The sequence below is a fragment of the Thalassolituus maritimus genome, from assembly GCF_900156675.1.
Taxonomy (GTDB): Bacteria; Pseudomonadota; Gammaproteobacteria; order Pseudomonadales; family Oceanobacteraceae; genus Thalassolituus; species Thalassolituus maritimus.
The window spans coordinates 57,672-115,342 of record NZ_FTOH01000002.1; the positions used below are offsets into that span (position 1 = coordinate 57,672).

Genomic DNA, 57,671 nt, shown 5'->3' on the forward strand with positions numbered 1-57,671 from the left:
GAATGGCACACCGGCATTATCAGAGTTACGTGCACCGGCCAGACCAGTCACAGCCCATTCAATGGCTTTACCGTTATCCAGCGCTTCTGACATTTTAGGATCGAGGCCGAGAATACGACGAACCCAGGAATCAGACTTCGCCAGATCTTCGGCCAGCTTGTCGAATTCTGCACCGTACTTATCACGTGCCTCAGCATTACCAACCAGACCCCACCAGTTTGCGTACATCGCGCGCTCGGTTACTGGGTTAGCAATGATGGCTGGCGTCCACTCAACGGTGTGAATCTTAGCCATCAGGGCAGAGGTTACCAGACGCGCTTTATCGAACAGCCACTGGTCGTCTTTTTCCGGGTAAGTCGCCGCCAGCATTTCTGCAACCGCATTGTGCTCTTTTACGAACAACTGGTGCAGCATACTCAGACCCAGCCACCAGTTATCAGTGAAACCGGTTTTCGGCACACCTGAGAAAAAGTCGCGAGGCAGTGACCCATCAGAGTTCACCAGCATACGGCCGCCCTGGAATTCGCGCAGTGTATTCAGCGTTTCCAGATTGCTGCCATAGATCTGAGAACCATCCCACCAGTGAGTATTCTCGTTCAGGTAAGCATCCGGTAAGCCAGCTTCATCTTCAGCTGCGATGCGTGTCGGATCAGGGAGGGTGCGACGGATCGACATTGTGCCAGTACCGCGACTGTCGCCAGCAGGCAGTTCAACATCGATATAGTCGGTAGTAGAACCATCACCGTGACTGAACCAGTCGTGCGTCATGAACTGAATCCATGCTGCGGCGATAAAGTTCAACGTAGGTGCAGGTTTAAATTCATCGCGAGCCATCAGTGAGTTACTGATATCGCGAGGGTTAGGGCTAAGCAACGTGTCTGTTTCGCCGTGCGCTGCGTCAAGCTCCACGTTACGGCCGAAACGACGGTTGGCTGAACCCTCAGCAGGATTTTCAAGAATGTTACAGGTACCGTCTTCCATACGGGCAGTCAGGCTGCGCTCATTACAGTCGATGTCGGCGTTGTATTCATCCCAGCGTTCGAAATCAAACAGGTTGTTTTCAAACAGTTCATTTCGTTCCACGGCGAGCGTAAGAAGGCCGGCAGTAATACCCAGCGTCCCGAATTTCACCAAGCCAGGCCAGGTTACCCAGATGCTCATATTGTCTCCTTCATTTTTGTTTTTTTAATGTGGTCTATCCAGACCGGAGAAGAAGTGAATCACAGGGATATGACATTTAGGGATGTCATTTAGAGTAATTGAATAAAAAACGGCCCAATATAAACCACCAGACCTAGATTTTTTGCGCCACGAAAGTCAAATGACAGACCGATGGAGGTTACATGTCGCCAACGACCCGCAAGAATGTCTCTTGCAACACCTTTACATCATTGGCAGCGCGGTGGCGGTCGACATCTAACTCATTCCAGAGTGTGCATTTGGTGTCTGCCCAGCGCTCCATTTCTTCCATCGTCAGAAGTTTATTGATGGTTTCGATGCGAAAGCGTTGAACCAGCTCCGCCTCTTCAAACAGGCGACCAATCCAGGAGCTGTCAAAGCTCCATGCATCTGAATAAAGTGTTTTGTTGAAAAGATGCTCATTGAGTAGCAGGGCGACATCACGAATGCTCAGACCTTCCTGCTCAAGTTTGTCGCGGCTGATGCCGTGGATCGCTTCGGCCTCTTCTGACCAGTGCGTCCAGTGACTGACAGGCTTGATGAGATAGCTGTGCACTTCCCGGTCTTCGAGAGCAAAGCCGATTTCGATGGGGAAACTCCCCCGGCCAAATCCAGAGGCTTCGACGTCAATGATGGGTGGAAGGGAACTACTCACAAATAACTGCCATATTCTCGTTAATTTCAGGCCGGCATTCTGGACGCTCAGGCCGGATTATTCAATGCGACTATTTTACTGCCTTTACGGCTCTCAACTACTGAGACAACGCTCTGCTCGCTGGGGCGACCCGCATGACCTCTGCAATCGTTGTCATGCCTGCGGCGACTTTATGAGCACCACTCAGGCGCAGGCTGTGCATCCCTTCCTTCATCGCTGCCTGGCGTAGCTTCTGGTAATCCGTTGATTCATTAATATGGGGCTCGAGAGACTCTGAAAGAGGCATCACTTCGTATATCCCCATTCGCCCGAGGTAACCTGTCCCACGACATTCCAGACATCCTTTTGCAGTATAGATGTGTTCTGGCGTTTTCATGAGCCATGGTGCGGTCAGCTGCTTCCAGACCTTCTCGTCGACAGGCTGTTTTTCTTTGCAGTGTGGGCACAAAGTACGCACCAGGCGCTGGGCCATAACACCGATCACACTGGAGCGAATCAGGTAAGCAGGCAGTCCCAGTTCCTGTAAGCGAGTAAAGGCCGAAGGCGCATCATTGGTGTGAAGTGTCGACAGAACAAGGTGTCCGGTAAGCGCAGCCTGTACGGCAATCTCGGCCGTCTCAAGGTCGCGCACCTCACCCACCATAATAATGTCCGGGTCCTGACGCAGCAGAGCGCGCACCCCTGACGCAAAGGTCAGGTCAATCGTTGGGTTGACCTGCATCTGGTTAAACGCAGGCTCAACCATTTCAATCGGGTCTTCGATGGTCGATACATTCACTTCACTGGTCGCCAGCTGGCGCAGTGTCGAATACAAGGTGGTCGTTTTACCCGAGCCGGTCGGCCCGGTAACGAAGATAATGCCGTGATTATTGTCCGTCATTTCAGACCAGCGACGGCGATCTTCACGCGAGAAACCCATTTCAGAGAAACTGCGCATCAGCACCTGTGGGTCAAAGACACGCATCACCATTTTTTCGCCGAAAGCAGTGGGCAAGGTCGACAGACGCAGCTCGACTTCATCACCCTCGGGCGTTTTAGTCTTCAGGCGGCTGTCCTGAGGCTTACGCTTCTCAGCAATATTCATACGCCCCAGTGACTTAACCCGCGCAATCACGGCCATACCTACTGCGGCTGGTAACTCGTAGACATTATGAAGAACACCATCAATACGGAAACGCACGTGCGTTGTCTCGCGACGCGGTTCAAGGTGAATATCACTGGCGCGCTGGTCAAAGGCATACTGCAGTAACCAGTCCACGATATTGACGATATGTTCATCGTTGGCGTCAGGCGCTTTCGCTTTGCCCAGCTCCAGCATCGACTCCAGGTTCTGCACCGAGCTGATACCAGAATGATCTTTGCGCGCCTTAGAGACCGAATTTGCTAACTGATAAAACTCAACCCGGTAGCGACTGATATCAGATGGCGAAGCTAACACCCGTTTCACATTGCGACGGGTCACGTGTTCCAGGTCACCGACCCAGCTTGATGAATCCGGATCGGTACAGGCCACCACCACCTCATCAGTACTGACTTTCACCGCGAGGATTTTGTGCCGCTCTGAGAAGGCGTATGACATCACCTCAGTTACCGCAGATACGTTAATCTCAAGTGGATCAATATTGATCACATCCATCGACTCACGCTCACCCAACCATTCAATCAATGCGTGCTCAGTCAGCACTTTGCCGTCTGCGCGGGCATCTTTGTAGCGCTGGCGGGCAATCAGGGTCAGGGGGTGCAGAGCGGCTTCATCCGTTCCTCTGCGAATCGTCAGGGCCAATTGGTGATCGTCTTCCGTGAGCAGGCCATCGCGGTGTAGATCACTCACCAGTGTCGACAGATTGATTACCCGGTCTGGCGTCGCCTGCATGCATTAATCCTTTAGTAACTGTTTCAAAGAAGCTGATAACGAAGATGTCTCACTGCATTCAATCACATCACCTACCTGGCTGCGAGCCTCGTCCCAGCGATCTCGGATACTTTCTCGGCCCGGCTGCGACTCAGTGCACATTCCAGCCACTTGCTGAACCGCGCGCGTTAGTGCCTTAGCTGCTGCTTTATCCTTCAGCAGATGCTCTGACTTCATAGCGAGGCTCTTGTCGAGCAATTGCCAAAGTACACTCTCTTTGCTCATAAGCCGCGCAAGGGGGTAGCCTGACTGCCAGATGGCCTGTAAGTCGCCATCACTCCAAAGGTAATACTCAAGCGCCCGCTGCAGATCAAACGCCAGCTCAGGCAAACCGGCGCCCTCTGCATCAATTGTTGCGCCGTGAAACAATGCAGACCCGACTCCAGCCAGGCGGTAGCCACGCTCGGCTTTGGAAATATCACTCAGCCACATGGGTGCCACGTCGTGCAGCGCTTCTGATAGCGGCCACATTGCGGTGTCATCACCTGAAACTAACTCTAGCTCCAGCTCACACAGCGGCTCAGACTGACCATTGGCAAGAATACTGCCCTGATCGATAACCACCTCAATCTCTGAGTCATCCGCAGCTGTGTATAGCCAGCTGCGACGTTCAAAATCGGTACTGAATACCGTCTGAAGCTGATCCCTTGCTGCCGGTTCTGGCCAGCACGCCTGTACCTCTGGTAGCGCCAGTAACGATGGATCAAGCTGCCTTTCAGGCAAAGGCCAATTCCATTCGTGACGAATCTGAACAGCACTGTTGGACTGACTCCGGGCCTTGAACGTCTGTTCAAATCCCGAGTTCGTCGAACGTATTCTTAATGCTGAATGCGCGGCAGCAAGCGCCAACTCAGGCGTATCGAAATAATCGTTGTTCAGGGTCTTCTGGCCTGTTGCTGTCGCTTCGTTATCAAGCCAGCTGACCAGCGCCGGGATATCTTCAGGCTGGAGCCTGAGTTTCAGTTCAATTTCTTTTGCCATCGCGCTATTGTTTTATGTCGCTGTATTTTGCAGTTTAAGATCATCAAGGATAAGGCCATCATGCCGCTGCCCTCCACGCTCGAAAAGCTCTCGGCCCTGATCGCTGAGAACAGTATCAGCTCTGTATTACCCGAATACGATCAAAGTAATGAAGGTGTGATTAACCTGCTGGCAGGTTGGTGCCGGGATCTCGGTTTCGAAGTTTCTATTATGCCGATTGAAGGCCATCCGGGGAAATTCAACATGCTGGCCACCTACGGCCGCGGGCCGGGCGGCCTGGTACTGAGTGGCCATACCGATACTGTGCCCTGCAACCCGGAAAAGTGGACATCAGACCCATTCACCCTGACCGAGCGCGACGGCAAACTCTACGGGTTGGGCACCTGCGATATGAAAGGCTTCTTTGCCCTTGCGCTGGAAGCGTTAGAACAGGTTCGCGATAAAACATTCCACCAGCCGCTGATGATACTCGCGACCGCCGATGAAGAATGCTCAATGAGCGGCGCCCGCGCGCTGAGTCAGAGTACCGGCCCCGGTGGTCGTTATGCCGTCATTGGCGAACCTTCAAGTCTGCGACCGGTGCGCATGCACAAAGGCATCATCATGGATAGCATCCGGGTAACAGGCCGGGCCGGACATTCTTCCAATCCGGCGCTGGGCATTAATGCCATGGACGCCGTGCACGAAGTTATGGGCGAACTTAAAAACCTGCGCGCTGAGCTGGCCGAGAATTATCGCGATGCGCACTTTGCCGTGCAAACACCGACACTCAACCTTGGCTGTATTCACGGTGGCGACAACCCAAACCGTATTTGCGGCAGCTGCGAACTGGCTTTCGATTTACGCGCTCTGCCGGGCATGAGTAATGACGACCTGCGCGAAGAAATTCGTCGACGCATGAATCCGATTGCCGCGCAGAACAATGTAGAAATGTCATTCGAGCAATTATTCCCTGGCGTCGAACCCTTTGCAGAAAGCGAAAACAGCGCGCTAATTAAAGAAGCCGAACGCCTCACCGGATACACCAGCGTGGCCGTTAACTACGCCACTGAGGCGCCGTTTCTGCAGAACCTGGGCATGGAAACCGTGGTGCTGGGCCCGGGCAGTATTGATCAGGCGCATCAGGTCGATGAATTTATGGCACTGGATCAGATAGAGCCGTGCGTGAATATTCTGCGCAATCTGATCGAGCGCTTTTGTCTCACTCCCGCCCGTGATTAAATCATGAGAAGAAGTGATACCGAATAACTCTACGGGACGCCGTAAATACATCCATGTAGGCTCGGCCGCGCCATCCATGGCGCAGACGCCCGAATCGTTTATTCAGTATCACTACACCGTACCCACTGCCGAACGTTGCTGCCCCTTTGCACCAACTAACGCAGAACAGGAAGTCCCGTTTTGACCGACAACACCGAATACGTACAGTGGTTTCGCCAGTCGTCACCGTACATCAATGCGCACAGAGGCAAGACCTTCGTCATCATGTTTGATGGCGACGCTTTGCTGCATCCTAATTTTGATACCTTGGTTCAGGACATTGCCCTGCTGAACAGCCTTGGCGTGCGACTCGTGTTGGTACATGGTGCTCGACCACAGATTGATGCCGTTCTGGAGCGTCTGGATATTACCAGCCAGTTCCATAACGACCTGCGCATTACCGACGGTGAGGCCCTGCGCGCGGTAAAAGCGGCCGTGGGGATGGTTAAGGCAGACATTGAATCCCGGCTGTCGATCGGTATTCCTGGCTCTCCGATGCATGGTGCGCGTATCCGCGTCGTCAGTGGTAATTTCGTCACGGCTAAGCCCCTCGGCGTCATCAATGGTGTCGATTATCAGCACACAGGAGAAGTCCGTCGTATTGAACATCAGGCGGTGAGTCATCTGTTAGATCAACAAAATGTCGTGCTCTTATCCTGCTCCGGTTACTCGCCCTCGGGTGAGATGTTCAACCTCAGCGTCGAAGATGTTGCGCGTCACGCTGCCGTTGCATTACGCGCCGATAAACTGATCGCGTTTGGTGAAAACGACGGTTTAACCGGTGAAGATGGCACTGCGCTGGAAGATTTAACCTGCCGTGAGCTTGAAGATATTCTCAGCTCCTTGTCGGGAAGCCCACGCTGGCAGGCCGATATGGCACTGCGGTGTGTACGTCAGGGCGTGCCGCGCGTGCATATGTTGAGTTATCAGACCGACGGTGCATTACTGCAAGAACTGTTTACCCGTGAAGGTAGCGGCACCCTGATCAGTCAGGATGCATATGACCAGTTGCGCGCTGCTAACATCGATGACGTGGCAGGCATTCTTGATTTGCTGAAACCATTAGAAGACGACGGCATTCTGGTACGGCGTTCGCGTGAATTACTGGAAACCGAAATTCACCGTTTTTATGTCATCGAGCGCGACGGTTTAATTACGGCCTGCGCAGCGCTTTATCCCTACTCAGACGACGAAGCCGAGCTGGCCTGCGTTGCTGTTCATGGAGACTATCGCGGTAGTAATCGTGGTCAAAGGCTGCTTGAGCAGATTGAACAGGAAGCCAAAAGACGTCATTACAACCGCCTTTTTGTTCTGACGACGCGAACAGCGCACTGGTTTGTTGAGCACGGTTTTAAAGCCGGGCAGGTCAGTGAATTACCGCAGGAAAAGCAGAAGTTATATAACTTCCAGAGAAACTCTAAGGTCTTCTTTAAAACGCTCTGACACCCGGGTGTCAGAGCTTGATTCGCTTAAACGTTTCGTCGGTTTAAAAATCGTCGAAACGGAACAGCCATGAATAAGAAAAGCCAACATACTCATATTTGCCGACTTCTTCGCTGCCGTATTCCGGATTCCAGGTAACCGACAACCGGTGCGTATCATCAATCAGGATGCCGCCTTCCAGCGAGTACATCAGATCAATTGAGGTTTCTGACACATCGTCCGGGAGCTGTAAGTCGATCGGATCAGCGCCGGCGAGACTTAACCAAAAGTTAATCTGATCCTCAGCCCTTTGAACGTCCGCAGCAGAGTACTCCTGAAACGCTTCCGTCGAACTAACGCCCACGCTATCTACTGAAAAGGTATAGCTGGTGCGTACAACACCGACACCCAGTCCGGCAAACAGATCAAAATTCACAAAAGGCTGCGACAGAACAAAGTTGACGGTCACCGCCTGACGACTGACACTGTCGAGATAAGCACAGCCAACAGAAACATCGTTAGTAATGCGGTCAACTGCCGTCTGATCCAGACAACCGCCTTCAAACTCTCGATCGTCTTTACCCAGAACGGCACCTTCGACTTCCAGCGAAAAGCGATCACTGAAGTCCATACCAAAGCGGGTTTCAAAGTTCAGAATGGGATAGTCAGCGCCTGAGTACTGCTCGTTGAGCACACCATATTCCGCACCAACGCCCAGATACTGACTGGCCGAGACATTCGCTGAGCAAAGAGCAGCGGCGCCCACGAGCGCGCCAATTGCATACTGTATTTTCATTGTTGTTATTAGAATCTGATTCGTGAGAAGAACAAAACAATGGCGCGGAAAGCCCAACAGGTCAAGGTTAGACTAAGTAAAGAGCCTTCTGCTACCACGCTCCACTCTCAATCGCGGCGCTTCACTTTTAACCGCGACGCCGCACGACGAAAAAATCGACGATGAAGCCAGCGATGACCATCCCCAACAGATACTTACCTGAGATTTCTGCGGACGTCACCGGTGAACCCAACGCCGTATGCAGCATCGGCACCATCATAAAGCCGATAAAGATACCGCCAATACGGAATACCGAAGCCGACCCTTTACTGTCTACCTTACGGGCCATAATGATGCCCGCATACATAATGGCAAAGCCGAGAAATGATACTGCAAACGCTGTCAGATCCATCTTAAATCCCTGTTATCGCAAACAAAGCCGCATGGTACCCACTATCAGCGCAGGAGTCATTCCACCTTGCTATCCCCACGGGGCTGCGATAGCTTCTGTCGCTAAATAACAACTTATTCAGGAACATCCATGTTCGAGATTCTCACCCAGGTTGCTCTTCCTATATCCCTGATTCTGATCATGGCAGGTGTCGGCATGGGGCTTACCCCAGCTGACTTTGGTCGCGTGATTGCCCAGCCGAAAGCGTTCATGATTGGTGCGGTCTGCCAGATGGTATTGCTGCCTTTAATCGCTATCGGCATCATTGAATTGACGGGCCTGACCGGACCCCTGGCGATCGGCCTCTTTATACTCGCACTCTGCCCAGGAGGCACCACCTCAAACCTCTATACGCTTCTTGCCCGTGGCGACGTCGGCCTGTCGGTATCGCTGACAGCCGTCATCGGTTTTATCACACCGTTTACTATCCCGATTCTGGGCGCCTGGGCGATTCATCAGTACGGTAATGCCGACCAAACCTTCGAGCTGCCACTGGCCAAGACCTGGATTACGCTGATGGTTGTGACGGTTATTCCTGTAATTGTCGGCATGCTGATCCGCCGCTTTGCCAGCAACTTTGCTGTAAAGATGGAACCCTGGGTATCGCGCTTTTCGGTCGCCGTACTGGCTCTCGTAATCATCTCCATCTGTATTAATCTGGGCCCTCAGCTTATCGACTTTGTAGTCGCATCTGGCCCGGCCACTCTGCTGCTGAACCTGATTACTATGGGTCTTGGCTACCTGCTGGGCAATGCCCTGCTTCACCACGAGGACCAGGCCCGAACGATCTGCCTCGAAGTTGGCCTCCAGAACGGTACGCTGGCTCTCATGGTCGTCACCGGTATTCTGGCCAGCCCCGAAATGGCTGTTGCACCATCGGTGTACAGCCTGCTGATGTTCGCCACAGCGACCCTGTTTACACTGTGGGTACGAAACCGCCCACTGACCTCCGCCTGATATACCCGGCTATTCAGATGGCCTGCCTGCTGGCAGGCCGAACTCAAGACAATCAACGTCATCCTTGCCAATGCACCGGCAACCGTCTGGTGTAATATGCCTGCCTCTAATGAATCACTCATGAGGCTGTATCTCCATGCTCGGTCAGATCATCAAGTCGATTATCAAACGCAATGAGCCTGCAATCATTCCTGCGCAGGGAACCTCGGTCGTTCGCCAGCGCGTCTGGCCACACCAGATCGACTACAACCTTCACATGAATAACGCCAAGTACCTGAATGTTCTCGAAGGTGCCCGCTGGACCCTTTTCCGTGACAACGGTTGGTTCAAACACCTCTTTGAGAAGCGCATCAACCTGGTAGTGGCATCGCTGGAAATTACCTTTATCCGTGAGCTTAACCTGTTCAGCAGCTACGAAATTCACACCAAGCTGCTGACCTGGGACGAAAAGTACATCTACTTCGAACACCGCTTAATGGTGAAAGGTAAGCTATATGGCCACGCGCTGGTAAAAATGGCCGGAGTACGCAAAGGCAAGCGCGCACTGACACCAGAGATCTGCGAGGCCGTGGGCGCAGACTTCAACCAGGCCGATATCAAAGAAGCCATCACTCACTGGAGCGACATGACCCAGGCAAAACGTGAGCTCTGATAACGTCATGAAACGTCAGAGAGTCTCACTCTGCCGGGGCATGGGTAAAGGAAAGTAAGTGCTCAGTCCGTCGTAAGATGGTTCATATACACTGAGCAGTACAACCGACTACCGAGATGGAGAACTCTGATGAAGCCACTTTATAAAGTTGCCGCGACCCTCGTACTTGCGGGTGTCGCCGGCCACGCAGCCGCCGATATTAAACCTTTTGAAGCCGTGGAATACCGTAAGGGCATTTTTAAAGCCGTTAAATGGCACTTCGGCGCTATGGGTGACATGGTCAAAGGTAAAGCTGAATTCGACAGCGAAGACTTCGCGCGTCGCGCAGATCTGCTTGCGGCATTAAGTCAGATGCCATGGGAAGGTTTCCGCCCCGGCACCTACGCAAGTGCCACGTCAGCCTTACCTGTGATTGAAGACAAATGGGAAGACTTCACCGCGGCTGGTGATGCCTTCAGCGAGAAAGCAGCCGCCTTAGCGGTCGCTGCAAAAGGCGATGATATGAAAGCGATCAAATCAGCATTCGGAGCCACTGCCCGCACCTGTAAAGGCTGCCACGACGACTTTAAAGACTGAGTAAAAGTGCCACTGCTCCGGCGGCCAGCGCCACAGAAAGAAGCCCGGCCCACAGAGGCGCCCGGGCTTTTTTATTCACCGGCCCGTCAGCATACTGGCCCGATCTTTTCGAGCCTGAAACCATCCCCTGAATCAAACCTTCTTTCTTCACAAACTGATGAAACAGGACTGCGAGAATATGCAGAACCACGATTCCGAGAAGTATGTTGAAAGAAATTTCATGCAGTTCCGTCAGTAACAAGCTGGTGTCATAGCTAACCCAGGCAAACAGCGGCCCTTCAAATAATATGTCGTCGGTAGCAAACAAGCCGGAAATAACCTGAAATCCGACAAGACCTAACAAACCAAGCACCGCCAACGCACCCAGGGGGTTATGGCTGAGATAATGCGACTCTCTTCCGCTGAGCAAATCCCGGGCGTATACCAGTGTCGCTTTCGGAGAACGGATAAAGTGACTGAACCTGGCATAGGCAGGCCCAGCCACGCCCCACAGTACTCGGAAAATGATCAATCCCAGAGCCGCCAGTCCAAAGGTCTGGTGCCAGTCCATCCAGCCCTGCTCAACACTTAACCAGGCACCCGCCAGACAAACAGTCAGCCCCCAGTGGAAAATACGGATAAATATATCCCAGACGTAGGTTTTCTCAGACACAAGGGGCTCCAGCTGGATGGTCTTCAGAAATTTTCCGAAACTGCTGACGACATCAAATTTTAAGAGGAATTAATCAGATAGTTTACGGAAGTGTGTGAAGAACGAACGTACACGACTATAAATAATTGTCAGGGCCAGATAGGCACACCTATCCAAGTCAGAAAAGAGTGACAATATCAGCAATTCTCAGAATGCTTCTGATGTCTCCGATGGTCACTGTCTGTGGGTTTATGGTCTGGTAATGTGAGGCGGTCAATACGCATCAAATACCGAAGGAGAATGGTATGACATGGATGATCACGGGTGCGGGAGGCCAGGTAGGCCAGGTAGGCCAATGCTTACAGCAAGCGCTGAAACAGTCACGACGCCGCATCATTGCTCTGAGCCACAGTGCTTTAGACATCACTAACGAAACACTGCTGCTACGCGTTCTGGAAGCCAGCAAGCCTCTGGTCGTGTTTAACTGCGCAGCCTATACCCATCTCGATAAAGCAGAGCAACAGCCTGAGCGCGCCTGGAGCGTGAATGCCAAAGCACCATCGGCACTGGCACGCTGGTGCAACGACAATGACGCATGGCTGATTCATCTGTCTTCAGATTATGTCTTTTCTGGCTGGATGGCCGACGCCTACTCAGAAAGTGCCTTACCCTGCCCACTGTCTGAATACGGTCGCAGTAAGCTCGCTGGTGAACAGGCCATTATGGAAACCTGCGCAAAGGCGATTGTTATCCGGACCGGGTGGCTGTTCAGCCAATACGGAAAGAATCCACTCTCTGGGCTGTTAAATAACGCCCAGAAATCGCAGCGGATAAATATTGCTAGCGACGCCTACGTTTCGCCAACGCCCGCCGTCGCACTGGCCGAAGCGATGATGCAGATCGCTAACCTCGCTGAGCAAGGCCGTATTCCAAGAGGAAGGTATCACTTTGCGGGAACGCCAACGGCCAGTACGTATCTTTTTGCAGGAGAAGTTCTACGCCAGGCACAGGGATTCGGACTGATTGATCAACACTGCCGCCTGATACCTGAACCGCTCAATCAACCGGGCTCTGGCGCAAAGAGGCCGCACAATTCTGCACTGGTATCGCAGAAACTGCCTGAGTTAGGAATTTATCCACCCGACTGGCGCACCGAGCTGTCACTCACCCTTGAGGTGATTAAAGAGCAGCAAAGCCAACAGGAGTACAGGCTCTGTCAGGGCTTCGCCTCATAAACGACAAAGCTGTAGTTATACGGATTAGGGCCTTCTGCAGCGAAGTCTTCGCGAGCAACTTCCTGCCAACGGCTCTTATCGTATTCCGGGAAAAAGGCATCGCCCTCAACGTCGGCATGTACCTCGGTCAGATACAAGCGGTCTGTGTGCGGTAGGGCAAGCGCGTATATTTCTGCTCCTCCCATGATCATGGCTTCATCCTGACCATCAATCAGGCAAACGCTTTCTGCGAGTTCCCGTGCTGCTTCAACACTGTTCACAACCTTAACTCCCTCAGGCTGGTAGTCTGCCTGTCGGGTGATCACGATATTCGTACGGCCGGGAAGCGGTTTACCAATGCTCTCGTAAGTCTTTCTGCCCATGATGACAGGCTTACCCATCGTGGTTTGCTTGAAGTACTTGAGGTCATTCGGCAGATACCAGGGCAATGAGTTATTGCGTCCGATGACACCATTCTCGGCAACCGCCACTATCATGGAGAGCTTCACAGAAAAATCCCGTCGCTAAAAAATCAGCGCCTATGATAGCGATGCAGGTCAGTATTGTCAGGCGCACCGGGCTACAAATTCAGGCACTCTCTCTGCAGCGAGCGGTTTTGAAAACAGATACCCCTGACACTCATCACACCCCAGCCCAACCAGGCGGGACTGTGTTGACTCCTGCTCAACGCCTTCAGCGATCACTTTCAGTTTCAGACTGTGTGCCAGATGAATCATCGATCCTGCGATTGCATCTCCCGCACTGTCCACGCCCACCGACTTAATAAAATCGCGATCAATTTTAAGATAATCGATCGGCAATGTGCGAAGACTCGCAAACGATGAATAACCTGTCCCGAAATCATCAATAGCAATGGCGATATTCTCAAAGCGTAAACGCGCTAAAGTATCGGCCGTGCGATTATTCCCTTCCATGATCATGGCTTCTGTAATTTCCAGCGTAAGGTACTTACCGGCAAGACCAACCTCATCAAGAATACCAAGTATCTGATCAGCCAGATCAGGCTGAAAGAACTGCCTGGAGGTCAGATTTACCGAGACTCTGGCATCCTCGGGCATGAGTCCATCATCCAGCCATTGGCGGAACTGCTGGCAGGCACTTTCGAGAGCCCACATGCCAAACTTTTCGATCAGTCCGGTTGTCTCCAGCACCGGAATAAACTGCTCCGGCGGCACATGACCAAACACAGGGTGATTCCAGCGCATCAGAGCCTCGACGCCATAAATGCGCTCACCATCCATGCTCATCTGCGGCTGGTATTCCATTGAGATCTGGCGGTTATCCAGCGCATGATAAATAGCCTTTTCCAGGCCTCCACGGATGCGGTCTTCGGCAGAGTGGGCGCTGTAGATAACATAGCTGTTCTGTCCAATCTGCTTGGCACCGGACAGTACCTGTTCGGCATGAAGAATAAGGTTGCCCGCATCGTGATCCGCCTCGCCAGCGAGTGCTGCACCAATACTGCCAGAGAGCTTTATTTTTTCTCCCTGAAAGGTCACCGGCACATCCAATTGGGCGCTGATTTTTTCGCAGACCTGAATCAGATTTCGCGTCTGCCGAAGGTTTTCTGCGATCAGTGCAAACGTATTCCCACCAATCCGGGCCAGGGTATCTGACTTCCGGGTGACGGAACGCAGTCGCTCACCCAACTCCGCCAATACAGCATCCCCCGCAGCATGGCTGAATGATTCACTCAGTCGATGGAAATGATTGAGATCCAGAATAACCAGCCCCATGGGTTGCTTGCTACGCTTGTGCGCTTCCAGTGAATGTTCGAGGCGGTCCTGAAACAGGTAGCGGTTTGGAAGCCCGGTAAGCGGATCAAGGTAGCGGTTCGAACGCAGCGAGCATTCACGGGCTTTTCTTGTTGCGGCAGTGCGTATGGCAGGAATCAGCTCGGCCGGATTGGTCACCACCTCCTGCGCGCCCAGTTCCAGTAAGCGCTCCATACGCATATCCGGAAAATTGAGAATCACAACCAGCGGAGCTTCGGGCAGCGCCTGCGTCGTGTATTCGAGAATCTGAGCCAGCCTCTCACTGTAGGTCGACGCGTGCAGCACTATGACGCCTTCTGACTCCATCCAGCTTTCGGCGAGTGATTTGCCGTCCTCGCAAAGATACACGCGAACGGCTCTGGGCAGCGCTGGCTCGGCATCATCAATGGAATGCCAGAAGACGATGGGTGTTTCGAACTGAACGGGTTTCATGTAGGCCACGACAGTACCTCCCTGTGATGTATACAGAGAGTGTAGAAGGCCTCCCGGTAATATCCCGGGAGAAACACAAAAGTCAGGCGTCAGTTATCAGACAGAAAATAGCGACGAAAAACAGGCGCTCAGACCGCGACCGGCGCCTTAATGTGCGGGTGCGACTCATAACCTTCAATCACAAAATCTTCGAACTTATAGTCGAAAATGCTTTCAGGCTTACGCGCAATCACCAGCTTAGGTAACGCCAGCGGCTCACGACTCAACTGCAGATCCGTCTGCTCAAGGTGGTTGGCGTAAAGATGAACATCACCGCCCGTCCAGACGAAATCACCCACTTCAAGATCACACTGCTGAGCCATCATATGCAGCAACAATGCGTAGCTGGCGATATTGAATGGAACACCCAGGAAAATATCTGCGCTGCGCTGATAAAGCTGACAGGAAAGCTTGCCGTCAGCAACGTAGAACTGGAAGAAAGCATGGCACGGTGGCAGAGCCATATTTTCAATTTCGCCCACATTCCAGGCACTGACAATCAGGCGACGGGAATCAGGGTTATTCTTAATCTGCTCGACAATCTGAGTGATCTGATCAACATGGCGGCCGTCAGCTGTTGGCCAGCTACGCCACTGTGACCCGTACACCGGCCCGAGGTTTCCCTCTTCGTCTGCCCACTCATCCCAGATGGATACGCCGTTTTCTTTCAGGTAGCTGATATTGGTATCACCACTCAGAAACCAGAGCAGCTCATGAATGATTGAGCGCAGGTGCAGCTTTTTGGTAGTAACGAGCGGGAAGCCTTCGCTCAGATCAAAGCGCATCTGATAGCCGAAACAGCTGTACGTCCCCGTTCCGGTACGGTCTTCTTTAAATACACCGTGTTCGCGTACATGACGCATCAGATCGAGGTATTGTTTCATGCTTTTTTAGCTCCGCTATTTGTGCCGTTACGGTAGGCCCAGATCAATAGAATCAGACCAAATACGATCATTGGCAGGCTCAACATCTGCCCGCGGGTCATCCAGCCAAACATATCGAAGCCGATGTGTGCATCCGGCTCACGGAAGAATTCAGCGATGGTACGGAAAACCCCATAACCAATCAGGAACATCGCACTGACCGCTTTCTGCGGACGAGGGCGAGACGAATAAAACCAGAGAATAACAAACAGGAGAAAGCCTTCCAAACCAGCCTGATAAAGCTGCGAAGGATGACGCGCAAACTCATCCGCGCGCGGAAAAACCATCGCCCAGGGCACATGCTCAGGGTCAGCGACGCGGCCCCATAATTCACCGCCGATAAAGTTGCCGATGCGCCCGAACATCAAACCCAGCGGGACAAATGGCGCACCGAAATCACCGACGTCAAAGAAACTCTTCTTGTGAATTTTGCAGAAGATCAGAATCGCGGTCAGAACGCCAAGCAAACCGCCATGAAAGGACATGCCCCCCTCCCAGACACGGAACAGCCATAGTGGATCTTCGAGAAACTGCGGAAAGTTATAAAACAGGACGTAGCCCATGCGGCCGCCAATCACGACCCCCATAGCGCCGTAGAAAATCAGGTCAGAGACCTGCTGCGTGGTCCAACCACTGCCAGGCTGCTTCGCACGCCATGTCGCCAGCAGATAGGCCGAAGCAAACGCTGCGAGGTACATCAGGCCGTACCAATGCACTTTTATAAAGCCGAGTTCAAACGCGACAGGATTAATATCCGGATAGGTCAGCATGGTACTTCCCTGACAGTAAAACAGTTAAAAGAAAATAAAGCGGATTCCGACAACGCAGAGTAACACAGCAAACAACTTTTTCAGCAGCGCCGCATCAAGCTTGTGCGCCAGGCGCGCTCCCACCTGAGCACAGGGTACGCTGGTCAAAGCAATCCCCAGAACAGCAGGCCAGTATACGAATCCGGTAGACCACTCTGGCAGAAGATCATTTCCTTGCCCCGCAATAATATTGGTGACGGCTCCGGTCAGAGCGATCGGAATCCCACATGCAGCAGACGTCGCCACTGCCTGACGCATACTGAAGCGCATCCATGACAAATAAGGGACAGTAAAGGTACCGCCTCCGATGCCGAACCATGAAGACCCGAAGCCAACGACACCTCCGGCACTCAGGAGACCGGCAGTTGATGGTCGCTCCCCTTTACCGGGTGGCTCCCAGCCGGTGAACATTTTTAACGCCAGCAACAACGCAAAAACACCGATAATATTCTGCAGTACCGGCCCTGGCACCTCACTGATAAGGACCACACCCGCCGCCGTTCCAATAACAATCCCGGCGGCCATACTGCGCACCAATGACCAGTCGATCGCTCCATTGCGGTGGTGCTCACGCACGGAACTCAGTGAAGTGAATACAATGGTGGCGAGGGAGGTAGCCACGGCCATATGGGTAAGTACCTCGGCGGAAACGCCCTGCGCTGCGAAGCTGAAAATCAGTACAGGAACAATCACCATGCCCCCGCCAATGCCAAACAGCCCGGCAAGAACGCCAGCAAACGCACCTACCAATAAATAAAGTAAAAAGGTCATACAGATCGGTTCTTCCTCATGATCGCGGCATTATGAAGCATTCGTGCTTGGTGTACACTGCCGCTATGTGCTTAATCGTTTTCGACTGGCAACCTGGTCAATCTCAATGGCTGCGCCTGAGCGCAAACCGCGACGAGTTCTATAAACGCCCGGCGGCGCCAATGCATGCCTGGGAGAGTATTCCCGGACTCTACGCTGGCAAAGACCTGGAGCAGGGCGGGACCTGGCTCGGCTTCAGAGACACCGGTCGCTGGGCAGCCCTGACCAATGTGCGGGCCCCCGGAGCTGGCCCTGACAACCCAGCTTCCCGCGGCGAACTGGTCACTGCTTATGTTGAGTCAGGCCTTTCCCCACAGGAGTGGCTTAGTAGTCTCGACTGCAGCAACTATGCACCTTTCAATCTACTGGCCGGTACAGAACGCGAACTCTGGTACCTGAGTAACTACCCCAGAACCCAACTGACGTTGCTGACACCCGGACGCTATAGCCTGAGCAATGCTCACCTTGATAGCCCCTGGCCTAAAGCAGAGCTTGCTAAAGAGCAGCTCGGTCAGGCTGACAGCGGATTAGCAACGCTACTGAGCCGACGTGAGCCCTGGCCTGACGACGCTCTGCCTGCGACTGGCGTTCCCATCCTCTGGGAGCGGCTTCTTTCTGCTCAGTTTATCATCGCACCGGGATACGGCACTCGCTGTAGCACCGGCATTCTCGCTTCTGGCACCGACGTTGATTTACAGGAAATTACCTGGGACGAGCAAGGTGAAAAAGTCGGTGAGAAGAGCTACAGATTAGCCATTAAAGACAGGTAGCCTGTCCGCTGTTGTTACAAACAAATACGCAACAGTGAGAGCGAGTTCGAAAAGCACGTCCATACTTAAACTATGACGTGTATAAATCGTAAAACACCCAACAGCCACACCCACCGCGTGCCTTTGATTGTCGGCGGGGTGTGCGTGTTGCTGCTGTTCGCTGCTCTGGCTGCAAGCCTCCATACACGACCTTTTATGCCACCGAATGTTGCTCAGGAACATATGGAGCACTGGCTGATTGAAGGCGCCCGCAAGGTCGCCGGTGAAGTCAGGCTCAGGCACATCCGCAACATGGAACCCTTCTACCTGAAGCGTAACTACCAACCTATCTGGCTGGACAGTTACCAACTGCGCCCGGAAGCACATGAACTCATCGAGCTTCTGCGAGAAACTTCCGTCGATGACTGGCGCAATTACGGTTATTCATTGGATACGCTTGAACGCGAGATGCGCAAGCTTACTAATCTGCCGGAGCAGGCCACCGCCATGGAGGTACTGCTCACCGATGCCTTCGTGACATACGCAGAGCAGGCTCTCAATAACGAACTGATCCCCAACGCTGACGAGAATGACCATCCAACCATGCGTAAGGTCGTTCTGTCTGGCGAGGACCGGATCACAGAAGAACAGATCATCACCCTGCTGCATGAGTCCGTACGCCAGAATAAACTGGATGAACTACTGGCTGGCATGGCCCCCCAGCACGACGGCTACCGACGCCTTCGCGCCGAGCTGAAACGCTATCGTGATATCGACCGAAGCGGCGGATGGCGCCCTATTTCTCACGAGCTGACCCTGAATGCTGGCGACCGCCATGTCGAGGTCCCGTATCTGCGTTGGCTGCTCGACCAGTATGGCGATCTGCCCAAAGGCACTCTGGCCTGGTTCCTCGGGGATAAGAGCGAAAAGACTTTACGCGCCCCAGCGCGGGAGAAAAATCCCGATCTGAGCAAGCCAGAGTATCTGTTCGATGGACCAATGCGGGCCGCCATTAGTAGCTTCCAGCAGCGACACAAGTTAGAAAGCACGGGCAAGCTCAATAAAGAAACCATTGATCGCCTGAACATTCCGCCCTACCAGACAGCTCAGCGCATCGCTCTGAACATGAAGCGCTGGCGCCAGCTCCCTAATGATCTCGGCGATCGCCACATCATGGTCAATATGGCCGACTACTCGATGCGCCTGATGAACGGTGGTTCGCCGGAACTGGAGATGAAGGTCATCATTGGTCGACTCGACCGACGCACCCCCGTCATGACAGACCTGATGCGGATTATTGAAATTGCCCCGACCTGGACTGTACCCCCGCGTATTGCCAGCTCATATCTGTTGCCCAAACTGAAGCGCAATCCGGATTACCTTAAAGAGAAAGGGTTTGATGTTCTGCAGTGGCGCAACGGTTCCGCCGTTCACGTCTCGGCTGACGACATTAACTGGAAGAATTACAGCGGTCGCAACCTGCCTTACACCTTTGTGCAGCGACCAGGTAAGCTCAACGCACTGGGGACAGTGAAGTTTCTGTTTCCCAACGACCAGAGCATTTACCTGCACGACACCTCAAGCCCCGAGCTGTTCGCACGAGATCAACGCGCCCTCAGCTCAGGCTGTGTGCGGGTAGAAAAACCTCGTCTGCTGGCTGAGAAGCTACTGCAATCTCAGGATGGTTGGCACCGGGGACGCATTGATGAGGCCATTGATCACAACCGTACCAGCCGTATCCGGATCAAAGACCCTGTGCCCGTACACCTCATGTACTGGACGACCTGGGTCGACGATGACGGCACCCTGCAGATTCGCGATGACGTTTATCAGCGCGACCTTATTGGCGGAACCGCCACCCACGCCAGCCTGTAACATCTGCTTACATCTTGGCGTGTATTTACGAAATACGGACGTGACACTCCTGTCGTAGCGAACTTACTGATGAACTAGTTCAGATTTTTTCTTCGGGAGATTTGGCATACTGACTTTTCACTGTAACCCCTATGTAACAGGAGTCAGAACATGCTGGACCGTCGCCGTTTTCTGCAACAGTTTGCCGCTGTTTCTGCTGCAGGTATGACAGGCCTCTCGACTAACGCCTACGCCGCCGGTGAATCAATCGCACAAGCAGGCCCGGATCGCACATTAAGCCTGTACAACATCCACACAGGCGAAACGGTTAAAAGTACCTTCTGGTCTCAGGGTCAGTTTATCGACAGCGAAATTGAAATGATCGATATGCTGGTTCGTGATTTCCGTGCCAACGACGTGATGGCGATGGATCGACAGCTGTATCAGGATCTGTACGAACTGCAGACCCGCCTCTCACCCAATAAGCCGATGTACATCATCTCGGGTTACCGCTCGCCGAAGACCAATGCCGCTTTGCGTAACGGCTCTTCAGGCGTCGCGAAGAAAAGTCTGCATATGCAGGGGCGCGCAATCGACCTGCGCATCCCTGGCGTATCTCATAAAGAACTGCATCGTGCGGCGCTGGAATTAAGAAGCGGTGGCGTTGGTTACTATCCAGACAGCGGGTTCGTTCACCTTGACACCGGACGGGTTCGCCGCTGGCAGGGTTAATCCCCTGAGAAGGTTTTAATTCAGGCCGACATTCGGGCCGATAATACGTCCGAAACCGGCCTTCTCCAGCATCAGCTGCAAGGTTGATGCGATGACTTCACCACTCTCCATGGTGATGACTTCTTCGAGTAGTTTCTCTGCCCATTCACGGCTGATGCCACGCAGTACCGACTTCACTTTCGGCAAGTTAGTCGCGTTCATCGACAGGCAGTCATAGCCCATTGCCATCAGCAGGACAGCGCCCATGGGGTTACCTGCCAGCTCACCACAGACACTGACAGGTTTACCCTCCGCTTTGGCATCATCGACGATGCGTTTCAGTGCCTGCAGAACCCCAGGATGAAACGCCTGATAGAGATCAGCAACACGAGGGTTGTTACGGTCAACGGCAAGCAGATACTGCGTCAGGTCATTACTGCCGACCGACAGGAAGTCGACGCGCTGAGCCAGATCCTTGATCTGATAAACAGCCGCAGGAACTTCCACCATAACGCCAACTTCAGGCATCTCGACCTTAAAACCTTCTTCGAGTGTTTCTACATGCGCACGGTAAATGAGGTGCAATGCCGTATCCACTTCAGCAACGTTGCTGATCATCGGCAGCATGATACGAAGATTATTGAGGCCTTCACTGGCCTTCATCATGGCGCGTACCTGCACCAGGAAAATCTCAGGATGATCGAGGGTAACGCGAATACCGCGCCAGCCGAGAAACGGGTTTGCCTCATTGATAGGGAAGTACGTGAGCGCCTTATCCCCACCAATATCCAGCGTACGCATAGTCACCGGGTCTGGACTGAACGTCTCGAGCTGCTCCCGGTAAATCTCCTGCTGCTCACTCTCCGACGGGAAGCGATCCTTCATCATGAACGGCACTTCGGTACGGTACAGGCCCACCCCTTCGGCACCCCGATCACGACTGCGCAACGCATCTGTAATCAGGCCAGTATTCACCCAAAGGGGAATGCGATGTCCATCGAGAGTTTCGGCCGGTTGATGCAGCAGGCCCTCAAGATCTTCGGCAAGCGCCTGCTCTTCTTCGTAGATGGCATAGTACTGCTCACGCAATTCATCATTTGGATTCGAGAACAGAAGGCCACGGTAGCCATCAACGATCAGGTCTTTGCCATCAAGTTGAGCATGCGGCAAGTCTACGGCACCCATCACAGTCGGGATACCCATAGCACGCGCCAGAATCGCCACGTGAGAGTTGGAAGAGCCTTTCACCGACACCATAGCGCGCAACTTTTCAGTCGGCACTTCACCCAACATGGCGGGCGTCAGTTCTTCGCTGACCAGAATAGTATCATGAGGGTAATCGTCCGGGCGCGAGGTCGCTTCGTTGCCCTGTAAATGCGCAAGAATACGTGTACCAAGGTCGAGAATATCGGTAGCTCGTTCGCGCAGGTAAGCATCTTCCATCATCTGGAAGTGACCGACGTACTCCATGACTACCTGACGCAGTGCCCCCTGAGCCCAGTTGCCCTTGTTGATCGCAACTTTGACCTCAGCACCCAGAGCGTTGTCGTCCAACATGTTCAGATACACGTCGAACAGAGCCATTTCTTCGGGGCGCAGTTCGCCTTTAAGCTTGCCACCTAACGAGCGTATCTCTTCTCGCGCGGCTTCCAGCGCAAGATCAAAGCGCTCCAGTTCGATCTCGACCGACTCGGGTTCACGATCAACCACTCCCGATAGGTCTGCCGCGGGTGAAATAACCACACCCGTACCAAGACCGACGCCGGGCGCACCCGGAGCACCGGTGAAGCGGGTACTCTTTTTCGGTTCGGTGGCTGTCTGTGGAATATGAAGGATATTGCCGGTCGCTTCGGCATGAGCAATCACGCCCGCCAGCTGCGCCGACATGGTGACCAGAAACGCCTCTTCACCAGCATCAAACTGACGGCTGTCGCGCTGCTGTACCACCATCACGCCCAACAGGCGTTTGTGGTGGATAATCGGTACGCCAAGGAAGGACATAAAAGGATCTTCCCCGGTCTCAGACAGGTACTGAAAACGGGGATGCTCAGGAGCATTATCGATATTCAGGGGTTCTTCGCGGGTACCTACGAGGCCAACAAGGCCCTGCGAGCCAGCAAGGCTGACCTTACCCACAGCGTCCTGACGCAGACCTTCGGTCGCCATCAGAACGTAGCGCTTTTCATCAGGCTCATACAGATATACTGAGCATACCTCGGTCTGCATCGCCTCGCGGATACGGGCAACCACTACCTTGAGGGCCTCACTCAGTTCGGTGACTGAGCTGACCTCCTGTACGATACGTCTCAGTATATCGAGCATGTTTTCTGTTCTGGCCTCGCTATTAGGCTCAGTTTATCTCGTTCGTTGTTATTATCTCCGGACTCAGCCGGACTTACGTTGCAACCTTGCAATACGCGGTGCCAGTTCCGCCAGTGCGCGACGGTAGACATCGCGCTTAAAGGCAACGACTTCACCAAGAGGGAACCAATAACTCACCCAGTTCCACCCATCAAATTCGGGGTTGCCCGTCGCTGAGAGGTTAATCTCTGATTCCTCTGCCAGCAACTTCAGCAAGTACCATTTTTGCTTCTGCCCAACACACACAGGGCGCTTGTCGCGTCTGACCATCCGCTTTGGCAGGCGGTAGCGCAGCCAACCGCGGGTAGAACCGATGATCTGCACGTGCTCGGGTAAAAGACCCACTTCTTCCTGAAGTTCACGATACAGTGCTTTCTCCGGCGACTCTCCGCGTTTTATTCCCCCCTGTGGGAATTGCCAGGCATTCTGACCAATCCGACGGGCCCACAGCACCTGCCCCATTGCATTGCAGATGATGATGCCGACGTTCGGACGATACCCATGCTCGTCTATCACAATGCCATCCAACTCTATCTATTCACTCAACCTTGCCGATTTTATCGCAAAGATCAAGGGCGCACGTCGGGTGCGTAAAACATAATAAGGAAAGTATGGCTTGTTCCCGCTAGAATAGCGATCTGTTTCTGATTCATCTGCCAATACAGGGCCGGTTACCGTGGCATTAGCAATATTTGATCTCGACCATACGCTTCTCTCTGGCGACAGCGACCACGCCTGGGGCCAATTCCTCGTCGACCGCGGTCTGGTCGATCCGGAAGTCCACCAGCGCCGCAACGATCATTTTTACGAACAGTACAAAGCGGGCAGTCTGGATATCCACGAGTATCTCGAATTTGCCATGCGTCCATTGACGGAATACGACGCTGACCATATGCATGCGGAGCGCGACATATTCCTCAACGACCGCATTGAACCTCTGGTCAGCCAGAAGGCCAGGGATCTGATCCGTCACCACGAAGAGCGCGGCGATACCCTGTTGATTATTACGGCCACCAATGGCTTTGTAACCTATCCGATCGCAGAGCGCCTGGGCATTGCTCACATTATCGCGCCGCACCCGGAAGTGGTTGATGGCCGCTATACCGGAAAGACCGTTGGTATACCGAGTTTTCAGGACGGTAAAGTGACCCGCCTGAAAAGCTGGATGGAAGAGCATAGCCACGACATGGAAGGCAGTTATTTCTACAGTGATTCCCATAATGACCTGCCACTTCTGCGTCTGGTCGATCACCCGGTTGCTGTCGATCCGGACCCAACTCTGCAGGCGGAAGCGGAAGCCAGTGGCTGGCCCGTCATCAGTCTGCGAAAAGACTGAGTTAACGGTAGAGAAGACTGATCGATGAAGCGTGTTGCCTCCGTTCTGCTGGGATCTCTGATGTTGCTCTCTGCCTGTACTGACGGAGAGCACAACAAGCCTATGAGTACGGAGGTTTCCAGTCTCCCAGAGCCCGCAAGCCTTGGCGTCGACGAGGCTTATTCGGAACGCTTGATCAATATTGCTTACGCTCAGCTCTCCAAATCTGTTGAGGCGGCGCAGGCGCTGCAATCCAGTACGGTGGCGCTACGCAAAAATGCGACCCCTGAACGACTCAACGAGGCCAGAGGCCATTGGCGTGCGAGTTATTCAGCGTACCTTTCGTCACTCGCTGCTTCCGATATTCCTGTGCGGGAGCCGAGTGAATGGTTCGCCGCCAAACTCACACGTCGCCACCTGGCCCAGCAGTTAAACAGCTGGCCCATCGAGCCCGGCTATATCGATTACCTCGAGGGGTACCCCTTTACGGGCATCGTTAATGATACGACTCTGACAATAGACAGAGAGTCGCTGCTGGCGCAGCATCAGTTCTCTGACGCTACCTACGTCAGTGTTGGCTATCACGCGATTGAGTTCATTCTCTGGGGTGAAGATGGACAGCGCCCGGCGTCTGATTTCGATATCAATGCCACGAAACCCGAAGAAGGGGACACCAGCCCGGTGACGCATCAGCAACGCCGCGGAGACTACCTGGCTACCTTGGCCGATATTCTGATAGCTGATTTACAACGCCTCCAGATGCGCTGGGCACCCTCTCCCGAGGCTCGAGGCTATTATGCTCAGTTACTTTCCACCGTAACCCCAGCCGAAACACTGCAGGCCAGCCTGCTGACGGTAAACCGGATTATTGAGCAGGACCTGCTGCAGAACTACCTGACGGACGTCGGCAGCAGTCCTTTCAGCGGCGGAACTCCTGTGGATGTCGAGGCCATTCTGCGCGGGATTCGTCAGGTGCTGATTTCAGAAGATGGGACGAGTGGCCTGCAGCCTCTACTGACTGCGCGTAAACAAGAAAGGGACATGGCGCTACTGGCCGAAGTTATCACTCTGACCAGTGCCGATACGGCCTGTATTGCTGGCTGGCAAACAGCGGTGTCTTACCCTGACGGCCAATCTGACTGCCGTCAACAAATGCTGGAACTGCTGATCACACTGAAGCAGATCAACGATCAGCTGGGTCTTAAAATCCCAGCGAGTGGCTGATCAGATTCAGCGCGTTGGCAATACGCGCGCAAACACCGCCTTGAGATAGCGCGTTTCTGGAATGGCTGGCTGCACTGGGTGGTCTGCCCCTTGAGAGCCCACATGCTGAATCAGAACTTCACGGTCGAGTTCACGGCCCAGAACCCGCAGTATATCCGGCAGACGGTCATCGGCCAGATGCATAGAGCATGAGCCCGCAACGATCATGCCGTCTTTATTCAGAAGTCTCATCGCAATCTGGTTGATGCGCTTATACGCCTGCTCCCCTGCTTTTACATCTTTACGACGTGGAATAAATGCAGGTGGATCGACAACAACGATATCGAACCGCTCTCCGTTATCGCGCAATTGCTTCAGAGCAGCGAAGGCATCCCCTTCCCAGCAATGCAGCTTATCTTCAACGCCATTAAGTGCGGCATTCTCTTCAACCCAATCCAGCGCCTGTGCGGAAGCATCGACACAATGCACTTCGCTGGCGCCATGGTTGGCCGCCTGAACGCCCCAGCCACCGACATAACTGAAAACGTCCAGCACACGTTTGCCTTTAACCAGACGGTTAAGTTGTGCACGATTTTCACGATGATCATAAAACCACCCGGTTTTCTGACCATGAATGACTGGCGCCATAAAACGGGTGTCGTTTTCGATCAGCGGAGCGCAATCGTCTTCCAGTTGACCATGAACAATATCAACGTACTCGTCCAGACCTTCGACCGCACGTAACTTACCGTCGTTTTTCAGCACAATCGTGGCAGGCGACGCCACTTTATGCACAGCGTCGATGATGTCATCGCGCAGCATCTCCATCGCAACGCTAGAGATCTGAATCACGGCGACATCGCCAAAACGATCAATTACCAGACCCGGCAGGCCATCACTGTCACCATATACCCAGCGATAGCACTGATGTGGATACCAGAGCTCACGACTGCTAAGCGCAACCTGAAGTCGGTGAACAATCAGCGAGGCATCCAGCAACTGCGAAGGACTACGACTGATAAGACGACCGCAAATTAATTGATCGGGATTCATCACCGCAACGCCAAGTGGCTTTCCACTCGCGGCCTCAATCACTACCTGCTCCCCAGCGGTGATGTTTTTCAGCGGGGTCTGCGCCGTGTCGACTTCATTACTGTAGACCCACAGGTGGCCAGACTTCAGACGACGTTCCGTCTTTGGCTTCAGGCGCAGAGAAGTAAGCATGAAACAGGCTCCGGTAAAAATAGAGAGTTAAAAACAATGGCGAGCAAAGCGCGGAAGTATACGCGAAAAGCCCCGGCGCATCATAAGATTCACCAGGGCATTAGAGAGTAGTGTTAAGTTAAAGGAACCGGACAACATTTAGTAAATAAAGCGCAGTACCCCTCAATCATGTCCATACTTACGAGCCATAATTCAGCATACTAAAAACGAAATACCACATTCACTGCCTCATCAACCGCACTCTCGTCGATATAACCAATCATATTCGGATTATCAGCTATCAACTTCTTGACCTCAGAGCTATCACCGACTGCCTTAGGTGGAGTTCCCTTACCTGTAAAAATAAGCTTGGACCAATAGGCCTTGAGCTGACTTTCACTCTTCCCTAAGACCTTCTCTGCAAATTCGTTTCGCGGTGCTGACCCCTCGGTTTGATCAATAGGCACCGCGGAACTTCCATTCGGAAAACTTGAGGACTTGCCCAAATATATGCGAGAGATGACACTTGCGTCCAACTCGGTAATTCCATTGCCACTACTTACTACTACAACCGTGCCAGCGCTAGCAGGAAGAGCTATCAGTAGTAACGTAGAGCCTACTAAGCTAAATAAGATTTTAGTCAAATTCATATAATCTCTCCTTAAAATACCAAATCTAGTGCGACAGAATAAAGCATGCCGTCTTCACCCGAAGTAGAACCGGCTTGAATCTTTTCTTCGATTTTCTGAACTTCGAATTTAAATGCAGCGCTGGAGTCGTAGTCATAACGAGCACCGAGAATCCAGCTGCTATCATGTCGCTCGAACATAGACTGTATGTTTCTTACTGTAGCATCTGATTCCTTCAAACTTCGCACCGATGCGTAACTCAAATGTACCGTTGTTGAGTCAAAGCGCTTCGCTACACTAAAGAGAGAGGACATTTCGTCAAGAAGCATTGCGGTTTCATGCTCTAAAGCAGTTACTTCAGCTATTGCGCTGACATCACCATTATCCCAAGTTGCAGCCAATTCATAAAAATGACTTGTTTTGCCATCCAAAGCAAATTTCTCACCAACTCCACTTGCGGTTGCTAGCCCATATACTTGATCAAGGTCCCTGGTTCCTCCAAGCTCCAAATCTGTGTAACCGTCGCCAGTGTGTACTGAAGCACGATACCCGAAATCACCAAGCGTCAGTCCAAATACGACACCTGCGAGATTTTGCAAAGAAAATTCATAGGCCGTACCATTTACTGAAAAATCCTCAAGTAGACGCCCCACATAGACTTGTGTAAACAATTCAGCGGTTCCAATCAGAAATTGCCGCGAAGCATCTATCCCATTAAAAGATGAGAACGTGTCAAGACTGTATACCTCTTCTGGCGGCCTTATCCAGTTATAAGCGTAGCCAACCTCGAGAAAATCTGAATAATAGAAGAAGGGGGTACGTAAACGACCGATTCGAAGGGTCGTCACATCATCAGGTGAGTACGCCACATAGGCCCAAGCCGCCTCGGTATCATAATCTTCGCCCCCCCTGGAAACCAACTGGGTCGTAGCAGATGTTGAATCGTTCACTTGTTTCGATAGCTGAACGCCTACAACAGTGTCTGCCGAAAAGGATATATCATCGTCATACCCCTTAACAGATACCTCAGAATTGGACAGTACGCCTGCTCCAACACTCATGAAGCCATTGACTACCAGTTCTTCGGCGAATAGTCCCGGACTTGCACTCATCAAGGCCAGCGATACTAAAGGAAGTTTGATTTTAAGCATAGAGTTAGTTCCATATTAATTATACTCATAAGAACCATAGATCATAAAATCATAGTTGTTTGCAGTATTTTACTTTTACTGACCTGTCAGATATGCCACATCCCCTCCTGAGGCGCTCTCGCATTAACATGCCAAGGAAATTTTTAATTGAGTATTAACTATCTTTACAACGTCGCGAAAGCTAGTAATTGCCACCGATCCCGACCCCTCCAGCATTGATAAGAGATAACTGACGACGATCAATGATCGAAATAGTCGCTAATGAAAATTTCGCCGATTCAAGGTAGGACTAGAGGCCTAATAGTGGTTGGAGCAACTTCACGATTTTTTTATCTAATCACTGGCCGACTAATATATCCTTGTCTATTGTTTATAGACAGATTTACATAAGGGTAATAGTCATGACTTGGTTCAGCCGTCTTAGCGTGTTCCACAAAATCATGCTCATACTTGGGGTTTACGCGGTTTCCAGCGCAATCAATTTTACGATTGGCATCAAGGGCGTTAACGATACCAAAGAGTATATTGTTAACCTCGAAGAACGTATCTACGAGTCGGTGCAGCTGGCAACTCAGAATAGCTTTCTGTTGCAACGCGCGGATGAAATGTTCACTCAGTCGGTCACCGCGGGTGACCCTGATATGCAGACATTAGGGGAAGAAACGGTTGGTAATCTCCTCAATAATATCGAACGCCTGCTCACGATTGACGCATCTAATCAAGATCTTCTCAGTCAGATCAAAGTCAGTGCCACCGAATATTTGAGTGTCTCCAGCAAGCTATTGAATAACCTGCTCAGCGACAACCCTGATTTCTCGCAGCTGCAGGCCTTGGGTACGAGAAAGTCTGAGCTGCTCAGCGAGACAAACGCTCTGCTGAAACAGCACAAGGCCAGCGTCGATAATTTATTCTCGTCGGCAATCGACGGCGCACTGTCCAGTAGTTCACGTACCCTTAATATGGTGACAGTGACCAATGTCGCTTTTTTAATTTTGCTCAGTATGCTGATTTTCTACATTGGTCGTCTGTTCAGCAACACTGTTAATTCCATGAAAAACTCTCTGGCCGGCCTGGCCGACGGTAGCGGCGACCTGAATACCCGCCTGAAGGTTCAGACTGAAGACGAGTTGGGTGTTATGACCCGCAACTTCAATGCTTTTATGGATCGCCTCAATGAGATTATCCGCAAAGTAAAAGAAGTAGCACCCGAAGTGGGCGATGCAGCCAACGCAATGAGCGGCAGCACGAACCACGTACGCTCTGTCACCGAAAACATGAGCACCAAGGCCTCGGAAGCGACGTACGCCATGAATGAAATGGCAAAATCTATCGAGGAAGTCAGCCAATCGGCCAGCGAGGCCAGTGGCGTGATGCAGGAAACCCGTGATGAGTCTGCTGAGAGCCTGAAAATTGTTGAATCGACCATCAATAACTCTCGCGAACTGAACTCGCAGATTCTCGAGGCTTCCGAAAGAGTGGAACGACTGGTAAGGGATACCGGCGATGTGTCGACTATTCTCGACGTAATTTCTGCCATTGCCGAGCAGACTAACCTGCTTGCTCTCAATGCCGCCATTGAGGCCGCACGAGCCGGTGAACAGGGCCGTGGTTTTGCTGTTGTTGCCGACGAAGTCCGGGCGCTCGCATCGCGTACAGCGTCTGCGACCACCGAGATCCGCGACGTCCTTGATCGGCTAGAGTCTGCCGCCAATGAAACGGTGCAGTCAATGACGCTGGCGAAGACCCAGTCTGAACAGAATGAGCAGAACGCCGAACAGACGGGCAAGCATATTTCTCAGATCAAAAGCCGCGTAGAGAGTGTCAGCTCGATGGGACTCACCATCGCTTCGGCCACAGAAGAGCAGACGGCGGTCGTGAGGGATACGCATTCAAGTATCAGTGCGATGAACGACACCGTCACAGAAATTCAGCAATCATTTGCCGAACTTGCTCGCCTCGCAGAGAATCTGCAGGGCGCAGCCGGACATTTGCAGGACTCAACGTCTAAATTCCGGATCTGAGGTTGCTGGTCCACTCAGCGCAACAACCTGCCGGGCATGGTATCAATGCTGCTGCCGCCCGGCGGGGAGTACCACCAACACCCCGACACCTTGTGCAGCAGACACGCAGGTGCACATTGATTACAAAATAATAAACACCTGTGTCGAGTTCTGGCTAAACTTAGATCACTAATTTACGGTCCCGATTTCGGCAGGCAGCCATGGCGCAACCTCTTACAGATCAGCAGATAAGCGACATCATGCAGGGCATCCGCGTGCCACCGCAGCCGCAGGTGTTGGTTGATCTGCAAATGGAGCAGATGTGTCCCGATCCTGACCCACGCAGTATCGCAAAACTGATCAGCCAGGATGTCGGCCTGACGGGAGCCATCCTCAAGGTCGTTAATTCGGCGGCTTATAACCTCAGCTCACCCAGCACGTCAGTCGAACATGCAGTCAACCTGATCGGCATCGATAGCGTAATCAATGTCATCAATGGTCTGGCCATCCGTAGCGAGCTCAGTGACGCCAACATAGTTCAGCTCAATCGATTCTGGGATACCGCCACCGACATTGCCAATATCTCCGTGGATATCGCTCGCACCATCAACTTTGAGCCAACAGACTGGGCCTACATGCTCGGCTTATTTCACAATTGTGGCATTCCACTGATGATGATGCGGTTCGATAACTACTTTGAAGTGATGGAAGAGTCGTATGCGCACCCTGACAAACGCGTAGTGGATACTGAAAATGCCATACTCAACACCAACCACGCTGTGATTGGCTATTACACGGCGAAATCCTGGCGGGTACCGAAACCCATCTGCGACGTCATTGCAGAACACCACAATGCCACTCACTACTTCCGCCCGGAAAATACGAGCGACGATGAGCGTAAAACACTACTGGGCATTCTCAAGCTCGCGGAACATATCTGCGGAAATTACCGAATTCTCGGCCAACAGGACGAAGACCTTGAATGGCAAGCATCAGGAAGTGAGATTCTGGCTCACCTCGGTCTCGGAGAGTACGACGTAGAACAGCTGACGCTCTCGTATGATGAAAGCGGCGTGGGCGCCCAGAACTACTGAAGCGCCACGAAAAGCTTACTGCAAGCCCATCGCTTTCATAACGACATGCTGTTTTACCGGCATCATTTTATCGAACAGGCGCATTCCCTCGTTACGTATTAAGCGCACCAGAGGCTGGTCTGACGCAAACAAACGCTTAAAGCCCTCCATTGCCGCCATTGTCGCCAGATTATCGGCCTGACGACGACGCTGATAGCGCGCCAGTACCGCATCAGATCCAGGGGACAGCCCCTTATCCATTGCCCGCACTATTTCTTCAGATAGAACCTGAGCGTCTTTAAAACCGAGATTCACGCCCTGACCAGCCAGTGGGTGAATCGTATGTGCAGCATCTCCTGCGACAACAACCCCGGCTTCGTAATACTGCGATGCATGGCGCTGGCGTAACGGGAAACGCTGTCGGCGTGATACTTCAGTGACCTTACCCAGCTTACCCTCAAAGGCATCGGTAAGTGCAGCGCAGAAGTCTTCGTCCGACATGGCCAGCACTTTGTCTGCTTCCTCTGGCAATGTCGACCAGACGATTGAAGCCAGATGATCGTCAGAATGCAGAGGAAGGAACGCGAGCGGCCCTTCCGGGCGAAAGCGCTGCCAGGCGGTCTGCGCGACACTCTGCTCAGTACGTACAGTCGCTACGATCGCATGATGACCATAATCCCACTCACGGGTCGTCATTCCGGCCATCTGACGGACGTTAGATAACGCACCATCAGCACCAATAAGAAGACGGGTTTCGAGTGCGTTTCCGTCCGCCAGAGTAACAGGCACCCAGCCGTCTGCATCTGGGTTATCGAAACTCTGCACCGCGGTCTGAAGACGCTCGATTGAACGAGCGGACTCTGTCAACTGATTCAATGCTGTCAGCGTCTGTCGATTTTCAACGATATGCCCCAGCGCCGGAACGTGCAGGTCGGTCGCATTAAAGGTGACCGAGCCTGTTCCCTCTGCGTCCCAGACGTGCATCCGGGTATAACCACTCAGCACCTGGTGCGGAATAAGATCCCAGGCACCGATGTCTGTCAGGAACGCCTGAGATTGAGCCGTAAGTGCGCTGACCCGCAGGTCATAATCATTCACACCACTGCATTCTCCCGCGGGCGCAGGTGTCGAAGGGTCAATCAGAGCAACACGTATATCATCCGCACCCTGAATCAGGGCAGCGGCAATGGCCTGTCCGACCAGCCCCGCACCTACAATAGCAACATCAAACTGCATAATATTTATCCCAGTTTCGCGGCTGTGTGACCCAGCCCCATAGCGTGGCGAGCAAACAGGCGACGCGCGACCGGCGCAGCTGCCATGGTCAACAAGCCCGCATCGCGCAAAAGTGCGACCGCCGGTACTTTACTGCCGAATATTCTCGGCAGCAGGTCGCTGGCAGCAATGGTATTGCGCTGATCTGCCGACTGCTGCTGAAGGTAGGCTTCCAAGACATCCAGACTGCCCACATCCTGCTCCTGCATCGCCGCCCGGTTCAGATGTTCAGCAAGTACCGCAGCGTCTCTCAGTGTGAGGTTAAACCCCTGACCTGCCACGGGATGAAGGCTGTGCGCGGCGTTGCCCAGCAAAACCAGCGAGCGTCTGACCTGCTCGGATGACTTCACCAGCGCCAGCGGATAAGTCAGCCGCTCACCAATGGCGGATATCTTACCGACCCGATATCCGATACGGGCCTGTAACCGTTCAATCAGAACGTCGTCCGCCAGTGCCAGAACGTCGTCGATTTCATCATTGTTCAGTGTCCAGACAACGGCGTACTCATTATTGTTCAATGGTAAAAAAGCGATCGGACCATCACTACTGAAACGTTCATACGCCCAATGGTCATGAGGCTTCTCACACTTAACCTGAGTCACCAGAGCCTGCGCACCATAGTCTTTCCGACTTTGCTCTATGCCCAGCTGGCGCGGCAGTGGCGAGCGGCCACCGTCCGCCATAATCAGAAGCTGGGTGGTAAGGGTGCGTCCATTATCCAGCTTCAGTTCGGCACCTTCTGCCGTCATGCGCACAGTTTCAACACTGTTCGGCGCCATCACATGCAGGCTGTCAGAGACATTAAGCCCCGACAGCAGGCCTTGCCCGAGGCGATGGTTCTCAATGATATAACCGAGCGCTTCGGTGTTCTGTTCATTCGCATGCAATTGAGCCTGACCAAAGCGGCCTTCGTCACTGACCTGAATGTGATCGATACTGCAGGCGTAGGGAGCAATGCTGTTCCAGATGTCCAGCTCTTCGAGTATCTGTCTCGTTCCCCAAGAGAGGGCAGTTGCTCTGCCATCGAACGATGGAGGTCGGTCACTGTCGTCTTTATCCCAGCTCAGGGGCTGACGATCAATCAGGGCAATGCTAAGACCAGCCGCACGTGCAGGTGCCAGCAAATGAACCAGGCTGGCGCCGGCCATACCGGCACCAATAATGGTAATGTCTACCTTGCTGTTATCTGTACTCATAGCTTTACGCACTCATCAGAGCTTCAATATCTGCGATCTCTTTAACAACGTCTTTGGTCAGGACATCGCATCCATCTTGAGTAACTACGACATCATCTTCGATACGGATGCCGATACCTCGCCATTTTTCATCGACAGACTCATCGTCCGGTGCAACATAAATACCAGGTTCAATGGTCAGTACCATGCCCGGGGCCAGCGTGCGCCACTCACCCTCAACCCGATATTCACCGACATCGTGCACATCCATGCCCAGCCAATGTCCGGTTTTATGCATGTAGAACTGACGGTACGCGAGCGACTCTATCAGCTCGTCGACCTCACCACTCAAAAGACCGAGCTCAACGAGACCGGTTGTCAGTACTTTAACTGCAGCCTCGTGAGGCTGATTCCAGTGATTACCTGGTTTAGTCGCCTCAATCGCTGCGTACTGCGCATCAAGGGTCAGTTGGTACAGTGCCCTCTGAGGCTCACTAAAACGCCCGTTAGATGGGAACGTACGGGTAATATCAGAAGCGTAGTAATCCAGCTCACAGCCAGCATCGATAAGTACCAACTCGCCATCATTAATGACGTCATCGTTGCGCGTATAGTGGAGTATGCAACCGTTGTCGCCCGAGCCGACAATCGATGGATAGGCAGGCCAGCGACTGCCCGCCGCCATGAAAATCTGCATAATCTCAGCTTCCAGCTGATACTCGCGCATTCCCGGACGCACAGTCTGCATGGCACGGGTGTGCGCCTCGGCACTTATCTCGGCCGCATGACGCATCACCGCCACCTCAGCATCCGATTTAATCACACGCTGCTCATGCAGCAGATGATCCAGCGCACTGAATTCGTGAGGAGGTGTTGCACCACTGCGCACCTGAGCCCTTATATGATTCACCCATTGCATCAGCTGGCGGTCAAACTCCGGGCTCGTGCCCAGATTCGCATAAATACGATTACAGCCTTCGATCAGCCCTGGCAGAATATCGTCGATATCAGTTACCGGGAATGCATCGTCGCAGCCTAAAACCTCAGGCGCCGCTTCCGGGCCAACACGACGTCCGGTCCAGATTTCCTGCTCTTTGATTTTTTCCTGACAGAACATCACGTATTCGCCATGTTCACGCCCGGGAATCAGCACCAACACTGAATGCTCTTCATCAAAGCCACTCAGATAATAGAAGTCGCTGTCCTGGCGGAAAGGATGTTCAACATCACGGTTGCGCACGGTGACGGGCGCAGAAGCCAGAATCGCGATGCTGTTCGGGCTCATTTTTTCCATTAACGCCTTACGACGTTTTGCGTACTCGGCAGAATCCAGCTTGATCATAGTGATCTCTCTCGGCATCAGGTGTGCGTTGCTATCGTGAATATCCAGATTGATTTCTGTCTCGCAAATCAGTGCAATGTTTTCTGGGTGGCACCTGCAGGCGGCTGCTGGGGTTTGTTGTACGCATAAAACACTGTCAAAGCTGCAACACGGGCGTGTTCTGCCAGTTCATTCAGCAGCTGCACGTTTTCAGGGTCGTTAACGTCGTCAACCTGCGCCTGCGAGAAGGCGTCCAGGTCCTGCAGTACTTCCATCACATCTTTATCAGGGCGCCCGGTAATTTTGCCAGAAGCTCCCAGGCCATCCAGGAAACCCTTGCTCCACTGTGCCAGGCATTCCACCTGCTCATCGACGTCCGCTTCTTCATCGTCGGGCAGTAGAACCTGATACGCCATATCTTCAGCGCCGAGGGTGTCGACAACGTCTGCGTAGAACCCGACAAGCAGGGGGTGCAGCCCTTCGGTAACTGCCTCGATCTCAAGGTAATCGGCAGCTTCCTGAAGCCAGCTGTCGGTCGTAAGGCGAGCACCGGCAGAAAGAAAACCCGTTAACCAGCCATGCAATGCCGACGGCGATTGAAAGCATTTATCGTCTTCCCACTGGTCGGCGAGTTCGGGATAATTCAGTGCCATAAGAACCTCAGAAACAGTTTATGGTCAGATTGTACCACTTGGGGCGACCTGAGTAAGAAGATGCGTCCCAAAACCGGGGCCGCACGTTGACCATTTGCCCGGCTGCCTCTTATAGTACCCACTATCTGGCAGCCCTGTGCCCGACAATAAATAAGGTGACGGACCGCGATGCAAGAGGCCGAGATGCAAGCACTACTACAGAAGATCGAGAAACTGCTCGATATTCATGAAGATCTGCGCGAGCAGAATAAGGCCATGCGCAATGCCGAAGCCGCCTGGCAGGCAGAGCGTGCGAAGCTAATTCAGCAGAATGAAATCGCGCGCCGCAAAGTCTCTGAAATGATCACCCGCCTGCAGACTCTGGAGCGTAACAGTGGCTAAGACCCCAAATACCGTATCCCTGACAATCATGGAGCGCGAATATCGCATCAACTGCCCAGAAGGGGCTGAGAGCGAACTGCGCGAAGCTGCGAATTATCTGAACGACAAGATGCACGAAATCCGTGAAGCCAGTTCGAAGGCCGGCAAGGTATTAGGCGCTGACCGCATCGCTGTCATTGCTGCCTTGAACATCACCCACCAGCTGCGCGAAGCAGAGAACGGCCAGGTGCAGGTTAACAGCGACATCGAGCGCCTGAACAAGCGTGTCGACGCCCTTCTCGAAGAAGACTCACAACTCGAGCTGTAACCCTTTCGCTGCAGAAAAATAGTGTTTTTCTGCAGCACTTCACAAATTCTCACTGGGTTTTCCGTGACATCCGCCCCCCGCTCTTTGCTATACTTCATTTGCTCCCTGGAGTGCCTGGTCGGTAAAGACCTCGAGCCGATGCTTATTACCCAGGAGGGTTTCTCTCGTTGTTGTGAGCATGTCCGGCATGACCGGAAAGCCTGATTCGATGATCGAACCCCCCACCTTGAACCATAGGGTTCAAGGGCTTTATCCGACATAAGGGCGCACCAGGGAGCTTTTCTTTTCTGGAAGCCTCCCCCGTGAACAAGCAAGAACTCCGTAAACTGATCCGCAAAAAGCGCCGCGCCCTGACACCTGCGCAACGACATAAAGCCGGCCGAGGCCTGACCCGTAGCCTACATCACAGCACTCAGTACCTGAGCGCTAACCGGGTGGCTCTTTACCTGAGCAATGATGGTGAAATTGATCCGCACTGGGCCATCGAAGATTTGTGGAAACGGGGAAAAGAAGTGTATTTGCCAGTACTGCACCCTCTGCGCAGAGGCTATCTGACATTTATACGGTACCAACCTGAGACGCCCATGCGTCGCAACCGGTTCGGCATATCAGAACCTGACTTCCGCCGGGGTACCCATGTACCAGCGCGCTTTCTCAGCATGATTGGTCTGCCGCTGGTTGCATTTGATGAGCGCGGCAATCGTCTGGGAATGGGCGGCGGCTTTTACGACCGCACGCTGGCATTCAGCCGCCGACCAGGCCAGAAGCCCGCCCTGATTGGTTGTGCGTACGCTTTTCAGGAAATAAGAATGCTGCCTGCCGAATCATGGGATATCCCACTGCAGTTTATAGCAACAGAGAAAGGGATAACGCCCCTTTCGAATTAACCGATACCCAGAGGTTTCAGCCGCCGTTATTCAGCGGATACTCGCCTCTGAGGCAAGCACTGTCGGGTCACGGCGCTCTTCAGCGGCGATACTGGTGACGGCAGAACCAATAATGGCGAGGAGTGAGAGAAATATAAGTACATCTGGCTTTCTCATTACTCAGTGTTCCCAATTTTAAGCTGTTATTCTTACTTGAGGAGTCATCGGCTATAACCCGTGCTCCTCATTATTTTTTATCATTGCGACCGAAAGTAGACGTTCATCGTCTTTAGCAACCAAAGGCGCATTTAGCCCTAAGCAATCAGCGAGCCAAGATAAGGCGCTATTATGAAATTCTGGTTACTCAAATCCGAGCCGGACGCATTCTCTTACAATGACCTGGAGAACGCCCTAAACAAGGGCACAGTATGGGATGGTGTGCGTAATTATCAAGCCCGCAATATCCTCAGAGACGACATAAATGTGGGTGATAAAGCATTTTTTTACCATTCCAGCTGCAAAGAGCCCGGAATTGTCGGAATCTGCGCCATCACTGAGACGGGTATCATTGACCCGAGTTCCCTTGACCCGGCATCAAAGTATTATGATCCAAAGTCGTCACCGGACAATCCACGCTGGATAACAATTAATGTCGTGGCTGATCGTGCCCTGAGGCGGGTCATCACATTGAAAGAGCTGCGCCAGCATGAAGCACTGAGTGAAATGGTGTTACTGAATCGCGGGCGGCTATCCGTTCAGCCGGTATCAAAAGAAGAGTGGGAATATATTCTGGGGCTGGAGAAATCTTAACTGAGCCGTGAAGGCAGCTTCAGTTCTGACTCGCCGTAAATACGTCCCTGTAGGCTCGCGCCTCGCATCCATGCGACACACGGTCAGAACAGAAGCTACCTCAACGACTCATACATATATCCTGTTGCTTCAGGCCGTAGAAACCGGTGTATTCAGGGTCTGTTTTAACCGCTCAGTAATCCGCTGATACATATCCGCCCGTTTATCCCGTGATTCATTCACCAGATGATGGCGACCGTCTTCAAGAATAAACAACTCGCGAGCAGTAAACTTAGCTTCCAGCACCTTCATATTGTGGCGCCAGTCGACGGTGCCGTCGTTATCCCCTTGCACGACAAACAAATTCACATCGGTTGCAGGCTGAGCCTCGATAAAGCGCATCCAACGGATCAATGCACCTACCCACTGCACACTCAGATAGAGCGACTGGAGCGGGTCTTGCGAGCGGACGAAATCGAGAAATTCCTCATCAGACGATGAATCGCCATGCTTACGCTTCATCTGTTTCATAAACAGACTTACTACAGGGTGAAAGATAATACCCTTGCGCCAGCCGACAGGACGCACCAGAGGTGCAAGCAGAATCACATCCTTGAACGGACAGTCGTTGACTGTGAAACCGCGTTTAAGCAGATAATTAATCAGGATGGCTCCGCCGGTGCTCTGGCCAAACGCCACCAGATTAGAAGCTGGCCCTTCATCCATGTTCTCGGTGACCTGATCCATCAACCCACTGAATACCGCATCGTATTCCTGAAAGTCCCGAATCGTCGCCTGCTCACCGCTCGACAGTCCGTGCCCCGGCAAATCAAAGGCAATCACGTTTAACTGCTGACGCAGACAGTAATCAATCAGCGAACCGTACAGCCCAAGATGGTCATAGTAGCCATGAATGATTACCGCCGTGCCGCGAGCATTGGGGCACATCCAGCGCTGCACAACAATCTGAAATTCCGCGATATTGAGGTAACCCGCCTGATGAGAAAGGGCCTCTGCAGAGTCTTCGAAGTTAAGGTGATAATGTGCGCTGTAGGCACTCAGCTCCGGGCCGGGATCGGCATCAGGCAGTGACCAGTCAAATTCTTTCAGCTCAGCGACAACTGATTCACGGCTCCAGCTCATAAGTGGCCTGATGATCCTGTTGAGTAGTTTAATTTTGAGATCAAGTATAGATGGGGATTGCGGGGTTTAAAACGATGTTTTCATACCCCGCAGGTCGCGTGTTCTCAGCCCGAATGTACCGCGCTTCGTGCGGCGTGCAGTTTCCTGTAGCTTTCGACTAAACGCAGGTGCTTATCCAGACCTTCGAGGCGATTATTAGTTGGCGTCAGGCCATAGAAGCGAACGGTACCGGCGATAGAACCCAACACCGCATCCATGCGCTCATCGCCAAACATACGACGGAAGTTGTGCTCGTATTCACTGATGTCCATATCATCAGCGAGTATCACCTCAAGGGCGACATCCATTGCCTGATAGAAGAGTCCGCGTTCAACCGTATTGTCATTAAACTGAAGAAACATCTCGGTGAATTCCTTCGCTTCTTCTAAGCGCCCAAGTGCCAGGCATAACAGAAGCTTTAATTCCAGAATTGTCAGTTGGCCCCACACCGTATTTTCATCAAACTCAACGCCAATTAAGGTAATAATATCGGTGTAATTATCCAGTTCACTTTCTTCGAGACGTTCGAGTAAGGCCTCAATTTCGTCGTCAGAGCGCGAATGGATATTCAGAATATCGTCTCTGAAAAATAATGATTTATTGGTGTTATCCCAGACTAAGTCTTCAACCGGATACACCTCAGAAAAGTCGGGCACCAGAATACGAACAGCGGGTACGCCCAGCTCGGTATAGGTTGCCATATAGGCTTCTTTGCCGAGGTCTTTAAGCAGATCAAACAGTGCGCTTGCTTCTTCTTTAGTTGAGTGGGTGCCGCCCGCTGTGAAATCCCAATCGACAAAATCAAAGTCAGCCTTATTGCTGAAAAAGCGCCAGGAAACGACCCCCGTCGAATCAATAAAATGTTCAACAAAATTATTTGGCTCGGTCACCGCCAGAGACTCGAACGTTGGCTTAGGTACATCGTTCATACCTTCAAAACTTCGCCCCTGCATCAGCTCAGTCACACAACGCTCCAGGGCCACTTCAAAATCCGGGTGAGCACCAAACGAGGCGAAGACACCGCCGGTTCTCGGGTTCATCAGGGTCACGCACATCACCGGAAACTGACCACCCAGCGAAGCGTCTTTCACCAGAATAGGAAAGCCTTGCTCTTCAAGGCCCTTGATACCTTCTACGATATTCGGATAACGAATCAGAACCTCTTCAGGGACATCAGGCAGGGCCAGTTCGTTCTCCAGGATTTCGCGTTTTACAGCGCGTTCAAATATTTCAGACAAGCACTGAACCTGCGCCTCTTCGATGGTGTTTCCTGCGCTCATACCATTACTGAGAAACAGGTTTTCGATCAGATTAGATGGGAAATACACCGTCTCGCCATCAGACTGACGAACATAGGGTAGTGAACACACTCCCCGCTCGATGTTGCCCGAATTCGTATCAATTAAGTGAGAGCCACAAAGCTCATCGTCTGGGTTATAAATTTCGAGACAGTAGTCATCAAGAATACCCTCGGGCAGCTCATCTTCCGGGCCGGGCTGGAACCATTTTTCATTCGGATAATGCACGAACTTTGCGTTGGCAATTTCTTCACCGAAGTATTGATCGTTGTAGAAGAAATTACAGTTAAGGCGCTCCATAAACTCGCCCAATGCGGATGCCAGTGCCGCATCTTTGGTCGCACCTTTACCATTGGTGAAGCACATTTGAGAGTCGGCATCACGGATATTCAGCGACCACACATTCGGGACGATATTACGCCATGATGTGACCTCGATGCGCATACCAAGATCCGCCAGCAAGCCCGTCATTTTCGCAATAGTCTGCTCTAGCGGGAGGTCTTTACCGGTAATGAGAGTGCCTTCACCCGCCAGCTCAGGGACATCAAGCAGCGCCTGAGCATCATCATCGAGGTTCTCAACCACATTGATCTGGAAGTCTGGCCCTGTCTGAACCACCTTTTTTACCGTGCAACGATCGATCGAACGGATAATGCCGGTTCGGTCCTTGTCAGAAATGTCTTCTGGCAGCTCAACGTCGATTTTGAATATCTGGTTATAGCGGTTTTCTGGGTCAACAATATTGTTCTGGGAAAGGCGGATATTCTCAGTGGGGATATCGCGGGCATTGCAGTAGACCTTCACGAAGTAGGCCGCACAGAGCGCCGACGATGCCAGAAAGTAATCAAATGGTCCGGGCGCTGACCCATCGCCTTTGTAACGGATCGGCTGATCAGCGATCACACTGAAGTCATCGAACTTGGCTTCGAGTCGGAGGTTGTCGAGGAAGTTGACCTTGATCTGCATGGTAGCGCACCGGAAAAGAGTATCTGTGCGCCATTATCCAGTTTTGGGAGGGGATGTCGCCTTAGTCTCTTCTCGGGGATGAGATCCCCTCCTATAAATTTCCGCAAAATCGTTTTTTCACAGACACAAAAAAAGGCCGCCGAAGCGACCCTTTCTTATCTGCGCGATAAGCGTTTGCGAGGCAGTTGCAGCCAGGCGGATCTCAGTGAAGAAGCGGAGTGTACAAGTTGTACATGAGCATTCTGAACTGAGATCCAACACCGCTGCAGCAACGCAGCTAGCTTATCTTATACAGAGTAGTACATGTCGAACTCTACTGGATGCGTGGTGTGCTCTACACGGTGTACTTCTTCCATCTTCAGCTCGATGTAAGCTTCGATCATGTCTTCGGTGAACACGCCACCAGCAGTCAGGAAGTCTTTATCAGCTTCAAGGCTTTCCAGAGCTTCACGCAGTGAACCACAGACCTGTGGAATCTGAGCAGCTTCTTCAGCTGGCAGGTCGTACAGGTCTTTGTCAGCTGCATCGCCAGGGTGGATCTTGTTCTTAACACCGTCAAGGCCAGCCATCAGCATAGCTGCGAACGCCAGGTATGGGTTAGCAGTTGGATCTGGGAAGCGAGCTTCAATACGCTTACCTTTAGGGCTTGCAACGTATGGGATACGGATAGAAGCAGAACGGTTACGGGCAGAGTATGCCAGCATAACTGGAGCTTCGAAGCCTGGGATCAGACGCTTGTAAGAGTTGGTAGACGGGTTAGTGAACGCGTTCAGTGCTTTAGCGTGCTTGATGATACCGCCGATGTAGAACAGAGCAGTTTCAGACAGACCAGCATAGCCGTCACCAGCGAACTGGTTCTCACCGTCTTTCCAGAAAGACTGGTGAACGTGCATACCAGAACCGTTATCGCCAACGATTGGCTTAGGCATGAAGGTAGCAGTTTTGCCGTATGCAGCAGCAACGTTGTGGATCACGTATTTCAGTGTCTGAACTTCGTCAGCTTTCTTAACCAGAGTGTTGAACTTAACGCCGATTTCGTTCTGACCAGCGTTCGCAACTTCGTGGTGGTGTACTTCTACGTCCTGACCAATTGCGATCAGTGTGTTACACATAGCAGCACGGATGTCGTGCAGGCTATCAACTGGTGGTACTGGGAAGTAACCGCCTTTAACACGTGGACGGTGACCCAGGTTGCCGCCTTCTACTTTAGAAGCAGTTGCCCATGCGCCTTCGTCAGAGTTGATTTTGTAGAAGTTGCCCTGCATGTCAGAGCCCCAGGTTACGTCATCAAAGATGAAGAATTCTGGCTCTGGACCGAAGAATGCAGTGTCACCCAAACCAGTAGACTGCAGGTAAGCTTCAGCGCGCTTAGCAACAGAACGTGGGTCACGCTCGTAACCTTGCATAGTTGAAGGCTCGATGATGTCACAACGCAGGATCAGAGTAGCGTCTTCAGTGAACGGATCCATGTACGCAGTTTCGTCATCTGGCATCAGGATCATGTCAGATTCGTTAATGCCCTTCCAACCAGAAATAGAAGAACCATCGAACATCTGGCCAGTTTCGAAGAATTCTTCGTCAACGTAAGAAGCCGGAATAGTAACGTGCTGTTCTTTACCCTTGGTGTCAGTGAAGCGCAGGTCTACCCACGTCACTTCATTCTCTTTGATCAGGTTCAGAGTGTTCTCTGACATTGTCTTTCTCCAGATGCTGGTTCTATTAAGTTCGGGGCTCGCCCCGGATTCCATGCTCACTGTTAGAGCAAGTAGTGTGCCATTTTGGACATCACTGCAAACCCACTACTTTCGGGCTAAACCGGAATGTCGCACACTCTGAATGCACCTCTATGAATCACACATCTGGCAATGTGCACTATTTTGATGCAATTCTCTCCTTCCATCGGGTGTGCGATTTCAGGCCCGCACAGTATATGTTCACCGGCCCCCTGCCGTATATGCTCTTTGGTGCAAATCCGCGCTTTTTTATCCAGTCTTCTGACGTACCAAAACCTCTTGTGTATTCCTGCGACACGGCATGAAAGAAATATCCCAGCTGTAATGTGTTTCAGGTATACTCCGCGCTCAAATTTTAACCTGCTCCTGACTCTGCTGACGCAGTGCCATCAGGGCTCACAATTCTGAAGGCTACTGTTGTGATTGAGAATCTCAGAAACATCGCCATCATCGCCCACGTTGACCACGGTAAAACTACACTGGTCGACAAGCTCTTAGAGCAGTCCGGTACTCTGGACCGCAATCAGGGCGGTGAGCGTGTGATGGACTCCAACGATCAGGAGAAAGAACGCGGTATTACCATTCTGGCGAAGAACACCGCCATTAAATGGAACGACTACCGTATTAACATCGTCGACACCCCTGGACACGCCGACTTCGGTGGCGAAGTAGAACGTGTTATGTCGATGGTTGACTCCGTTTGTCTTCTGGTAGACGCGGTTGATGGCCCTATGCCTCAGACCCGTTTCGTCACTCAGAAAGCATTCGAGCGCGGCCTGCGTCCTATCGTTGTTATCAACAAAATTGACCGTCCGGGTGCACGTCCTGACTGGGTAATGGACGAAATCTTCGACCTGTTCGACCGCCTCGGCGCGACCGAAGAACAGCTCGATTTCCCTGTGATTTACGCTTCCGCCCTGAACGGTATTGCTGGCGATGATCCTGACAACATGGCTGACGACATGACGCCACTGTTCCAGATGATCGTTGATCACGTTGAAGCACCGAAAGTTGAACTCGACGGCCCGTTCCAGATGCAGGTTTCTGCACTCGACTATGACAGCTTCGTGGGCGTTATCGGTGTTGGCCGCATTACTCGCGGTAAGCTGAAGCCAGGTACTGACATCCAGCTAATCACTGCGGAAGGCAACACCCGCAAAGGTCGCATCCAGCAGGTGAAAGGCTTCCACGGTCTGAACCGTGTCGACGTTGATGAAGCTGCGGCCGGTGACATCGTTTGTATCTCGGGTATCGACGGCCTGAACATTTCTGACACCCTGTGTGCTGTTGGCAATGTTGAAGCTCTGCCGCCACTGACGGTTGATGAGCCAACCGTAAGCATGACCTTCCAGGTGAACGACTCGCCGTTTGCTGGTAAAGAAGGTAAGTACGTTACCTCGCGTAATATTAAAGACCGTCTTGAGCAGGAGCTGATCCACAACGTGGCTCTGCGTGTTGAAGAAGGCGACAGCCCGGAGAAATTTAAAGTCTCTGGCCGTGGTGAACTGCACCTGTCGGTACTGATCGAAACCATGCGTCGCGAAGGCTTTGAAATGGCCATCGGTAAGCCAGAAGTTGTTCAGAAAGAAGTTGACGGTGAACTGCAGGAACCTTACGAGCAGGTCGTTATCGACATCGAAGACGAGCACCAGGGTTCCATCATGGAAGAAATGGGCAACCGTCGCGCTGAAATGACCAACATGGTTCCGGATGGTAAAGGCCGTACGCGTCTTGAGTTCATCATGCCAGCACGTGGTCTGATCGGTTTCCGTAACCAGTTCCTGACCATGACCTCAGGCTCAGGCATCCTGACCAACGTATTTGACCATTACGGTCCGGTTCAGACCGGTCTGGGATCTACCCGCCACAACGGCGTACTGGTTTCTATGGTTGCTGGTAAGGTTCTGGGTTATGCCCTCTTCACTCTTCAGGAGCGTGGTCGTCTGTTCGTATCACCAGCGACTGAAGTGTACGAAGGCATGATCGTCGGTCTTCACAGCCGTGATAATGATCTGGTGGTTAACCCAACCAAGGCTAAGCAGCTGACCAACGTCCGTGCATCCGGCACCGATGAAGCGATCAACCTGACGCCACCAGTGAAGCACACACTGGAGCAGGCACTGGAATTCATCGAAGACGACGAACTGGTAGAAGTGACCCCTACCAGCATCCGTCTGCGTAAGAAACTGCTGACCGAAAACGAACGTAAGCGCGCTAAGCCTAAGAAGAGCTGATAGCAACGACGTTTGAATCAAATAAGCCCGGCCGAGAAATCTGCCGGGCTTTTTTGTGGCCCCATCACACAGTCAGGCAAACCCCACACAGATAAAAAAGCGTCACCGAACTGTCACCCTTACACCATAGACTCCGCGTTTCTTAATTTTACGGAAACAACGGAAGTACAATGGAACTCAAAAAAACTCTACTCTCGACCCTCATACTGTCATTTGCACTCACCGGTTGCGGCGGTGACGATAACAACAGCAATAATGACAGTAACAACATCGCCGATGACGTCACCGATACATCGAACGCCCCCGCAGCGCCAGAAGAAACTCTGGAGTTTTATGAAACATTAGCCGCAGATGGCGTCTACCTGCCATACAGCGTGCTGCGCTCAGATCTGATTGATCACAAAACATCCCTACCTTTTGAAGTGCGCAACGGCGGCTTCGGCTCTGCCATGTTTAAAGACCCGCAAAGCGACAATCGCTTTTACGCTCTGACTGACCGTGGGCCCAATGCCACTTTTACAGGGGAATACGGTAAAGGTAAGAAATTCCCGTCGCCAGATTACACACCACGTATCGGCCTTTTTGAAGTCAGTGAAAACGGCGAAATCAGCCTGATTAAAACCACTCTGATGAAGCGCCCTGACGGCTCTCTGATCACCGGACTGCCAAACACTTCAGACCTTGGCGGCACCGGAGAAACGCCATACAACGCTGACGGCTCTCCGGTCCTCGTTGACCCGACCTTACCCTACGATGAAGAAACCAATCCACTCAAACTCGACGACTACGGCCTCGATCCTGAGGGTCTTGTGGTCCTGAGTAATGGCAGCTTCTGGGTATCTGACGAATACGGCCCCCACATGGTGCACTTCGATGCCAACGGTGTAGAGATCGGCCGCATTAACGCCTTCGCCGAAGACGAACGTAACACCCACACCCTGCCTGCTGAGTTCGGCTATCGTCGCGCTAACCGTGGTATGGAAGGTCTTGCGATCACACCCGATGAAAAGACCCTGGTCGGGATTATGCAATCCACCATGTACCTACCGAACAGCTCAGTAAAAAATCTCGATATTTCTCGTATCGTCACCGTAAATACCGAGACCGGAGATGTTCATCAATACCTCTATAAACAGGAAAAGACTCAGAACTCCAACTCCGAAATCACGGCGCTGAGTGCCAACGAGTTCATTCTGATTGAGCGCGACGGCAGCTTTCTTTACGGCGGGCCTAACGGCGCAGAAGCCGCTAAACCAGATGCCATGAAACGTGTTTATCGTATCGACCTGAGCACAGGTACAGATCTCGAATCAGTTGCACCAAGCGTTGTGGCCGCGGCAGAAGCGATCGCTGTTCCGACCCTGTCACAAGACCCTGATCTTGGCCTGCTAATTAATGGTAATACCCTGGAGCAACAGGTTCTGGAAGATGGTGACTGGTCAACTCTGGCTGAACACAACATCGTGCCAGTTGAAAAAACTCTGGTGGTAGATATGGTCGCCGAGGTCGATTATCCGCACGATAAAATGGAAGGCTTGTGGATTATTAATGACGAATACCTCGGCGTACTTAACGACGATGATTTCGCTACCTGGTCAACCGGCGGAGAGCTGGAGCAGAAAATGCTCGATACCAACACCATCGATGGTAACCGATTATATATCGTGCCTGCCGATTTATCTGTGACTCAGTAAAGCAAACCATTGAGGCACAAAAAAGGCCGCATAAGCGGCCTTTTTATTACTCACTGAATCCGACTAATCAGATGTCTGAAATAGACTTCAGTGGGTAGTTTGCTGGCAGTGGGCCATCAGCCGCACCAGTATCGATGGCAGCCTGTGCAACTGCAGTCGACACAACACCCAGCAGACGGCTATCAACCGCTTTAGGGATAATGTACTCAGGGCCGAATTCCAGAGAATCCAGACCGTATGCATCCAGAACTTCCTGAGTCACTGGCTCTTTCGCCAGACCCGCCAGCGCTTTAGCAGCAGCCAGCTTCATTTCTTCGTTGATGCGACGAGCACGTACGTCCAGAGCACCACGAAAGATGAATGGGAAGCCAAGTACGTTGTTTACCTGGTTCGGGAAGTCAGAACGACCCGTCGCCATGATGGCGTCGTCACGTGCTGCTGCCACTTCTTCAGGCATAATTTCTGGGACTGGGTTCGCACAAGCGAAGATGATTGGGTTAGCCGCCATCGTCTTGATCTGCTCGCCAGTCACCATGTTAGGACCAGACAGACCCAGGAAGATGTCAGCACCGTTCAGTGCGTCGTCAACAGTGCGCTTGTCAGTGTCGATAGCGAAGCCAGCTTTGTACTGGTTCAGGTCGTCACGGCCAGAATGAATCACGCCTTTACGGTCACACATAAAGATGTTTTCTGGCTTCATGCCCGCCAGGATCAGCAGCTTGGAGCAAGAGATTGCTGCCGCGCCTGCACCCAGTACAGTCATTTTAACGTCAGCGATGTTTTTACCAACGATTTCCAGAGCGTTCAGTACACCGGCAACCGTTACAATCGCAGTACCGTGCTGGTCATCGTGGAATACAGGGATTTCACACTGTTCGATCAGAGTACGTTCGATTTCAAAGCACTCAGGGGCTTTGATGTCTTCGAGGTTGATACCACCGAAAGTATTAGCAATACGACGAACTGTATCGATGAAGGCCTGTGGGCTTTCAGATTCAACTTCAATGTCGATTGAATCAACACCAGCAAAACGCTTGAACAGCAGGCTCTTACCTTCCATTACCGGCTTAGACGCCAGCGGGCCAAGGTTACCCAGACCAAGAATGGCAGAACCGTCAGTGATTACTGCAACCAGGTTGCCTTTGGCGGTATAGCGGTAAGCGTTTTCAGGATCAGCAGCGATTTCTTTCACAGGCTCAGCCACACCCGGGCTGTATGCCAATGACAGGTCGCGTGAGGTTTGTGCTGGCGTGGTCAGCTCAACGCTGATCTTACCCGGCTTTGGAAACTCGTGGTAATCCAATGCCGCTTGTTTGAAATCTTCTGACATAGTCGGTGTCCAGTTTCGTCGCTGTTTGTGTAATTTCGCCTCTTACACCGCTTCTTCCGGAGGTGCTGGGGCAAAAGGGCCGTATTTAATACCAAAAACAGCTGGGAAACTCCAGAAGAAAAGGGGGAATCTGGATGATTTATGAACATTTCATGATGTCAGGCGGATTTTTTATCAGATACCGGCATAGAAAGCGTTACCCGCAGGCCCGGCGACTGGTTTTCGGCGACTACTGTGCCATTGTGTAGCTCGGTGATGCGACTCACCAGAGCAAGGCCGATACCATAGCCACCAGAGGCGTGATCACGGGCAGAGTCCACCTGCGCAAACGCATCGAAAATACGTGACAACTCTTCTTCCGGAACACCGGGGCCAGAATCACGCACGGACAAAGCCACGACTCCGCTACGCTCGTGACAGCGGATAACAAGCTCTCCCCCCTCAGGCGAGAAACGGATGGCGTTGCGCAGAATATTATCGAAGGCGCGCTCAACCAGCAGCCAGTCCCAGTCAGCCTTGATGGGTTTTGAATCGATGTCACAGCGGATGCTCAGCTTATGGTCGTTACTTTCGATTTCAGCATCATCCAGCCACTCCTGTAAGCGCTCCTGCACAATGTCTTCTTCGCGCAGCAACTCTGCCTGATCCTGTTGTTGCAGGCGTGCCAGATCAAGCATTTGACCGATCAGGTTATCTACCTGACCGACAGCGCGTTCAATACGATCATGCTCTGCGATCAATTTACTGCCTTCGTCTTTTTTACGGGCAATCGCTAAAGCAATCTGAAGGCGGGTCAGTGGCGAACGGAGTTCATGTGATACATCGCGAAGCAATTGCTGATGACTATGTAGCAAGCGCTGCAGAGCATCCGCCATATCAATCACTTCCTGTGTCAGAGCACCGATTTCGTCGTGGCGTCGATAAGTCTTACTGAGGGCAGACATATCAAAATCGCCTTTCGCCAGACGTTTCACAGCGCCTTGCAGGCGTCGAACCGGACGCGTCATGGACCAGGCCAGTAGCGAACACATAAGCGTCACTACCAAGACCACTGTCACGGGGATCAGCCAGCGATTTTCATCTTCGAGCACGCCCTGCCAACCACTGCGCGCAACGGCAACATACAGGTAGTTACCGCGACTCACAGGGCCGATCATCTGCCAGCCGTCGTCCTGCCCCCAGAGGATCTGAGAACGTTCTGCCGCTTCGTCGGCGAACTCTTCAATGTCGTGTGGAAGCTGACTGATGTTATCGAGGGGTGTTATGACCAGGTTCCAGCCCGGCCGCAAACGGCGCCAGAAGCGACGCTCTTCAGCAAGAATCGGACGTTGAGTTTCTACAATGGTGCGCAACAAGCGGATTTCCTGCGTGTTGGCTTCGCGGTAGTAGTCATCCTCCAACCAGACGATGACACCAATCGCCACCGTCATGGAGAAAAACACCATCAACCAGAACCAGAGGAAGATGCGCAGGAACAGAGAGCGGTACCAGCGCACCATCAGCGGCTCACCACTACCCAGAGAGTAATAAAGCTAGTCAGCAAAACAGACCTTACACCCGCACCAGCATGTAGCCACGGCTGCGGACGGTCTTGATCCAGTCCGAATCGTCGTCACGCTTACCCAGCTTTTTACGCAGGTTACTGACGTGCATATCAATCGAGCGGTCGTAGGCCATCAGCTGACGACCCAGAGCCGCCATCGACAGACTGTCTTTATCTACGAGGTCCCCGACGTTTTCCATCAGGCATTGTAAAACACCAAACTCAGCACCCGTCAGAGGGAGTTCTTCGCCACTACGCGTGGCCGTGCGGGTCGCTGGATTCAGTTCAAGCTCGCCAACCTTAAGCTCATTTGAGGTCGATTCAGGTTCTTCCGCTGACATTTCAATACGACGGAACAGCGCTTTGATACGCGCCATCAGCTCGTGGTGGTGGTAAGGCTTAGGGATATAGTCATCAGCACCGTGTTCGAGCCCCAGAACACGATCAACGCTTTCGCCACGGGCAGTCAGCATAATGACCGGAATAGAAGACTTCTGGCGCAGCTCACGCAGAACTTCAAAACCATTTTTCTTTGGCAACATTACGTCGAGCAGCACCAGGCTGTAATCACCCGACAACGCCTGCTGTAAGCCGGATTCGCCATCGTGCACTGCAGTCAGTTCAAACCCTTCCATAGACAGGTACTCTTTGAGCAGTTCGCCGAGTTCAACGTCATCATCAATCAACAGTACAGATTTCATAGCTTACCCTTAATCTTTACATTCAGAGTAACCCCGCGCTGTGACTGCGCCCACACGGTTTTACCCTTATTTACGCTTACCGATTTACGCTGACCAACGTCTCCTCTGACCAACCGGTCACTGGTCGAGTAAAGTCGCGACCCAGCGGGTACGCTCGTTAACCTCAAACGCGATCTTCACAACCATGGTGAGCGGAATAGACAACAGCATACCGACCGGGCCAAGCACCCATCCCCAGAACACCAGAGATAAGAACACTACCAGAGTAGAGAGACCTAACGTCCGCCCCATCATCTTGGGCTCAACGATGTTGCCAAAGAAGGTATTGGCAATAACGTATACAAGCGCCGTCAGCGCGGCTTCACCAACACTTAATTGAATAAGTGCGACCAGCACAGCTGGCACCGCCGCAATAATAGAGCCGATATTCGGGATGTAGTTCAGGAGAAATGCGACCAACGCCCACATCGCAGCGTAATCAACACCAATTATCCAGAGCGCGATACCAATACTGGCCCCCGTCATTAAGCTCACAAGAGTCTTGATCACCAGGTACTTCTGAACCAACTGAGAGAAGCGAGCAAAGTGCTGAACCGCCTGAGTTTTGTCACCCAAGGCTTTTCTCAGTTTTGCCGGGAAGCCCGCCGCCTCCAGCAGAATAAAGATCACCGTAAAAAGGATCAGGAAGGTATTCGCTAAAACGCCGCCCAGGCCATTGAAAACGTTGGCGACCATTTTCATTACGGCGCCCGGATTAACGTACTCTCGCAGTACGTTATCAGAGACGTCCACTCCGTTGGCCTGCAACCAGGCAACCGACTGATCGACAAGCGCCTGCAACTTACTCTCGTACAGCGGCATGTCCTGGTAGAACGCATTAATCGTTCGACCAACGAAGGTGGCCAGAATCGTCCCGAACAGCAGAAATCCCACAAGAATCAGAATCACAGCGACGATTTCGGGTACGCGGTGACGCGTCAGCCAGCGCATCACGGGAGCACTCAGAATCGCAATGAAGATCGACAACAAAAACGGAATCAGGATACTCGCTGCGCTCTTAACGCCCGCAATCACTATCACAAAGGCAGCTGCGGCAAGAAGGATATTGGTGTTCAGGCGGGCATCGCTTGGGTTCATAGAGAACTTCCTGTTGTCAGATGTCCGTACGATACCGCAGACACCAGAACGCGCCAAGATAGGCTTGCAATAACCGCAATAATCAGTAGAATCGCCACCTCTTCTTTGCGGAAGTGGTGAAATTGGTAGACACGCCAGATTTAGGTTCTGGTGCCGTAAGGTGTGAGAGTTCGAGTCTCTCCTTCCGCACCACTTACTCTCCCTGAGTAGGTGATTTTAAGTAGTAACTCCATGCAGTCCCCGTATCGCTTTTCTTAGCTGACCTATTCACGCCAATCGACAGACATCCGCAGCACAAGCCAGTCGTTCCGGTAGCAAGCCTCTGTAAACCGCAGTATTGTTAAAGAAAAAATCTCTCACCGATTCCAAAGCGCATGCAGTGCCTGGCAAGACGATCAGGGGTGCACGTCACCAAAAGGAGTTTGATCATGCAAACCGACAGCAAATACCTCAAGCTGAACAAATCTGAATTTCTCTATCTGGTCGTCGAGGACCTTGCACCCTCCGTCTCACAGATGATTACGCTGAGGCTTGCGACGGTGCACTCTGAGGAGGAAATCCGATCCGCCTTCAGGCACATAATGGATCTCTATCCGAAACTCAGAACAATTGTAGAACCGACACTTTTCTCGCAGCGCCTGAAAGTTATCTCTGATGAAATTCATATCAACGCTTTATTCGATGACGCCTTCAAGATAAAGAGAGACCTTCCTTTTGATTCACAGGCTTTCAAGGATTACCAGAATGAGTTTCTCAACGAGTCATTCACTCTTCAGCAGGCACTGCCGATTAAAATCCGCTTCCTGCCCGAAGAAAACATCCTGCTAATATCAGTTCACCACATGACCTGTGACGGTGTTGGCTGGATTAATATGGTCTCGTCATTGATGGCGCACCTGAATGGCAAAGAAACCATAGCGCAGGCCCTTGAAGACCCATCAATGGTGCCGGGCGTCTTCCAGAAACCCTACATCACCGCACCGATCCAGGTATTTAAGTCCTGGAAATTACTCTCAGCCGAAAATAAAAAAGCGGCTCACGACAAAATCATCAGCCCGGCAGAAACAAAAACAGACTTTATCGGCTCTGTTTCTATGAAGCACCGGTACCTCCAGAATGAACTGACCGACCTGAAGCCGAAAGCCAAATCAATGGGCTACAGCCTTAATATTTACTTCCTCACTGCGCTTGCACGAAGTTTCTTTGAGCGATACGGCGAAGAGCACGGCGATACTGTATCCATCCGCCTCTCGTACGATTTGCGCCCTTACTTCGATAAAGACGCACCCGTATTTGGAAATTACGTTACTACGTCCATACTCAGGGCATACCGCAAAGATATGGGATCCCCACAGCGCATGATGGAAAACCTGCAGAACCAACTCACCAATGCGATCGACAGGCTTAAGCACAAAAAGCTTTCATACCCCTGGCTTCTTGATAAAGCATTCACACTCATTGGTAAAAAGTTGTACTCCCTGGGGATATTGGCAGGCAAAAGAAAGGACACGATCCCAGTACCAACCATCCATTTCTCTACGGTTGGTAGTCTCGACTTTCTGAACAAAGCCGGAGAGAAGGCACAGGTGAGAGATGTTATCGCCACAGTCCCGACCTTCGGGATGTTTATGACGCTCTGCAACATTAATGGCGTTTTCAATGTGAACCTGTCATACCCCTCGGCTGAATTTTCCGATGACAGAATGGAAAGCTTTATCAGCGAATTCGACCAGGAGTTGGGAAGTCTGGCGTCCATGGAGTCTGAGACAGTGATTGAAACTACTGAGCGGGAAGCAACGACCGCCTGAACTGTGAAGTAACGCTTACAATTCGCGAGTACTCACTAACCTCCTGCATTGCGATCACCGCTGTGCAGGAGAATATTCTCAAACAGTCATCTCATTCCCGACAAGTGTCCCAAGATGCCATCTAAAATTTGGCCCTCGAATAAAAACCGGCAGTTCCCCGGGTGTTATTGGCGCCTTTCCCTGAGTGGAGCGTACTCTGGATACCAGGGCATATTCTTCCGTGTAGCTGGCGCATTCTGACTTTACTCTGAAACCGAGATCGCTTTATTGTGGGTTAACCATATTTAAAGGATTAACCCCATGGCCTTCCCTACCGCAGTTAATGATCAGATCACTGATTCCATCACCCAAAGCAATGTAAAAGTTCTGGCCGACGCCCCTGCAATGGCCATGGGAAATTTGTATCAAGCGACCGCTCAGGCGCTTTCAAACGCGGCGCATAATGCCACTACCGCTCAACAGCAGGCTGCAGTCGCGGCACAAGCCGCACTGACCCAGGGCATATCGACGCTATATAGCATCGACACGGCAAGTACTGCAGCTCAATTCGAAAAGACCAACCCTACAGAAGCGAAAGCAACATCGCCTGCTGATGCCAGCAACGCGGCGAAAGGAGCACAACAAGCGCAGAGAACCACGGATAAGAATCCCCCTAGCGACAGCACTCAGAGCGCGAAGATAGAAAACGTAGCTGAGCAACAAATCGAAGCTCTGAAAGCTCAGTCAGAAGAAGCGCAGCAAAACATCAAAGAAAACCTGAATAAAACCATCGAAGAAGCCGTGAAATTCGCACTCGAATGTAATTTGGGCTCAGCCGACCGTTTTAACCATGCCGTACGCGAAGTCATGGATGCCTTCATAAGCTCACTGCAGGCAATCGCAGAGAGTGAACACAAAAGCGCCATGAATACGGTAAAAATGGCAGCAACAATTCAGACCCTGCAAGCGATGCTGGTGTTTCCTGATAAGCATGAGCAGTACGCGAAAATACTGGAGACTGTGCAGGGGCTGTAGCTCCTGCATCACTCATATAGATGGAAGTAGCACCACGCTATATCATTCGCACTTCTTGGGTAAATATCCGCAACTGATAGGAATCTCACATCAGCGAACTCTGCAACAACCATCAACCATGACTATTGCTATGGTCGCCCACTTCATAATCAGGTCAAGCAGGCTTCTTTATGTACCAACGCTTGTACAAAACCAGGCTTAAAACGACAACCGGCAGAATAAATGGCAGAAAAATAGTTGAGTTCTCCAGATCAATATCTTCCTTAAAGACTACTTTAAATTGCAGGGTGGAGACTGTTGCCGTGGATAAAAGTGCAGCCAGAAAATGTTTTTTGAACTCAGAAAGCTTTAGCCTCTGAAGAAGAAAATAGAAAACACACCAGAAGAAGGGGCCGCTGAATCCAAATAAGACGAGACCAAAAACCCAAATCATACCGGCGACACCAAGAGCGGGTAATAAATCCGCCAATTCACCGTCGTCGTACCAAACAATTAGTGAAAATAAGCCGCTCAACAACAAAGCAAAAGAAGTTAACGCGGTCAGCACCGACACGAATACTCTTATAAACAATTCCATTTCAACAATCCTTTGACTCCTGAAAAGTTTTCACCTTGGTGACCCATATTTTTCCTATTACCCACAAGAGTCAACCTGTATGGCGAACTACCACATCCGATTACACCGTGCTATATTGTGTACACTCGAACACAGTATATTGAGGCATGCCATATGTCCACGACCATGACTATACGGCTAGAACCTGAGCTCAAAGAACGGCTGGATAAGCTGGCAACTGCTACACATCGCTCTAAATCGTTTCTGGCGAGCGAGGCATTGCGTGAGTTCGTTGAGCTGAATGAATGGCAGATTCAGGAAACTCTCGATGCCCTCACGGAGGCGGACGCTGGTGACTTTGCATCAGAAACTGAGGTGACAGACGCGCTTAACAAATGGCAGACGCCAAAGAAGTGACCCCATAGATGGAAATCAAGTGGCTACGCAAAGCGCTCAGCAATCTGACGCAGGAAGCAGATTACATCGCTGAGACAGATCCAGGCGCAGCGATGAGAGTCGTAGAAAGCACAACCTCTGCCATTGGCCTTCTGGCAGATAACCCTGCACTAGGACACCCCGGCCGGATTCCCGGAACACGCGAGCTGATAGTTCCTGCCACACGATACATCGTGCCCTACCGCGTTAACGCGAGGCTCAAACGCGTCGAGATACTTCGCGTTTTTCATTCATCCCGTAAGCTGCCTGAGTCATGGTGATTGTCAGATGACTGGTCTTTTAATTCTTCTTTTCTTTCTTGTCACAGGCAACCTGCTCCAGTCCCAACTGGATTCGCCTGTCCCCGGCTCTATCATCGGTATGCTGCTGTTGCTAGTGTTCCTGATGATTCGTGGGCGTGCGCCTGAGTCGCTGTCGCAGATCAGCAAGACGCTGTCGCCGCTGTTGCCTCTGTTTATCATCCCGGTGAGTGTGGGCATCGTGACTCAGAAAGAGCTGCTGGCAGAGAACGGCATTGCGCTGTTGGTGATTATGGCAGTGAGTATCGTGCCCGGCGCGATTGTCTGTGCGGCCATTATGAAGTTCGGGAGGCAGCGCGATGCTGAATGAGCTTCTGCATATGCCGCTGTTCTGGGCGATGCTGACCATTGCGGCATTTACTGTGGGTCAGCACATCTATCGCCTGTTAGGTAATACGGCGTTTCTGCCGCCGATTCTGACGGGCATCATTCTGGTCTCTGTGGCGCTTGAGGTCACCGGCATCAGTTTTGATACCTACATGGAGGGCGGGCAGTACCTGCACTTGATGCTTGGGCCAGTGGTGGTGATGCTGGCTGTGCCTCTTTATCAGTTTATTCATGTGATGAAGAAGGAGTGGCTGCGCATCTCGCTGGCGATCAGTCTGGGCGGCGGTACCACGGTGGCCGTTGCGGTGGCGATGGCGCATTTCTGGATCGGCAATGACACGATCACAGTTACGATGTCAACCAAGTCGGTGACCACGCCGGTAGCGGTCACGGTCAGTGAGCAACTGGGCGGTGTTGGTGCGCTGGCATCTGCGTTTGTCATCATTACCGGCGTGTTCGGTGCGTTGATGATTCCGCCTTTGCTTAAATCCGTTAAACTCGATGACCCCAAAGCCATGGGACTTACGCTGGGTGTCTGTGCTCATGCCATTGGTACCAGCCGTGCGATTGAGCTGGGAAATCAGCAAGCGGCTTATTCCGCGATGGCGATGACTCTGACCGCAACCTTGCACGCGGTTCTGTTACCGCTAGTGATGTAAAAAGCCTCAATAAAAAAGTATTTACTATGAAAAACGCTCTAAGAAAACTCTTTGCTCCGATCCTGAATATCTTTGAAAACAGCAAAGATGAATACGTTTATAAAGCGTCTCACCGAACCATTCTGATTGCCGTAGGAAGTTTGTTTCTCGTACTGTCGGGTGCCGGCGGTTGGGTTGCTGTTCAGGCAGGTCAGGCGGGCGGCGCATTCCCGGCGATTATTTTCGGGCTGATCGGTCTGGTTTG

The 57,671-nt window shown here is 52.1% G+C and carries 56 protein-coding genes, 1 tRNA gene and 1 other RNA gene (2 of these 58 cut by a window edge); 28 read left to right on the top strand and 30 right to left on the bottom strand.

Annotated features, from left to right (window positions below):
* The 4 genes from BW941_RS03120 to BW941_RS03135 form a co-directional block, all read right to left on the bottom strand.
* A protein-coding gene (locus tag BW941_RS03120; protein WP_076514230.1) for a peroxidase family protein crosses the window boundary here: on the bottom strand, positions 1-1,161 show its 5' end (the start). The gene continues 1,593 nt to the left of window position 1, outside the view; 1,161 of the gene's 2,754 nt are visible here — the first part of the coding sequence; it begins with the start codon at positions 1,159-1,161; its stop codon lies beyond the left edge, outside the window.
* A 178-nt stretch (positions 1,162-1,339) separates the two neighbouring features.
* Entirely contained in the window at positions 1,340-1,834 is a 495-nt protein-coding gene (locus BW941_RS03125; protein ID WP_076514231.1) for a 3'-5' exonuclease, read from the bottom strand.
* Positions 1,835-1,931: 97 nt separating this feature from the next.
* Positions 1,932-3,707, bottom strand: coding sequence for a type IV pilus assembly ATPase TfpB (gene tfpB / locus BW941_RS03130; RefSeq protein WP_076514232.1), 1,776 nt, complete (start codon positions 3,705-3,707; stop codon positions 1,932-1,934).
* A 3-nt stretch (positions 3,708-3,710) separates the two neighbouring features.
* Positions 3,711-4,727, bottom strand: coding sequence for a CYTH domain-containing protein (locus BW941_RS03135; RefSeq protein WP_076514233.1), 1,017 nt, complete (start codon positions 4,725-4,727; stop codon positions 3,711-3,713).
* 60 nt (positions 4,728-4,787) lie between these two features.
* Between BW941_RS03135 and argE the strand changes: the two genes are divergently transcribed.
* Positions 4,788-5,948, top strand: a complete 1,161-nt coding sequence (gene argE / locus BW941_RS03140; protein ID WP_076514234.1) for an acetylornithine deacetylase — start codon at positions 4,788-4,790, stop codon at positions 5,946-5,948.
* Between the two features lie 180 nt (positions 5,949-6,128).
* Complete coding sequence (gene argA, locus BW941_RS03145) at positions 6,129-7,430, top strand: amino-acid N-acetyltransferase (RefSeq protein WP_068442756.1); 1,302 nt, start codon at positions 6,129-6,131, stop codon at positions 7,428-7,430.
* Between the two features lie 43 nt (positions 7,431-7,473).
* Here argA and BW941_RS03150 read toward each other — a convergent pair whose 3' ends face one another.
* Both BW941_RS03150 and BW941_RS03155 read right to left on the bottom strand, forming a co-directional pair.
* Positions 7,474-8,205 carry a hypothetical protein gene (locus BW941_RS03150; protein ID WP_076514235.1) on the bottom strand — a complete coding sequence of 244 codons (732 nt, stop codon included), beginning with the start codon at positions 8,203-8,205 and terminating at the stop codon, positions 7,474-7,476.
* Positions 8,206-8,332: 127 nt separating this feature from the next.
* Positions 8,333-8,596, bottom strand: coding sequence for a hypothetical protein (locus tag BW941_RS03155; RefSeq protein ID WP_068442749.1), 264 nt, complete (start codon positions 8,594-8,596; stop codon positions 8,333-8,335).
* 129 nt (positions 8,597-8,725) lie between these two features.
* Between BW941_RS03155 and BW941_RS03160 the strand changes: the two genes are divergently transcribed.
* The 3 genes from BW941_RS03160 (at position 8,726) to BW941_RS03170 (ending at position 10,820) form a co-directional block, all read left to right on the top strand.
* Positions 8,726-9,592 carry a bile acid:sodium symporter family protein gene (locus tag BW941_RS03160; RefSeq protein WP_076514236.1) on the top strand — a complete coding sequence of 289 codons (867 nt, stop codon included), beginning with the start codon at positions 8,726-8,728 and terminating at the stop codon, positions 9,590-9,592.
* A 136-nt stretch (positions 9,593-9,728) separates the two neighbouring features.
* Complete coding sequence (locus tag BW941_RS03165; protein ID WP_076514237.1) at positions 9,729-10,244, top strand: thioesterase family protein; 516 nt, start codon at positions 9,729-9,731, stop codon at positions 10,242-10,244.
* A gap of 129 nt (positions 10,245-10,373) precedes the next feature.
* Positions 10,374-10,820, top strand: coding sequence for a c-type cytochrome (locus BW941_RS03170; RefSeq protein WP_076514238.1), 447 nt, complete (start codon positions 10,374-10,376; stop codon positions 10,818-10,820).
* Here the strand turns inward: BW941_RS03170 and BW941_RS03175 are convergent.
* Positions 10,810-11,472, bottom strand: coding sequence for a cytochrome b/b6 domain-containing protein (locus BW941_RS03175; protein ID WP_175607855.1), 663 nt, complete (start codon positions 11,470-11,472; stop codon positions 10,810-10,812). The two genes, BW941_RS03170 and BW941_RS03175, sit on opposite strands and share 11 nt — an antisense overlap.
* Positions 11,473-11,756: 284 nt before the next feature.
* On the opposite strand from BW941_RS03175, the gene rfbD reads away from it, so the two are divergent.
* On the top strand, positions 11,757-12,686 hold the full coding sequence (gene rfbD / locus BW941_RS03180) for a dTDP-4-dehydrorhamnose reductase (RefSeq protein WP_076514240.1): 930 nt from the start codon (positions 11,757-11,759) through the stop codon (positions 12,684-12,686).
* Here the strand turns inward: rfbD and BW941_RS03185 are convergent.
* The 5 genes from BW941_RS03185 to BW941_RS03205 form a co-directional block, all read right to left on the bottom strand.
* Complete coding sequence (locus BW941_RS03185; RefSeq protein ID WP_076514241.1) at positions 12,668-13,162, bottom strand: dihydrofolate reductase; 495 nt, start codon at positions 13,160-13,162, stop codon at positions 12,668-12,670. The two genes, rfbD and BW941_RS03185, sit on opposite strands and share 19 nt — an antisense overlap.
* A gap of 69 nt (positions 13,163-13,231) precedes the next feature.
* Positions 13,232-14,893, bottom strand: coding sequence for a putative bifunctional diguanylate cyclase/phosphodiesterase (locus tag BW941_RS03190; protein WP_245820042.1), 1,662 nt, complete (start codon positions 14,891-14,893; stop codon positions 13,232-13,234).
* A gap of 128 nt (positions 14,894-15,021) precedes the next feature.
* Positions 15,022-15,816, bottom strand: coding sequence for a thymidylate synthase (gene thyA / locus BW941_RS03195; protein WP_076514243.1), 795 nt, complete (start codon positions 15,814-15,816; stop codon positions 15,022-15,024).
* Positions 15,813-16,625 (bottom strand): prolipoprotein diacylglyceryl transferase, encoded by an 813-nt coding sequence (gene lgt, locus BW941_RS03200; RefSeq protein ID WP_076514244.1) that lies wholly within the window; start codon positions 16,623-16,625, stop codon positions 15,813-15,815. Before lgt ends, thyA begins: the two co-directional genes overlap by 4 nt.
* A gap of 24 nt (positions 16,626-16,649) precedes the next feature.
* Complete coding sequence (locus BW941_RS03205; RefSeq protein WP_076514245.1) at positions 16,650-17,435, bottom strand: sulfite exporter TauE/SafE family protein; 786 nt, start codon at positions 17,433-17,435, stop codon at positions 16,650-16,652.
* 65 nt (positions 17,436-17,500) lie between these two features.
* Here BW941_RS03205 and BW941_RS03210 point away from each other — a divergent pair, with 65 nt between their 5' ends.
* The 3 genes from BW941_RS03210 (at position 17,501) to mepK (ending at position 20,809) form a co-directional block, all read left to right on the top strand.
* Positions 17,501-18,244, top strand: a complete 744-nt coding sequence (locus tag BW941_RS03210; protein WP_076514246.1) for an NRDE family protein — start codon at positions 17,501-17,503, stop codon at positions 18,242-18,244.
* Between the two features lie 144 nt (positions 18,245-18,388).
* On the top strand, positions 18,389-20,098 hold the full coding sequence (locus BW941_RS03215) for a L,D-transpeptidase family protein (protein WP_175607856.1): 1,710 nt from the start codon (positions 18,389-18,391) through the stop codon (positions 20,096-20,098).
* A gap of 150 nt (positions 20,099-20,248) precedes the next feature.
* The gene (gene mepK, locus BW941_RS03220) at positions 20,249-20,809 is read left to right on the top strand and encodes a peptidoglycan L,D-endopeptidase MepK (RefSeq protein ID WP_076514248.1); all 561 of its coding nucleotides are present in this window, start codon (positions 20,249-20,251) and stop codon (positions 20,807-20,809) included.
* 15 nt (positions 20,810-20,824) lie between these two features.
* On the opposite strand, the gene ptsP is transcribed toward mepK, so the two are convergent.
* Both ptsP and rppH read right to left on the bottom strand, forming a co-directional pair.
* Positions 20,825-23,110, bottom strand: coding sequence for a phosphoenolpyruvate--protein phosphotransferase (gene ptsP, locus BW941_RS03225; protein WP_076514249.1), 2,286 nt, complete (start codon positions 23,108-23,110; stop codon positions 20,825-20,827).
* Between the two features lie 63 nt (positions 23,111-23,173).
* Complete coding sequence (rppH, locus tag BW941_RS03230) at positions 23,174-23,665, bottom strand: RNA pyrophosphohydrolase (RefSeq protein WP_068440986.1); 492 nt, start codon at positions 23,663-23,665, stop codon at positions 23,174-23,176.
* 160 nt (positions 23,666-23,825) lie between these two features.
* On the opposite strand from rppH, the gene BW941_RS03235 reads away from it, so the two are divergent.
* Both BW941_RS03235 and BW941_RS03240 read left to right on the top strand, forming a co-directional pair.
* Positions 23,826-24,485 carry a histidinol-phosphatase gene (locus tag BW941_RS03235; protein WP_076514250.1) on the top strand — a complete coding sequence of 220 codons (660 nt, stop codon included), beginning with the start codon at positions 23,826-23,828 and terminating at the stop codon, positions 24,483-24,485.
* A 24-nt stretch (positions 24,486-24,509) separates the two neighbouring features.
* On the top strand, positions 24,510-25,688 hold the full coding sequence (locus tag BW941_RS03240; protein ID WP_076514251.1) for an imelysin family protein: 1,179 nt from the start codon (positions 24,510-24,512) through the stop codon (positions 25,686-25,688).
* A gap of 6 nt (positions 25,689-25,694) precedes the next feature.
* On the opposite strand, the gene BW941_RS03245 is transcribed toward BW941_RS03240, so the two are convergent.
* From BW941_RS03245 to BW941_RS03255, 3 genes are all read right to left on the bottom strand, one after another.
* Complete coding sequence (locus BW941_RS03245; protein ID WP_076514252.1) at positions 25,695-26,891, bottom strand: class I SAM-dependent rRNA methyltransferase; 1,197 nt, start codon at positions 26,889-26,891, stop codon at positions 25,695-25,697.
* 200 nt (positions 26,892-27,091) lie between these two features.
* Positions 27,092-27,520: a type 2 periplasmic-binding domain-containing protein gene (locus BW941_RS03250; protein ID WP_068440954.1), complete on the bottom strand. Its 429-nt coding sequence runs from the start codon at positions 27,518-27,520 to the stop codon at positions 27,092-27,094.
* An 11-nt stretch (positions 27,521-27,531) separates the two neighbouring features.
* A complete protein-coding gene (locus BW941_RS03255; RefSeq protein ID WP_076514253.1) occupies positions 27,532-28,650 on the bottom strand; it encodes a hypothetical protein in 1,119 nt (372 codons plus the stop codon).
* Between the two features lie 401 nt (positions 28,651-29,051).
* Between BW941_RS03255 and BW941_RS03260 the strand changes: the two genes are divergently transcribed.
* Together BW941_RS03260 and BW941_RS03265 are read left to right on the top strand one after the other, a co-directional pair.
* Positions 29,052-30,671, top strand: coding sequence for a methyl-accepting chemotaxis protein (locus tag BW941_RS03260; RefSeq protein ID WP_076514254.1), 1,620 nt, complete (start codon positions 29,052-29,054; stop codon positions 30,669-30,671).
* A gap of 200 nt (positions 30,672-30,871) precedes the next feature.
* A complete protein-coding gene (locus tag BW941_RS03265; RefSeq protein WP_076514255.1) occupies positions 30,872-31,744 on the top strand; it encodes an HDOD domain-containing protein in 873 nt (290 codons plus the stop codon).
* A 15-nt stretch (positions 31,745-31,759) separates the two neighbouring features.
* Here the strand turns inward: BW941_RS03265 and BW941_RS03270 are convergent, their stop codons facing one another.
* The 4 genes from BW941_RS03270 to BW941_RS03285 form a co-directional block, all read right to left on the bottom strand.
* The gene (locus tag BW941_RS03270) at positions 31,760-32,959 is read right to left on the bottom strand and encodes a UbiH/UbiF/VisC/COQ6 family ubiquinone biosynthesis hydroxylase (protein ID WP_076514256.1); all 1,200 of its coding nucleotides are present in this window, start codon (positions 32,957-32,959) and stop codon (positions 31,760-31,762) included.
* Positions 32,960-32,964: 5 nt separating this feature from the next.
* Entirely contained in the window at positions 32,965-34,194 is a 1,230-nt protein-coding gene (gene ubiH, locus BW941_RS03275) for a 2-octaprenyl-6-methoxyphenyl hydroxylase (RefSeq protein WP_076514257.1), read from the bottom strand.
* A 4-nt stretch (positions 34,195-34,198) separates the two neighbouring features.
* Positions 34,199-35,515: a Xaa-Pro aminopeptidase gene (gene pepP, locus BW941_RS03280; protein WP_076514258.1), complete on the bottom strand. Its 1,317-nt coding sequence runs from the start codon at positions 35,513-35,515 to the stop codon at positions 34,199-34,201.
* A gap of 68 nt (positions 35,516-35,583) precedes the next feature.
* Entirely contained in the window at positions 35,584-36,147 is a 564-nt protein-coding gene (locus BW941_RS03285; protein ID WP_076514259.1) for a UPF0149 family protein, read from the bottom strand.
* A 183-nt stretch (positions 36,148-36,330) separates the two neighbouring features.
* Between BW941_RS03285 and BW941_RS03290 the strand changes: the two genes are divergently transcribed.
* From BW941_RS03290 to BW941_RS03305, 4 genes are all read left to right on the top strand, one after another.
* Positions 36,331-36,528 carry a TIGR02449 family protein gene (locus tag BW941_RS03290; RefSeq protein ID WP_175607857.1) on the top strand — a complete coding sequence of 66 codons (198 nt, stop codon included), beginning with the start codon at positions 36,331-36,333 and terminating at the stop codon, positions 36,526-36,528.
* The gene (locus BW941_RS03295) at positions 36,521-36,835 is read left to right on the top strand and encodes a cell division protein ZapA (protein ID WP_217693562.1); all 315 of its coding nucleotides are present in this window, start codon (positions 36,521-36,523) and stop codon (positions 36,833-36,835) included. Before BW941_RS03290 ends, BW941_RS03295 begins: the two co-directional genes overlap by 8 nt.
* 99 nt (positions 36,836-36,934) lie before the next feature.
* Positions 36,935-37,115, top strand: a non-coding RNA gene (gene ssrS / locus BW941_RS03300) — 6S RNA.
* 22 nt (positions 37,116-37,137) lie between these two features.
* A complete protein-coding gene (locus BW941_RS03305) occupies positions 37,138-37,722 on the top strand; it encodes a 5-formyltetrahydrofolate cyclo-ligase (RefSeq protein WP_245820032.1) in 585 nt (194 codons plus the stop codon).
* A gap of 30 nt (positions 37,723-37,752) precedes the next feature.
* Here BW941_RS03305 and BW941_RS18020 read toward each other — a convergent pair whose 3' ends face one another.
* Positions 37,753-37,878, bottom strand: coding sequence for a hypothetical protein (locus tag BW941_RS18020; RefSeq protein WP_273089454.1), 126 nt, complete (start codon positions 37,876-37,878; stop codon positions 37,753-37,755).
* Between the two features lie 171 nt (positions 37,879-38,049).
* Here BW941_RS18020 and BW941_RS03310 point away from each other — a divergent pair, with 171 nt between their 5' ends.
* A complete protein-coding gene (locus tag BW941_RS03310; protein ID WP_076514261.1) occupies positions 38,050-38,511 on the top strand; it encodes an EVE domain-containing protein in 462 nt (153 codons plus the stop codon).
* 129 nt (positions 38,512-38,640) lie between these two features.
* Here the strand turns inward: BW941_RS03310 and BW941_RS03315 are convergent, their stop codons facing one another.
* From BW941_RS03315 to glnA, 3 genes are all read right to left on the bottom strand, one after another.
* Entirely contained in the window at positions 38,641-39,633 is a 993-nt protein-coding gene (locus BW941_RS03315) for an alpha/beta hydrolase (protein WP_076514262.1), read from the bottom strand.
* A 104-nt stretch (positions 39,634-39,737) separates the two neighbouring features.
* Entirely contained in the window at positions 39,738-41,936 is a 2,199-nt protein-coding gene (locus BW941_RS03320) for an OsmC domain/YcaO domain-containing protein (protein ID WP_076514263.1), read from the bottom strand.
* A 287-nt stretch (positions 41,937-42,223) separates the two neighbouring features.
* A complete protein-coding gene (gene glnA, locus BW941_RS03325; RefSeq protein ID WP_076514264.1) occupies positions 42,224-43,630 on the bottom strand; it encodes a glutamate--ammonia ligase in 1,407 nt (468 codons plus the stop codon).
* A 458-nt stretch (positions 43,631-44,088) separates the two neighbouring features.
* Between glnA and typA the strand changes: the two genes are divergently transcribed.
* Both typA and BW941_RS03335 read left to right on the top strand, forming a co-directional pair.
* Positions 44,089-45,903, top strand: coding sequence for a translational GTPase TypA (gene typA, locus BW941_RS03330; RefSeq protein ID WP_139325727.1), 1,815 nt, complete (start codon positions 44,089-44,091; stop codon positions 45,901-45,903).
* A 170-nt stretch (positions 45,904-46,073) separates the two neighbouring features.
* Positions 46,074-47,597, top strand: coding sequence for an esterase-like activity of phytase family protein (locus BW941_RS03335; protein ID WP_076514265.1), 1,524 nt, complete (start codon positions 46,074-46,076; stop codon positions 47,595-47,597).
* Between the two features lie 67 nt (positions 47,598-47,664).
* Here BW941_RS03335 and BW941_RS03340 read toward each other — a convergent pair whose 3' ends face one another.
* The 4 genes from BW941_RS03340 to BW941_RS03355 form a co-directional block, all read right to left on the bottom strand.
* Entirely contained in the window at positions 47,665-48,927 is a 1,263-nt protein-coding gene (locus BW941_RS03340; protein WP_076514266.1) for a malic enzyme-like NAD(P)-binding protein, read from the bottom strand.
* A 158-nt stretch (positions 48,928-49,085) separates the two neighbouring features.
* Complete coding sequence (locus BW941_RS03345; RefSeq protein WP_076514267.1) at positions 49,086-50,426, bottom strand: HAMP domain-containing sensor histidine kinase; 1,341 nt, start codon at positions 50,424-50,426, stop codon at positions 49,086-49,088.
* Between the two features lie 52 nt (positions 50,427-50,478).
* Complete coding sequence (locus BW941_RS03350; RefSeq protein ID WP_068436582.1) at positions 50,479-51,171, bottom strand: response regulator; 693 nt, start codon at positions 51,169-51,171, stop codon at positions 50,479-50,481.
* Between the two features lie 117 nt (positions 51,172-51,288).
* The gene (locus BW941_RS03355) at positions 51,289-52,308 is read right to left on the bottom strand and encodes an AI-2E family transporter (protein WP_076514268.1); all 1,020 of its coding nucleotides are present in this window, start codon (positions 52,306-52,308) and stop codon (positions 51,289-51,291) included.
* A 107-nt stretch (positions 52,309-52,415) separates the two neighbouring features.
* Between BW941_RS03355 and BW941_RS03360 the strand changes: the two genes are divergently transcribed.
* From BW941_RS03360 to BW941_RS18115, 3 genes are all read left to right on the top strand, one after another.
* Positions 52,416-52,500: transfer RNA gene (locus tag BW941_RS03360), tRNA-Leu, on the top strand.
* Positions 52,501-52,736: 236 nt separating this feature from the next.
* Positions 52,737-54,116, top strand: coding sequence for a condensation domain-containing protein (locus BW941_RS03365; protein ID WP_076514269.1), 1,380 nt, complete (start codon positions 52,737-52,739; stop codon positions 54,114-54,116).
* 300 nt (positions 54,117-54,416) lie between these two features.
* Positions 54,417-55,130 carry a RebB family R body protein gene (locus BW941_RS18115; protein WP_436286945.1) on the top strand — a complete coding sequence of 238 codons (714 nt, stop codon included), beginning with the start codon at positions 54,417-54,419 and terminating at the stop codon, positions 55,128-55,130.
* A gap of 154 nt (positions 55,131-55,284) precedes the next feature.
* On the opposite strand, the gene BW941_RS03375 is transcribed toward BW941_RS18115, so the two are convergent.
* The gene (locus BW941_RS03375) at positions 55,285-55,707 is read right to left on the bottom strand and encodes a hypothetical protein (protein WP_076514270.1); all 423 of its coding nucleotides are present in this window, start codon (positions 55,705-55,707) and stop codon (positions 55,285-55,287) included.
* A gap of 153 nt (positions 55,708-55,860) precedes the next feature.
* On the opposite strand from BW941_RS03375, the gene BW941_RS03380 reads away from it, so the two are divergent.
* The 5 genes in view from BW941_RS03380 to BW941_RS03400 are tightly spaced (at most 26 nt apart) and all read left to right on the top strand, a layout consistent with a single transcriptional unit that may run on beyond the window.
* Positions 55,861-56,103 carry a CopG family ribbon-helix-helix protein gene (locus BW941_RS03380; protein WP_076514271.1) on the top strand — a complete coding sequence of 81 codons (243 nt, stop codon included), beginning with the start codon at positions 55,861-55,863 and terminating at the stop codon, positions 56,101-56,103.
* 8 nt (positions 56,104-56,111) lie between these two features.
* Entirely contained in the window at positions 56,112-56,402 is a 291-nt protein-coding gene (locus tag BW941_RS03385) for a type II toxin-antitoxin system RelE/ParE family toxin (protein WP_076514272.1), read from the top strand.
* A gap of 7 nt (positions 56,403-56,409) precedes the next feature.
* On the top strand, positions 56,410-56,751 hold the full coding sequence (locus tag BW941_RS03390; RefSeq protein WP_076514273.1) for a CidA/LrgA family protein: 342 nt from the start codon (positions 56,410-56,412) through the stop codon (positions 56,749-56,751).
* The gene (locus BW941_RS03395; protein ID WP_076514274.1) at positions 56,741-57,427 is read left to right on the top strand and encodes an LrgB family protein; all 687 of its coding nucleotides are present in this window, start codon (positions 56,741-56,743) and stop codon (positions 57,425-57,427) included. Before BW941_RS03390 ends, BW941_RS03395 begins: the two co-directional genes overlap by 11 nt.
* Positions 57,428-57,453: 26 nt before the next feature.
* Positions 57,454-57,671, top strand: the 5' portion of a protein-coding gene (locus BW941_RS03400; RefSeq protein ID WP_068439824.1) for a hypothetical protein. 61 nt of this gene lie beyond the right edge of the window; only the first 218 of its 279 coding nucleotides appear in the window; its start codon is at positions 57,454-57,456; the stop codon falls past the right edge of the window.

Coding starts and splice junctions, on each gene's coding strand:
- tfpB (WP_076514232.1), bottom strand. CDS start 3,707: ATGCAGGCGACGCCAGACCGGGTAATCAATCTGTCGACACTGGTGAGT.
- BW941_RS03135 (WP_076514233.1), bottom strand. CDS start 4,727: ATGGCAAAAGAAATTGAACTGAAACTCAGGCTCCAGCCTGAAGATATC.
- argE (WP_076514234.1), top strand. CDS start 4,788: ATGCCGCTGCCCTCCACGCTCGAAAAGCTCTCGGCCCTGATCGCTGAG.
- BW941_RS03150 (WP_076514235.1), bottom strand. CDS start 8,205: ATGAAAATACAGTATGCAATTGGCGCGCTCGTGGGCGCCGCTGCTCTT.
- BW941_RS03155 (WP_068442749.1), bottom strand. CDS start 8,596: ATGGATCTGACAGCGTTTGCAGTATCATTTCTCGGCTTTGCCATTATG.
- BW941_RS03160 (WP_076514236.1), top strand. CDS start 8,726: ATGTTCGAGATTCTCACCCAGGTTGCTCTTCCTATATCCCTGATTCTG.
- BW941_RS03165 (WP_076514237.1), top strand. CDS start 9,729: ATGCTCGGTCAGATCATCAAGTCGATTATCAAACGCAATGAGCCTGCA.
- BW941_RS03170 (WP_076514238.1), top strand. CDS start 10,374: ATGAAGCCACTTTATAAAGTTGCCGCGACCCTCGTACTTGCGGGTGTC.
- rfbD (WP_076514240.1), top strand. CDS start 11,757: ATGACATGGATGATCACGGGTGCGGGAGGCCAGGTAGGCCAGGTAGGC.
- BW941_RS03185 (WP_076514241.1), bottom strand. CDS start 13,162: ATGATAGTGGCGGTTGCCGAGAATGGTGTCATCGGACGCAATAACTCA.
- BW941_RS03190 (WP_245820042.1), bottom strand. CDS start 14,893: ATGAAACCCGTTCAGTTCGAAACACCCATCGTCTTCTGGCATTCCATT.
- thyA (WP_076514243.1), bottom strand. CDS start 15,816: ATGAAACAATACCTCGATCTGATGCGTCATGTACGCGAACACGGTGTA.
- lgt (WP_076514244.1), bottom strand. CDS start 16,625: ATGCTGACCTATCCGGATATTAATCCTGTCGCGTTTGAACTCGGCTTT.
- BW941_RS03205 (WP_076514245.1), bottom strand. CDS start 17,435: ATGACCTTTTTACTTTATTTATTGGTAGGTGCGTTTGCTGGCGTTCTT.
- BW941_RS03210 (WP_076514246.1), top strand. CDS start 17,501: ATGTGCTTAATCGTTTTCGACTGGCAACCTGGTCAATCTCAATGGCTG.
- mepK (WP_076514248.1), top strand. CDS start 20,249: ATGCTGGACCGTCGCCGTTTTCTGCAACAGTTTGCCGCTGTTTCTGCT.
- ptsP (WP_076514249.1), bottom strand. CDS start 23,110: ATGCTCGATATACTGAGACGTATCGTACAGGAGGTCAGCTCAGTCACC.
- BW941_RS03240 (WP_076514251.1), top strand. CDS start 24,510: ATGAAGCGTGTTGCCTCCGTTCTGCTGGGATCTCTGATGTTGCTCTCT.
- BW941_RS03245 (WP_076514252.1), bottom strand. CDS start 26,891: ATGCTTACTTCTCTGCGCCTGAAGCCAAAGACGGAACGTCGTCTGAAG.
- BW941_RS03250 (WP_068440954.1), bottom strand. CDS start 27,520: ATGAATTTGACTAAAATCTTATTTAGCTTAGTAGGCTCTACGTTACTA.
- BW941_RS03255 (WP_076514253.1), bottom strand. CDS start 28,650: ATGCTTAAAATCAAACTTCCTTTAGTATCGCTGGCCTTGATGAGTGCA.
- BW941_RS03260 (WP_076514254.1), top strand. CDS start 29,052: ATGACTTGGTTCAGCCGTCTTAGCGTGTTCCACAAAATCATGCTCATA.
- BW941_RS03265 (WP_076514255.1), top strand. CDS start 30,872: ATGGCGCAACCTCTTACAGATCAGCAGATAAGCGACATCATGCAGGGC.
- BW941_RS03270 (WP_076514256.1), bottom strand. CDS start 32,959: ATGCAGTTTGATGTTGCTATTGTAGGTGCGGGGCTGGTCGGACAGGCC.
- ubiH (WP_076514257.1), bottom strand. CDS start 34,194: ATGAGTACAGATAACAGCAAGGTAGACATTACCATTATTGGTGCCGGT.
- pepP (WP_076514258.1), bottom strand. CDS start 35,515: ATGATCAAGCTGGATTCTGCCGAGTACGCAAAACGTCGTAAGGCGTTA.
- BW941_RS03285 (WP_076514259.1), bottom strand. CDS start 36,147: ATGGCACTGAATTATCCCGAACTCGCCGACCAGTGGGAAGACGATAAA.
- BW941_RS03290 (WP_175607857.1), top strand. CDS start 36,331: ATGCAAGCACTACTACAGAAGATCGAGAAACTGCTCGATATTCATGAA.
- BW941_RS18020 (WP_273089454.1), bottom strand. CDS start 37,878: ATGAGAAAGCCAGATGTACTTATATTTCTCTCACTCCTCGCCATTATT.
- BW941_RS03310 (WP_076514261.1), top strand. CDS start 38,050: ATGAAATTCTGGTTACTCAAATCCGAGCCGGACGCATTCTCTTACAAT.
- BW941_RS03315 (WP_076514262.1), bottom strand. CDS start 39,633: ATGAGCTGGAGCCGTGAATCAGTTGTCGCTGAGCTGAAAGAATTTGAC.
- BW941_RS03320 (WP_076514263.1), bottom strand. CDS start 41,936: ATGCAGATCAAGGTCAACTTCCTCGACAACCTCCGACTCGAAGCCAAG.
- glnA (WP_076514264.1), bottom strand. CDS start 43,630: ATGTCAGAGAACACTCTGAACCTGATCAAAGAGAATGAAGTGACGTGG.
- BW941_RS03335 (WP_076514265.1), top strand. CDS start 46,074: ATGGAACTCAAAAAAACTCTACTCTCGACCCTCATACTGTCATTTGCA.
- BW941_RS03340 (WP_076514266.1), bottom strand. CDS start 48,927: ATGTCAGAAGATTTCAAACAAGCGGCATTGGATTACCACGAGTTTCCA.
- BW941_RS03345 (WP_076514267.1), bottom strand. CDS start 50,426: ATGGTGCGCTGGTACCGCTCTCTGTTCCTGCGCATCTTCCTCTGGTTC.
- BW941_RS03350 (WP_068436582.1), bottom strand. CDS start 51,171: ATGAAATCTGTACTGTTGATTGATGATGACGTTGAACTCGGCGAACTG.
- BW941_RS03355 (WP_076514268.1), bottom strand. CDS start 52,308: ATGAACCCAAGCGATGCCCGCCTGAACACCAATATCCTTCTTGCCGCA.
- BW941_RS03365 (WP_076514269.1), top strand. CDS start 52,737: ATGCAAACCGACAGCAAATACCTCAAGCTGAACAAATCTGAATTTCTC.
- BW941_RS18115 (WP_436286945.1), top strand. CDS start 54,417: ATGGCCTTCCCTACCGCAGTTAATGATCAGATCACTGATTCCATCACC.
- BW941_RS03375 (WP_076514270.1), bottom strand. CDS start 55,707: ATGGAATTGTTTATAAGAGTATTCGTGTCGGTGCTGACCGCGTTAACT.
- BW941_RS03380 (WP_076514271.1), top strand. CDS start 55,861: ATGTCCACGACCATGACTATACGGCTAGAACCTGAGCTCAAAGAACGG.
- BW941_RS03385 (WP_076514272.1), top strand. CDS start 56,112: ATGGAAATCAAGTGGCTACGCAAAGCGCTCAGCAATCTGACGCAGGAA.
- BW941_RS03390 (WP_076514273.1), top strand. CDS start 56,410: ATGACTGGTCTTTTAATTCTTCTTTTCTTTCTTGTCACAGGCAACCTG.
- BW941_RS03395 (WP_076514274.1), top strand. CDS start 56,741: ATGCTGAATGAGCTTCTGCATATGCCGCTGTTCTGGGCGATGCTGACC.